Below are 55,497 nucleotides of genomic sequence, written 5' to 3' on the forward strand. Positions count from 1 at the left end.
AAGTGAGGAAACTAACTGTGCAAGACACAACAATTAACGCATCTACTACAGGTACAATTAGTAATTCAGTTGGTTACGAGCAACAGCTACGTCGTGACCAAAACCCATGGCAATTGGTACGTTTCGGATTGCTATGTATGTTGCCTATCGCACCTACTCAGGTTTGGGCTTCCGCACATGCTGAAAGTTTTGGTATGTCAGCATTGGTTTATGTTATCGGAGCACTTGCGATGCTATTCACGGCACTTAGTTACAAGCACATGACTTCGGAGTTCCCTGTAGCAGGTTCTGCTTACTCCTATGTACAACGAGGAATGCATCCTTGGATCGGTTTCCTTGCCGGTTGGTTGATCATTATGGACTATAGTATTATTCCAGGTATGTTGATTAAGTTCTCGACAACTTGGATGTCTGCTATCGTTCCTGAAGATACAGCCTCGATTCTAACCCCGATTATGATCATCCTCTTTGCCGCTATTGTTACGACAATTGTTGCGGTTAACGGTAAGATCGCTAACTGGATCAATAACTTCTTTTTCTTCGGTCAACTTAGTTTGATTGCATTGTTCCTGATTGCAGCATTCAAATTTGTAATCATTGATGGAAACGGTGTAGGACACTTCAGTTTGACTCCATTCTATAACCCGGATACATTTACATTTGCTGGTATTGCTTCTGCAGCAACACTGGGTATGCTCGGTTTTATCGGTTTTGACAGTATTGCTACTCAATCCGAAGAAACTAAAAATGCACGTAAAGTTGTAGGACGTAGTGTAGTGTTGAGTTTGATTATCATTGCATTGCTGTTCTTGTCACAAGCTTACATGGCTTCACTTGTTCACCCTGCTTACACTGACTTGGATATGGAATCTGGTATGGGTTACTTCGATGTAATTCGTGAAGCAGCTGGAGACTGGTTGTACTACGCATTCATCATCTTGGGTGTAATTTTCGTAGGTATTGCAAACGCAGTTCCAGTAATGTCCGCTATCTCTCGTGTATTGTTCGCAATGGGTCGTGACAACGCACTTCCATTCTCTAAATTCTTCAGCAAAGTTAACAGCAAATATCAAACTCCAATGAATGCAACTTTGTTCATCGGTACGCTCTCTGTAATTGTAGCATTTACTTTGTCTTTGGATTTCCTTTCCCGTTTGGTAAACTTCGGAGCTATGTCTACATACTTCCTTTTGAACATTGCAGTAATTGTGCACTTCTTGTTTAAAAAGAAAGACTTCAGCCTCAAAGGTATTCTCAACTACGGATTGCTTCCACTTATCGGCGCAAGCGTCATCGGCTTCATCTTCTCTGGTTTCAACTCTGCTACTTGGACCGTTGGTCTGGTTTGGTTGGCAATCGGTGTAGTTGTATTGCTTGTACGTATGCGTAAATTCAAAGAAGTCCCGCCTATCGCTGCAGATCTCTAATATAATAAATAATTATTAGTGGGTGCAGAAATTTATCTGCACCTACTTTATACAAACCGTCTGGGAGGATGTTTAAAATGGATTTGACTAATAAAATTGCAATTGTCGCGGGTTCTGGTAACCCTGAGGGTATCGGTTTCGCTACAGCTAAAACTTATGTGGAACACGGAGCAACAGTTATGATGATCGACATTTCAGCGGAAGTACATGAACTGGCAGAATCTCTTGGAGACAAAGCTAGAGCATTTACAGGTGACGTATCTCGTTTCCGTGATATGGAACTCATTATTGAAAAAATTATCGCTGATTACGGTCGCATCGATATTGTTGTTAATAACGCTGCAGTCAATATTCCCGGTGATAGTGTGGAAACACCTATGGAACGTTGGGAACTTCACTATAATGTAAACGTTAAATCTCAGTTTATCATGAGTAAACTGGTTATTCCTCAGATGCGTAAGCAGGGTTACGGCAGTATTGTCAACATGGCTTCTGCCAACAGCTTCGTGGCTGAGAAACAGCTTTATGCATATGTAGGAACAAAAGGTGCGGTACGTCAGCAAACTATGGCTGATGCTTTGGATAACGCCCCTTACGGAATTCGAATCAACTGTATCGGACCAGGTCTGGTAAACACTGGTTTCAATGACGAGCATCATGATAAGGTTGACGGTGGTATCGATGAAGTTATGAAACACATCAATGATATCCATCCTACAGGAAAACCGGTTACTGCACAAGAAGTAGCTAACATGGCGCTGTTCTTGGCTAGTGATCTTTCTACTGGATGTATTGGTGGATATTACGCAGTTGACGGCGGATTTGCAATCAAGTAAATTTACTTAGCGTAATGATAAAATAGCTGTCCCTTAGGTGTCGCATTCAATATGGAGTATAAGGAAGAAAGTAAGAATACACTATATTGGAGGAATTTATTTTATGAGCACTTACAAAAAGTATTTCGGGGTCAGCTATTCGTTCACGCTTTCAGTTTTCATTCTGTTTGTATCGGCAATAACCGCAGGTCTCGCATATGCGATGTATTTGCTTGAAGCTCCAATAACTCTACAGTTTACTCAGGATTACGTAATTGCCGGAATGTATGTAGTAGGTGCTGTATGGTACGTATATTACGTAACTAAATCTTTCATGAGATTCAACACACCTGCTGATTCAACTGATATTTAATTCGATTTGATATATAAATCAACCTCTGCCAAAGGAGGTTGATTTTTTACTTAAAGGGTAAATTTAACTGAAGATAGGATCGAAAACTTCGCTTTTTAATTAAGCTAGTGTTCACGTCGTAATCTCAATTGTAGTTTTTAAGAATACTTATATAATTTAACTGGAGGATATTGATATGAAATCAAAACGCTTTTATGTACCTTTCGCGGTTATGGCAACATCAATTTTACTACTTGTCGGCTGTTCCGAATCTAAATTGGCACCTTCTGAGAGTAATCAACCAATTAACAGTGTGACTTCTTCTAGTGATGATCATCATGCTAATGAGAAATCACATGATTTTACAATGCAACCTGAATTGTTGAAAAATGAATTTTTGAATGTACCTGTAACTATTGCTTCTTTTGATACTGATTCTAAATCTGTACACGAAGCAACCGGTACATTCGTTGATTTGAAGGTGGACGAGGAATCTAGCGATTTTAAAGACGACGCAGGTCATATTATTCCTTATCTTGGTTTCAGTTTGGATAATGCTGGGGACAATATCACAATTGAACCACAAAGTTCAGCTATCATTGCGGATAGTACGTTGGAAGATGTCTTAAAGGCTAATGAAGGTAAAACTCCTGAGGAATTGACTAAGGGTTCCGACGAACTATTGGCAGTTATTATGTCAAATGATAATGTACCAATCTCAGCTTATAAATTCACTCAGCTTGAATATTTCAACACTGGTTTTGAGGAATCTAAAGGACTAGTACTAGATGGTAAGAAAGTACTGGTCTACAATCTGCAGTTTAAAGTTGTAACTGGATCATAACATGATTTTCTACCATGTAACACAAGCTGAGAATTTACAGTTAATTTTAGACCTCGGAATACTACCACAACGTAGTAGAAAGTCACAAAAGTTAAGTAGAAAACCTGTGATATTCCTCTTTAAATCTGCAGGTGCAGTAACAGCTGCGCTAGAGAAATGGAAGAAGAAGCCTTCTTACTCTGATGATGTATTGGTAGTTCTCAAACTCGAATTACCCGATAATTTCAATATACATCAAGAAAACTCCGAACTCTACACTACTAACTTTATCCCACCTCAATGTATTAAACATTTCCAATATGAATAATTTTGAATTTAGGAAGGTCGAACGATGGTTAAAAACATCATCAATATAGTAACTATTATTATCGGATCAATTATTATTGGTTGCGCAATGAACTTATTTCTAGTACCTCACCATTTGTTAAGTGGTGGTATTTCCGGATTAGCTCTGATTGCAGGATATTTTACACCTTTTTCAGTGAGTGCCGTATATTTCGCACTTAATTTACCTTTACTTGTAGCTGGGTGGTTCCTTGTTGGAAGAAGATTTATCATCTTCAGTATGACATCCGTATCGACAGTAACATTGGCAGTACAATTTATTCCAGTTAAAATGATTGCAAGTGATCCGTTATTGTCTGCATTATATGCAGGGATACTGATCGGATTAGGTGCAGGCTTCTCGTTTAAAGCTGGTGGATCGAGTGGTGGTTTTGATATTCTCGGTGCAATTATCAGTCGTTATCGAGATATCCCAATTGGTAACATTATTATCGCACTAAACGCTGTGGTTGTACTGGCAATCGGGTATATCAGAAATGATTGGAATATCGCGTTAGCTTCGGCAGTATGCATTTACGTAACTGGTAAGGTATTGAACTTCATTCATACTGAACATGAGAAGGTTACCGTTTATATTGTAACTCAGCGGATTCCTGAAATGACCGATGCATTATTCAAGTTACATATGCGAGGAATTACGCGAATCGATGCATCTGGTGCTTATTCCGGAGAAGAAAGAGATATGCTCATGACTGTCGTAACCAGATATGAACTGGTAGAGGTAAAGAATACTATCATTAAAACTGATCCGGCGGCCTTCGTAAACATCTCCCAAACTCTTGAGGTGCTGGGAAATTTCAGAAAAAGAATAGCTTAATTTTAAAGGCATCCATCTAACACTGATTGGGTGCCTTTTAGTTTATAGATCAACAGAAGGTAAAATATATTATAATATAAGAGGAAATTATCATGTAGATGGGGTGTTATTGGTTGTTTAACAGACAAGATTCTATTTTTCCATTTTCTTCGGCTGAAGATAAACAGATTGTAGTGTTCAAGCAAATTATTAACGAATATATCGCTCAGGGTGACGATGTTCACTATGCAGATTTACGAAACAAAGACAGTAAATTCGCTGGCATAATGTGGCCTTGTGAATTATATTCAAACAATGAAGAAATGGAATATTTCTTTTATAGATTGTCGCGTTTGTGTAAGAATAGGCTGATGAAAATAGATACATCAGGTGAGGTAAATTTCAATCGAACATTTTTTATCATTTCTGACTTATCACAAGCATCGTCTAATGTTATGAATAATATCAGTCATGTAAAAAGGACACTTCTACACACATTACGCAAAGTAAACGTTGTTCTTATTATACCTGATACGGACGATATTGTGAGTCAAGAATATCCGAAGTTAAGTGACTTGATAGTGGAGTTTAAACGGCCGAATAGTTATTGAAATTTAGGGGAGATTAATTATGAGTAATACGCATACGTGGAAAGACTGTGGAGGAACTTATGATAACGACTCATTTATTGAGTTCTTTATTGAATACGGATGGATACTGCGAAAATCAGACGATCATCAAATGAATGACAGATTTTACTTCATCAGTTATTGTCCTTATTGTGGGAAACACCTGGAAATACCACATACACCTGATAATAGTGACAGCTACACTGTAGAAATCTGATTAAACATTGGAAGAAGGTTTTAACATGTCGAGCGTATTTACGCACATAACTCTATTTGTACATGATGGTAAATTACTTGAATTTGATCTGCGACCTGGATTAGGTTCAGCTGAACTTATGGGACGACAATACTCAGGACGGGTAGCAGCTAAGCATAATATCATAGCTGACGAGTTATTTTACGAAGTCTATGTAGTACCAGGATATTTACGAAAACCCACAGGTGCTCCGTTAAGTAACGACGAGTTTATTCGGTTGGCTTGTGGAATTGGACTTTTGATGGATTATGAACGTGAAGTTTATTATCCTCGATTGTATAAACGGATTCAGCAGGATTTCGAGCGTGTAATATAAAGAAAATTACTGAGAAATGCATATAGGAGGTGATTACATGGAAGGTGTTAAGGAGATTGGATTACGTTATTTGAGTGAACAGGACGCAGAAGAATTGCAGACAATCGTAACCACGATGGGTAGTTACGGCGTTGGTAATAAATCTATCCTGGATGCTGTACTTTCTCGATTTAAAAATTGGGATCTAGTCGAAGAACTTCGAGGACTACTGGCATAAGCCGGTAGTTCTTTTTATTATAACTATAATATGTCCATTAAATTAGGTGGTATATAAAGATACATAAAATAAATCTATGTTAGGGGGTTAATATGAGCAAAGATACTTGGAAAATTAACTTGTCAGTCTGTGAGAAGATCATGGGATGGCGATGGATCGAAGGTACCCATTATGATGTAGACAGTAACGAACAATCAATGTGGCTACTGCCCTCTTCAATGGGTATTTCCGATGTTGGACCAGGTGAATGGACATTCTATGATTTAGATTTACCTGTTAATCAACAATACTCCAAGTTAACAATTTTTGCAGTCCCTGGATATGCTGATGTAATGGGACGCGCCTGGGAAGTGATTAACTGGGCAGTTTCAAAAGGCACATATTTTATGGACAGTTTCGTGCAAAATCTAATGACGATGACTGAGACTGAAACTTATGGTGCAGATCGTGATTATCAGGCAATTGCCGAGTTATTCAGTAAAATGACTCCTCTAGCAATATGTAAAGCCGCTTTAAAAACTCTCGAAGAAAATTAATTTTACGTTGAAATGGGGAAATAATTATGTTGGAACAGATTAGAGCGATCCGAAACACTGCTATTCGTAGTAAAGATAAAGAGGTTCTTACGTCGGCACGTGAAGTGTTGTCCGAAGTCGATAATTTTCGGATTGAATTTAAGCGCGAGCCTAATGACGAAGATATGATTGAAATTGTTAATCGTCAACTGAAGATGACTAAAGAGTCTATCGATGAGATTGAAAAATCTAAATCGATTTCTGAAAATACCGCTACACGATTAGAAATGTTGAAACGACGCGTCGAGTTGTATACTGAGTGGTTGCCAGCTAAGCTTAATGAGGATGAAATTCGGGATATCGTAACTAAGATTATCAACGACAACAATTTTACACGCAAGGATATGAAAGATTTCCGCCAATTGCTTAACCCTTTGGTTAAGGGTAAAGCTGACGGTAAACTCGTAACTGCAGTTGTCGATCAATATCTTAAGTAGTCTCTGAAAATAATTAAATATAAATACATCATAGGGGGATTTCTCATGAGAAAAGGAATTTTCAAGTATGTACTGGTTGTCGTGTTGATTATGCAGGTGATGTTTGTCACCTCCGCTAGTGCTGATCCTGCGAAGGTGGTACTTAAACCGGGAGAAACCTATGAGTTTGTCGTAACTGGTCAGACTTCTGCATACTACCATGTGGGATTCACGCCTACTCCGGCAACACGGGGACACTCCGTTGATATCGTATCTTATGATAAATTTGGCAACATTATCGAAAAATTCGATAAAGTATCTAATGGTACTGGGTTCTTGGTTTATGCCGAGGGGCGTTCATCGATCACAAATACAGGTGAGGGTGATTATGCCATCAATTATCCTGACAATTATGTTAAGGGTCAAAAGACCGGAACAGCGCTTGTAGATGTAGAACAAAATGGTTCGGTCGATATCGAACCTGGCGAAACTTATCGTGTAGAGTACACTGCCGTTGATGAATCTCATACTATCGATGTTGTTATTAACAATCCTAACGGTTCTGAGATTATCTATAGTGTTTATGCTAAAGAAAATACCTCATCCGGATCATCAGACGGTTATTTTCCAGTAGCTGTGCCGAATATGGGAAGTGCGGAATTTACTAACAAAGGTGACGGAGTTGTTAACCTGCAGTATTACTCTCACTGGATCAAAGTTTCTAAGGTTGAGAAGTCAGTTGAATTGGTTGCTCCGGATAGTAAATATACTGTCACTGCGCTTACGCAGGGCAATACAGTTAATGTTGAAAATATCGGTGGAATTATGACACAGTTCAATGTTGATTCTAAAGGTGCAGCATTTAAGGTAACTGTTTACGATACAGCTAATACTATTGTGACAGATACACGCGAATATCCTGCGGGTTCTGATGCTTCTGTAACTCTCTATGAGGGGAATCATGCAGTAGTAGAGAATATCGGTAATAATGATTCATCTATCGTTATTCGTGGACTCGATAGACGCATAGTACTTAAATAAACATATCACAAAAAGCAGGGGGATTATTTTACCCCTGCTTTTTATTATTACAGGTTTCAGTCGTAATAATTAACTAGTATGGAATTTATAGTTTAATGTGAAGGAGAACTTGCCGTGACAATGAAGGGACTTACTGAAATTGCGCTTGTTGTTGACGAAAGTGGTTCGATGGACAAACTAAAAATGCCAATAGTTCATGGGTTGAACTATATACTATCTCGGCAAAAGCATGAAAATGGTTCTGCAACCATGACTATTGTCAAGTTCAGCGATAATTTACGTTATTTAACTTACAATGAAAACGTAGAATCTATATTACCTTTCGATGATAATAACTATTTCCCTATGGGAAATACGTTACTTTTGGACGGCATTGGCGACACTATAGACTCTATCGGGTGTAGGTTAGCAGACATTGAGGAGAATGGGCGACCTGAGCGAGTTGTAGTTGTTATCATCGCGGATGGCGAGGATAAACTGAGCAAGAACTACGATTACGAGAGTATCGCTAGTAAGATCGAATTACAGCGAAGTAAGTATTCTTGGGAGTTCATACTTATTGCTGTTGGACCTCTATCTATTATGGAAGCACGGAAACTTGGAATCCCAAAAGATCGGTCATATTGGGTAGATGCTACTAGTGAAGGAGTACTCAAGGCAACTGAAGCTATTAATCGGGCTTTGACTATGGTACGAAACGAAGGATCAATCGGTGAAAACTGGAAATTTTAATGTGATATTATAGTATCCTCTCTACTTATTGTAGGGAGGATTTTTTGTATTGGGCGTAAATGAAATCGTTGGGTGATCATTACCAATATAGATTGTTGGAGTAAAAAGAAAGTTGGAGGAAATAATGTCAAAAGAGATTTTGAGAAAGATTTATCGTTATAACAGGTATTTTAAGAAACAACATGAGCGGATATTCGATATCCAAACTGGTGACATTCCGGTTATTGTTTCAGCTCCTCATGCAGTACCTGTTTTAAAGAAATCATACCAGAAACCTGGTGAGAGTTTTACAGGGGCTTTGGCTATGTATTTCAATGATGTGCTTAACGTACATTCGATTTATTCTCTGAATCTTGGCAGAAGAGATCCTAATCGAGATAGGAAGTGCATTTATAAGAAGACTCTCCTAGATCATACACTTCAGCACAATATTAAATACGTTATCGATTTACATGGCGCTACTAATTCTCACGGATTCGCCGTTGATTTAGGCACTAACCTATCACAAAGTATTGATCCCAATTTAGTTGGGGATATTATCCTCGCCCTTAACTATTTTAAGGTCACGCCTGTAACTGAGAATAGCGTATTTAAGGCTACACGTTCCTCGGTAATTACAAACTATATTTCAACTCTGGGCAGTGATGTCCAGGCAATTCAGCTTGAGATTAGTAAAGACTTCCGAGACCCCTTTCACCAACCCGAAAAATTCCTCAATTTAATCGACGCATTACAAACAATCATTCTGATCATGGAGCGTGCAGCAAATGCCAAATCTCGAGTTAACTATCAAATCAACTAAAAAATTCCAAAGTCTTCTTCTTGAACTTGCACAAACAATGGGGTTTATGATTAAGATTCTCTCCGAAAATAGAATTTACCAGATAATTAACGAAGTTACTGGAAAATCTATTTTCCTATATAATGCCGATTTAGGCATGAACAGTTCATCTTCGCTATTGGCGGCTAAAGATAAAGCTGCTACTTATGGATTGATGTCACACTATGGTGTACCTACTATCGAACATATCCAAATCGATACTGGACCTGATAGTGATTATATCTCCGAATGTACGAAGTATTTGCAGGACTGGGGAAAACTAGTATTGAAGGACAATGAAGGTACTCAGGGACGTAACGTATTCTTGGTTGAGGATCAGGAAAGTTTGCTGATTCATCTGGATGTACTGAAAAAACGTGGTAAACGAATCTGTGTATCCAGATTTTACGATGCGGAGTTGGAAACACGTTGTATTGTATATAACGGTGAGGTTAGAATCGCTTTCTCGAAGTTACGGACTAATTCATGGAAACACAATTTATCTCAGGGTGCAATGCCGATCCCGATTCAGTTGAATAGTCCTGAGTCCGCTGAAATCCAGCATATTGCCGTAAGTGCCGCAGCAGCGATTGGGATGCAGTTCTGCTCCATTGATATTATGGAGACAAGTTGTGGACCGAAAGTACTTGAAGTTAATGGTACTGTGCTGATGAATCACTATACAAAATACAGCGAAGCACATAAAAATCAATCTCTTGATCTGTACCGAGAAATCTTCTCTGATATCTTGGAATAGATTTACATGAACCACTCTAAACTGGGGTGGTTCTTTTAATTTGCAATACAATTAATTTAGAGGAAATTAAAATTTACATTGGAGGTATACGTATAATGATTCATGAATTTCAGGGAATAAACGGAGTTACGTCACACTGTGATATAACGATAAACGGGAATGTAGTTATTTGTACGGAATTGATATCCAACCCCGGTACGAGTGTTACTAATATGGCTGAAGCTATTGCTGATATGGTTGTTGCGAGATATAATTTAGATCCGCATAAATTAATTTGGCTTGAAAATTATGAGAACAATCATAACAAGTTTTACGATATCGTTACATTTAACTACAGGGACGGAAGATTCACTGATCCCTCTTGGCAATCTATTTCATCCGAACGTGCACATGTAATTTGGCATACTAATTCGTTATAGAGGCGGATTCCATTTTGGAAATTAAATTTGACGCTATACTTATAGCTACGTGGGAACACTTCACGCCTATTGATATTAATTTTGAGGATAACACTCTAACTGCATCACTTAACGGAGTATCAATTAAAACTTACAGTTTTTCGACTGACGGTAATTCGGGCGAGGTGGTGCTCCGCCAGTATACTGGAGGAAGGGATATAAAATATAAGGACGTTTACGCAGGGGATATACTACGTGACAAAAGAGGTAATATGTACTATATAATTTTCGCTGATATGTCATTCAGAGCCATGTATAAAGATGGGTACTGTTATAAGTATTTTTTTGACGATGAAATTATTGGCAATATTTACACCTCACCAGATACCATATCTTGGTAATAAACTCCTTAAATACTCCTTTTAATTAAGTAGTATAGAATTAATGGTGTGAGATTATACGTATAAAATAAACGGATTGGAGAAAGTCAAAATGTCAATTCCATTGGTAACACAACGTGGTAATACTGCAATATGGACTTACATTAAAGGAGAACCGACACAGTTTGTAGCTATCGCAGGTCAAGAGGAAGTAACTATCCAAGAAGGTAGTCTTGTGTTGAAGACTCTACGATGGCCTGGCGGTGTTCCTGATGATACTACCCAATTTGAGTACGCGATCAAGAAATACTTAGAAGGTGACGACTTCCTTCAGGTAATTTACGAAAGGAGATAGTTCATGACAACATCGGCTATCATCTCGGTTGTAGTTGTAGTACTTTGTGTATTTATTCTGATTAAAGTTGCAAGTACTATTGTACGTACTATTGTTTCGGCATGTTTGGTGGTATTTGCAATCTTCCTTTTCATGAACGGCGGAGATATCACAAAAGCATTTACAGACACTAAAGGTGTAGTAACTGATGTCGGGGATAAGGTTGTAGATACTACTAAAAAGGTCCAAGATAACTTGGATAATGTGGTAGATGGTGTAAATAAAGCTAAAGATACTGCGGATAAGGTAAAAAGTGCCTCTGAGAAAGTAAATGCAGCTAAAGAAGCTATCGAAGGCGTTGGCAAATAAGCAGCACAATCAATAACCTGCAATCACAAAATGAGGATTGTAGGTTTTTTAATGTGGAGGTGTCTTATGGATAAAATAGAAACGATAATGAAGTTCATTGATGAGCATCAGGGACAGTTTTGTCAGTTAATAATGGACAGTAAATACGTGGCAAATAACGAATACTTCGCAAGTGAGGACTTTACACTAGACACTTATTTGATTGAGAATGAACATATAACTATCAATTTTAGTGTTAAGAAAATTCCCGCTACTTATAGAATGTCGTTCAACTTAGTTGCGGAAAGTATTGTAGAAGATAAAACATTGACTATGTACTTGGTTAATAATCAGAAGACAGTTCTTAAGATTGTTGAGCCACGATACCAATATGTTCATGTTTACAATAATGATGAATCGTCTACTATTCCTTACTCACATCTGGTTGAATTTGCACTAGCATTGGTACCTGACTTAGCACAGGAATTTTCAACTATTGTTCGCTTATTTCACACTTACGAAGACTACGAAAATAATATTTCAGCTACTCCGTATTTCACTGAGATGATACGTAACGGTAGTCTCAAAGGTACGTATGATCATGTAACTGACCAAATAATACTCTATCTATTTAACTATAATATGACTGATGTCGAGTATAATATTATTCATAACACATTGCACGAGTTGCGTCACGTTTACCAACATAAATATAACCCAGAGGAAATGAAATATCATAGGGAAACTGAATCTAACATGTTAACAGGTCAAGAATATCTTGACACGTGGCCAGAGCGTGATGCAAATGATTTTGCTGCAATGATTATGGATGTTAATTATGATTTAATATTCCACGTCATAGCTGAATTCAGACAGCATTACGGTATTAAATAACAAATATTTGGAGGACAGTCCCATGATTAATTACGTACACAAACGTGCAGTATACGATTATTTTTGCAATGCGTGGACAGATAGACAGAAATTAAATTTCAGGTTTACTACATATGAAGGTACTGATGTATTTGATGAATATATCACACATGTAGGATATGTCGATGATACTCTTGTAATGACAACAACTCGGGAAAATATTGAGATAAATCTTAAGTCGGTCATAAGTATCATGCAAAGTACAGGTAATTTAGTTTTAACATTCGATTCTGGTGAGATAGTGGTCAATCATAATTACATGTAGACTTTATACAAATATAAGGAGGTATGGAGTATGTACACGTTAAATTGGGATGAGATTGATACACTGGTAAGCATGCGTATCCAGTCACTCGCACATAGTGTAGCAGTTACAGAATACAGTCTACTAATAAAAACTATTCTAAACAGTATGGGTGAAGATTTTATCAACGAATTTAAGTCTCGTTATCCTGCTGAAATCATTGATCATATCTTGAAATAAAAAATAAAAGCCTTTCCTTAATCGGTTAGGCTTTTTATGTATCCTTTTATAGGCTAAGATATTAAATAGAGTAAGATTTTTATTGATAATTTGGGTTATTTTTATTCTCGGTAATTTTCCTCCATTGCTGAAACTTGAGCCTTCAGGATTATCTATGTGAGTTCGAATCTCACAGGGCTACAAAAATTTAGGAGGACTTCTTTATGACTAGAGAAGAAATGATTGCGGATGCGATCGAACTAATGAAAGTGAAAGTTGAGGGTTATGTCGAGAACGGTGGGAAAAGTTACAAAGATTGGACTTATGATGAAGCTGAACATGACCTTTCTTATCTCGAACACAACTTACCTGAGATTCTAACTGTCCTCCAAGATTTAGAGGGACCTCTCAGTTACGGAGCGTTCTTCAAGGAGTTAGGCAGTCTTAACTTACTATCAGTACCTATCAAACTATGGAATCCTGAATCTTTACCATCTATGCAAATTCGATGGGATCGATTCCTGCATTGGTTCCGTGGTTATAGCTTCCAGGTCAGTGGTAGTCCTGAGGGTGACGGTGATTATGGATCATCTAGTACAACTATGGCCAATGATTTAGAAGTTCATACTGTACTTGATCCAGTTATGAAATCTTTAATTGCTTTCAGCCATGTCTGTCAGGCAACAAATAAGTATGATGAATTCTTCAAAACTATTTCAAAAGATCCTTTGTTATTCAATGATTTCATGCAGCTAACGAATGCTGATGAGAATATTCATTGTGATAACTTTGATCTTGACAATATTCTTGGTATTATCCAAGAAGTTGATGATTTGCCACGACTTCCAGATGAAGAAATCTTCCTTTGTGAGAAAGGTTCCGGTGATAGTGCCGATCACTCAGTATTTGCTGTAGTTGCCGTATCTACTGAGTATGTCGCATTTGGTTTCATTGGATCCAATAAGTGGACAGCAATCGGTATTCCGGAATATGTCGAGGGTGAATTTGATAAATATTCCCCTTGGGAGGATATCAGCAAGCGCCAATACTACAAGATCATGTGGAGACGACTGGCTTGGATTCTGATGAGTTACAACGAAATCACTGCAAATTACCAATATGTTTACCCTCATCGTAAAGGTAAACTTACCTATATCAAAAAGGATCGTTTCGGACATTCTTCAGCCTTCGCTGGGAATATGGGTGAACTCGAACAGTATATTGAGAAATCCGCTAACGAGTTCGATGACTTCCGAGAGTAGTTAACACTTCCGCCACAGGTTAAGTTGATCTGTGGCGGATTTTACTTCTCAACCGATTCTTTGCAATAATTGTCTATATATGGTATAATAGATAATAAAAAGGTTAGGAGGATGTCTGATGACTAACTTTAAACTGGTCAACACGCCCGGAACTATTGGTCATATCCAGGATTCCGAAATTAAGCCTTTTCCTGAAGTTTCACGTAGTCTCAACGAAAGTTTCCGTAACAGCGAGCAAATTATCTTAAAACTGATGCGTGAACGGGGTGACCGATCGATTGAACCTATTAATTCTCGCCGGGCCTAACGGTTCTGGTAAATCTACTATTATCGAACGATTAAAGCACGGGGAATATTTTCCTGAGATTTATATTAACCCTGATGAAGCTGTTAAAGGAAGTGACTTCTCTTCAATAGCGAATATTGAAGAGAGATACATAGCTGCAATGCAATATTGTGAAGTACTTCGCAAAAATGCGATCGAATATGGATTAAGCCTTGCGTTTGAAACTGTACTCTCGCATCCAGAGAAATTAACATTTTTACACGAATCACGACAAAAAGGTTATATGGTAGAATCGGTATACGTAACCACTAGAGACCCTCGTATTAATATCGAACGTGTAGCTGAGAGACATTCTAAGGGTGGTCATGATGTTCCTCGTGATAAAATAGTATCGCGATATTATAAAAGCATGTATAATATGTTAGGATTATTCGAAGCATCAAATACGATGACAATCTATGACAATTCTGATTCTAGACCTCTCGCCTTATTATACAAGTATGGTACACGAATTTACTTATTAAATCGTGAGTATAGAGGAAATTTACTGGATGAGTACTTATTCCCTCATATCACCAACAGAGAACAATACCAATGGTTCGATCTCACTTATGCCGAGACTATAAGTCTTATTGAAAACTACCGACAAGTATCCGCTGGACTTCAATACTTTGACGAATAGATGTCCTCAGTATTATAGGTAAGATTGGTATTGAGGTGATTTTATTGGATAAAGTCAAAGTTAATATCGAACAGTTTCTTGCATTGAATGTACTTAGGCGCCGTTATTCATACGGGGATGATATTATCGTCCTTGCAATACATGATCTCGGTTGGATTGATAAAGAAACCCTTGCTTTAAATAGTTTAAGTCGAGATGAATTGCTGAGAGCACTGCATCACGGATACTCTTTTGCCTAGGAGGTGAAACCAATGTCAAAGCTTAATCTTTCCATTATTATCAAGAATATTCAGCAGATCGTTAACAACTTCGCTAAAACTAGCGGGGTTATTATTGTTGCAGGTCAGTGGTGGCAGCAGTGGCAGATCAACTGGAATATGGATAATAATGCGAAAGACGCAGAGATTAGGCCTTGGTATTCATCTCCACTTGTATCCTGATATAGGAACAATAACTGGATTGAATTTAAGGGACTCGCGTATTTCGCGGGTCTCTTTTTTATTGAGCGGAAGAAAAATTACATGGAGGTTAAAATATGAATAGTACACGAACAAAAATAACAGATACTATTATTAATTTGCGCAATCATTATGTTGAGAACTATAATAACATTGATGAGTATGAATTAGAGTTAATTAATACCGGAAAATGTTTTAATATCGCTCAAGGTGTTGTTGAACAGCTGGGCAGTGATACTGATATCTGTATCATAGATACTGCAACAGTCATGGGATACGCTGAGCCTGATTATGTTTTCAGCTATCAACCTGGTCTAGGGTATGCTAGTAGAATTATAGAAGATAATCCGCACATATTGGACATCCTTTTCGGATATCACCAATGGATTTACTATGAAGGATTGCACTACGACGCAGAACATCCTTATGGTGTATCTGATTTCATGGAACTCAAATTTTTTGTACGTCAGGTATCTTATGGTGTAAGCAAAACTGGGTAGTACTGTATCTGTAATCCAATAATAAAGGAGTTGAGAAGTATGCGACAGCGAAACTCGCAGAAGGTGCGACAGATGCTAATAATCACTGTTAGACGATGGCGACACTGCAAATTACAGCCAAAATTTACAGTACTGAATAGTTTAACTTTAAAAAACTACGGATATCGTGGTCTTCTTCAGTATTGCCTAAATTAGTCGCATAATCTCAAAAATATCTATAAAATAACTTAAAACTCCGTTGACTGGTAAAGATAAATGTGGTATTATTATAAGTGTAAGGAAGAGATACCAAATAAATGAAACAAAGTCATAAATTAACTCGCATGATTGGTGGTAGTCATTATGTATTGGGTAATTGAACGTAATTTTTATAGTCAGCACAATCATACACTACTCACTGAGTCTCTCGAACGCTTAGGTATTCCTTATGAAGTAGTCAATACTGTCGATTGTGAAATTTCAACTGTAAATAACATCGAAAATTTACGAGATAATGGAATCATTGTATGTGGAGGAACTAAGTTATCCGCTTACGCACTACATAATCGATTAGTACCTGGAAGTTTTATCAACCATAACTTTGATTATGATAGATGGTCTCAGGCTTATGGTGAGTTCCTTCTAAACTATGGTGCTCTGGTTGGAAAACTCCGTGAAATTCAGCCCTATTATAGTCAATTCTTCATTCGACCTAGTGAAGACACTAAAGCTTTCAATGGCCAAGTAATGAATTTGGACTATTTCAACGAATGGCGTTATAACTTTCTGGGTACTGACTATGGCTTTAACTTCGCTAATGACAATGTTGTAATTGCAGAATGTAAAGAGATTTACGCTGAATATCGATTTTTCGTGGTCGATGGTGAAATTATATCCTACTCGCAATATAAGTCAGGCGGTACAGTTTATGCTAGTGATAACGTCGAATATGATTGTATCAGTTTTGCAAAAGATATGATTGATATGTGGGAACCTTCACGGGCATTTGTAATTGATATTGCATTGACAGCAAACGGTTATTCCGTTATTGAGATTAACAATATTAATTCATCAGGATTTTACGCGGCTAATGTACCAAAAATTATAGACGCATTGGATAATATGAAATTTTAAATAATATTGAAGGCGGTGAGATACATGCAACGACAGAGTGACGAAATCCGACAGCGTATTAACTTAATAACATTGCCCCTTAGCTTAATGGTAGAGCTCCTGACTTTGAATCAGGGTACGCATCGGTTCGACTCCGGTAGGGGCTGCCATCTCGGAGGTTTGCCTAGTGGTCGAAGGCTCCAGACTTTGAATCTGGCGGAACATGTTTCCCACATCGGTTCGAATCCGATACCTCCCGCCATAGCCTGTTAGCCAAGCGGTAAGGCACGACACTTTGAATGTCGCACCGTAGGTTCAATTCCTGCACAGGCTGTTAATATAGGAGAGTAAAGATACGGGATAATCGCTCGGTCTCCAAAACCGTAGTAAGTGGGTTCGAATCCCGCCTCTCCTGCCAACAACTAAAATTACATAATTTTATATACATAAATAACCTGTTTATCTGATAAGTATCGGAGAGCAGGTTATTTTATTACAATGAATCTTCAATCTCATTAATATAAAGATAATCATTATAAAGTATACGGGGTATTCTATATGGCTAAAAATAACTATGAAAATTATGGAACAATTGAAGAAATATATGTAGCTGTTTTGCGGGGAGAACTGGGTAGGTTGCCACGAGGTACACTTAAAGAGGATGATTCTATGCGGAGAATTTTAATTCATTTCTTCGAGAATATTATGCAATGGTCACGTGACGAAATCGCAGCTAACCTTGACGGTGAACTACTGAAAAAATACAAACTGTTAGGAATTTACTCACATTTCAATGGTGGTACCTATGATCTTTTAAATTTTACTTACCCTGGAGAGTACATGCCGTGGGAATTGAAAAAAGTACCGCAGAATTATTGGAATGAGGAAACATATGCTATCGCTACACGTTGGTTGTTTGAGGAAAAATTGAAATGGAGTCACGAGGACGTTTGTAATAACCTCTCTTACGATACATTCCGGTATAACGGCTTATACGGTATGGTGCAAAGTTCATCTAATGATTCATATAATCTTTATGATATTTTAGAGTTCGCATACCCTGGTCAGTATCATCCTTGGAATTTACCTGCAGGTTTCCGTGGAATTTGGGACAAGCAAGGCAATCTTCTCGGAGCAGTGCGTGACTTAATCGGTAATAAACTTAGATGGTCGGTTCAAGATGTATATGATAATTTTAATGCTTTCACTTTGGCAAACTTAGCTAAATTCTCCAACACCAGTAGCGCGAATAGTGGGCTTCAGCTATTGTTTGAAGCTTATCCTCGTACATTTTATCCTTGGAAATTTAAAACCATTTACAATGGATTTTGGAGGTCTGGTGACAATATTACTTGGTATGTATATCATAACGTAGTCGATAATGGTATCGGCTATAATGATTTTGTCGATCGTTTGTCAAGTGATATTAGGCTATATACAGCTTCACGGAGATATTTCAACGATGAAGAGATAATTTACTATATCGCACGTGCTTACGACGTTAACTACTTCCCTCCTTATTAACTAAACTATAATTTATCCTTTTAAATAAGTTGTGATGAAGTAATAGTGTTGTGTAATAAAATTAACTGTATATTAATTCCTAAGGAGGTACAAAATGTCCGTATTAAATATCAGTGAATTACCTTATGAAAAGGATGCTAAATTCAAATTACCTTTTGATACTCAGTGGGAAATCCTCAGAGTTTACCTTGAAAGTAAAAATATCGATCTTTCGGATATCAGTTCGATTAGCACGCACCTCAGCGCATTGGTCACAATTATTGACAGAGGTAAGCCAAGATTCACTTATACAGAAATCGAAGCAATTGACACTTTGTTGAGTATCGATACATATGGAAAAATGATCAGCGGTGATTATAATATGTACCTGCACGAGTATTTAGAACTCACTGAAGATACTTCATGGCAAGCACCGGAGATTTACAACAATCATATATCTTTGTACTATAACGATAGATCAATCAACACTGCACTAAGAAAAATTTTGGATAGATATAAAGACTCATCTTTGTACGAATTCAATATCGATATTACATTCAGGGATTGGGTCGAACAACGGTTAGAAGTAATAGTTAAACGTTTGAGTCTTCTTTCAGAAGTACTCGATATGAATGATGAGGAACTCCAGGAGCGTTTTGGGTATAGTCATGAGGATAATGTACTGGTTAACCGTCTATTCTTGAACAATACCGAAGACTACTCTCTACAAAGAGTATTAAATCATGTAGCAAGTCAGCTAAAAACTAATGGTCAAAAACGAGCATACCTAGGATATATCGAAAATTTACTGTTATGCGAACAGGAAGGTATCGATATTAAGTTACATTGGTATAAATGTATTGATCGGATTCTTGAAGAATTAAAAAGATATTAAACAACTTACAAGTACCCTGGCATTCGTGCTAGGGTATTTTCCGTTGATAGAGTCAGATATTTATCGGATTCATTTAGTTATATGAATAAAAGGGTTCTGGAATAATCGTATTATTAGGGGGATACATAATGGGACGTGGAACTAAGACCGAATGGATATTTATAAACGTAGTAAATGATGTCGAGGAATCCTTAACTACACGTAAATTTAAAGATCTCACTGGAAAGGTTTATGGAGAATTAACCGTTATGTCACTTGACAGATATGATACAGAAAAGAGATTAGCCTACTGGAATTGCGAATGTACCTGTGGTAATCCTCGTATAGCAAGTGCCTATTCTCTAACTAAGAGTGACGTCGTTGATTGTGGAGATTATTTTAATCATAAAAAATTTAAACCTATCGAAGTTAATGCCGGTATCCAAGGACTTAAATTAGGCAAGATGTCTTATATTCAGCCTCTTGTAAGAAATAATATCATTTACTGGGAGTATAGATGCGACTGTGGAATGGACGGTTATATAAAACAGAATCGAATTGAGAAATCTTCAACTAGATCTTGTGGGTGCGATAACGGAAAGCCTGGTCACGGGCCAGGGATTGTTCCTCCTATTTTTGGAAAAAGATACGGATGCTTTACAGTAACAGATTTAGCAGATAATCCTGAGGGTAGTGCTAATATCCACTTCGTAGTTGAATGTGACTGTGGACATAAGGATATTGTCGAACTTAAATATATAAATTTAGTCAAAGAGCATAATTGCGGGGCTAAATATAAATTTGATCCAGAATTATCCGCATTTAATCCCTACGGGACTCCTAAACGAGATATCAAGGGATTACGTAGAGGTAAGATTGTAGCTGACGAATTCCTTGGTAAAACCTTCGGTGGATCAGGCATTTGGCGATGCAAATGTGATTGTGGCAACTACCATTACCTCACAGATACTACTGAAAATTTGGGCGCATACTCCTGCGGATGTTACCGACCATATAGAGAAGGATAATAAATAGGGATACCTTCATGTAACTTAGTTGCAACCTTAAGGTATCCCTATTTATTTTATACTCTCTTTGAATTGACGTATACAGTATATAACAAGTAAATAAGGATACGGAGGGATGATTAAATGACTTATACGTCCGTTGTCATCAAGGATGGAGCAGTTTTAACTGAAATGGATATCATTTCACTAGGTGAAAAGACTGTCAATGAAATTTCTAAATTCAGTGATAATCTACTCAGTAAAACTCGTGAAGTTGATATCGTAGATTCAGCTTCAGTCGTTAAGAATGTAACCAAAGTATTATCGAGATTTAACAAAGTAGATTTTACCAAAGAAAAACACGGTATTTTCAACCCTTTTGGAATATTTACACCGATAAATAAGTTAATTGCCAAGTACCAATCTATCGGTAGTGAAATTGAGAAGCTCTCAGACTCTGTAAATTTGCATGAGAAGCAGATTAAGGAATCTGTAGAAATAATTAATCAGTTCATGGCAGTTAACAGTGCGCATGCAGATGAACTCGTATTACTTATTGAGAAGATTAATAAGGAAATTAAATCTTTATCTCTGATCGAAAGTACTGAGAAAACAAAAATGTTGGAAACTTTGCTTGAACAGCGTAAATTCGATTTACAATCATCATTAGAACTTACATACCAAGCTGAAGCGCAGCTGCTCATTATGCAAAAGAGCAACTTTAATTTACTACGGAAATTTAACAGTATCTTTGTTGTAACTCTTCCTGTATTTAAGCGGAGTATGGTTCAGGCTATTGAGTTGAAGAAGCAGAAATCAGCAGCTGAAGCTATCGAAGCGCTTGACAATGCTTCTAACACGCTCGTACTGAACAACGTCAAGAATACTGTAGAGCAATCGAATAAGATCGCTGAAATGAGTGGAAAATTTTCGGTAACTCCTGAGACAATTATTGAAAGTTGGGAGTACCTGTCCGCTGGTATCGAAGAATATAAGCGGATTGAGGAAGAGAACGCAAATCAACGCAGCTTAGGATTACAGAAATTTGAGGAATTTAAGACTAAATTTGGAGGTGAGACGTTAGTTGAGTACCTCGATAAGCCAAATACAGACGGAGTTCCTGCTGTTCGAGGTTGACTATAAGCGTAATCAAAGTATTTTTGTCAATCTTAAAAAATTGGCAAAGGATGTATCAATATCCAAACTTGAGCGTGTCAACTCTCAGACCTACGAAATCGCTGAAACTTTATTGAGCATCTCGCAAGAGTATTTACAAATTCAACTTAAACTTAATAATACCGACGCTGATAGTAAACTCTCTGAACTGATTAAATCCGATATGTTAAAAAGCATTGAATCAAATAATCGGATATTAGCGCAGGTTGAGGTAAAACTTAAGGAATTACTTGATCTTATTGTCGGAAGAGATACTTTATTTAAGGGGAAACGTGTTAGTATTTCAGACTTCGCATCTGAGGATACTAGCGGACCCTTCTTTGTATCAAAGTACGAAAAAGTACTTGAAAAGCGATTATTTAATCCAAAAGCACTCAGTGCATACGTAGTACCTTTCCTCATATCGATAACAATATTTACACTCGCTATCAGTGGAAGTATAAATAGTTTCGCTCAGTGGCTATTCTCTTCAGTTGGAGGTAGTATATCAGGCAGTTCAACTGAGACTACTGAGAGTATATCGGATGTATTCTCCTCACCTTCACTGGGACCATCTTTTGAAGTATTACATTCCATGTTCAGTACTATGGTAACTATAGCTTCAACTATTATAGTAATGATATCATTTATGATGGTCATGGGTATTGTATTCAAATCTATCTTATCTATCATCTACGTTGCATTACCTAAAAATGTGGCTATACCGATACTCACAAGAATCATCAATCTTGATAGTTTAGAGTTAGACTCCGGTGAGAGGTATGTCGTAGTTGAAAAGTTTAACTTGTATCGTGCCAAGGAAATCCTCGTAAAATTGAGACAGTCTTCTGCGTACAGAGATTCAGAAGTAGTCAACGTTTTACACAGCAACCTCAAAGATAAATCTGTTGATTCTGTACTCTCGCTTGAGGACAACTATTCAATACTATTAACTGAGGAACTGTATAAAATTATTAATTCGCAGAAATACGGTAGCGATATTGTAATAAGTTCTCTTTCCAGAGGTACAGATTCACGATTTAGGGATAAGACACATCTTAATATTCAACTATTGAAGATGCGACTTGGACTAAATTAAAATATTACCCTCGACATTGAGTCGGGGGTTTAGTCATGTAATTTAACACTATCCTTAATTAGTCCTTTTAAGTATATTATTAGGATATATAAGGTAGATAATTAAATAACATCATAAGAAATCACTTAACTAAGGAGAGATACAATGCCAAACTCTGCGGAACCTGACTTTGACACAATTATTCGTGATATTAAACCCTATGTAACTAAAAATGTACGATACATTGTCAAGAATTATCATGATATTGAGGACGTTGTGCAGGAAGTGCTTATTAAGATTGTTAGATTCTATCATAAGTATGATCCGAATGTATGTAAGTTCGAATACTGGGTCAGCAAAATTACTAAGAATCAGTGTATCGATTACCTTCGACGTATTAAACGCGCTGATGACATCGATAATTGGCAGGACACCCTTTACAATAGTGAGAATATTCAGGAAACGGTGGAAAATGCCGAAATAGCTAAAGAGATACATAAGAATCTGGATAAGATTCCTGAAAAATATAAACAACCTTTCTTATTACGTCATGTTAATTGTATGACACACCAAGAAATTTCTGACACGCTATCTATTCCTATAAATAATGTAAAAACTCATATTCATAGAGCAAAGAAGGCCGTGCAAAAGCGTATGGATCGGTATCATATTGCCTAATTCAGTGACTATTATTGATCCATAAAAATAAATACTAGTATTGGAAAGGAGGTGAATCATATGGATACTGTTTTCGATGAACCATTTTTGAGTTTAACTATTTCTAAGGGTGACGAAACTTACGAACTTAGCGAGGAAATCATCAAAAGTATTATCTTTTCTCCTGAGACGTCTGAAGTTACGTCTGTACACCATAACGGCGAGACTGTGCATATCAAGAATATTGATGTTGTCGTATATAACATGATTGTGTACTGGTCAGGTTCGACTGAAATTGATACGGTTTATGCAACATAAATTTACTGTGTACTGGAGGAAGGACTGTGACAAAGAGTAAGAATATACTTGACGATTTCGGTACAGGTGGTCACATCTGGAGAAAAACTCATAGTGAATATACTATTGGTAAGGGACAACTTTTACATCACATTGTTAAGTGTGTAAATTGTGGGGCTATGGGTACTTGGAAGGGTGCGCATGAATCTGTAAAAAGTCAAGTTGCCGAATGTAAAAAATAACTTGAACTGAGAAAATATTCGGTTCAAACTTTATGGGGATAACGGAAAGGTAATTAAATTACTGGGGGTTCAACTCCCCCTACCCTCAGCTGCAACTAATGCCTCGCGGTTAATAATCGCGGGGTATTGTATTATCGTTAAGATGCCAATTTTACTTATAGTAAGAATAATTAATAAATACAGGAAGGGTGTCAATTGTTGAAGATTAACGTAACTCACAGATTGGATAGCATTGATTTAAACGCTACACGTTATGACAGGGTTGGCGAATATATCTACATAGGCACTGAATTATGCCACGTAGTTTATTATATTGATGTGCAAGGTAATTATGATGCACTCGAAGTCAGTTACCGCAAAGGTGCCGAATACCAACATTCAATCTACAAGTTAGATTTCTTCGAATCTCACGTAATACCTGATTATCTCTCTGATATTTTTATCAAACTTCGCTACGCTTATTGGAACAGATATTCCAACTTGGTAGATGAATCGCAGATCGTTCAGTAATATATCACTGAAATTAAGGTATAAAGGTGGAATATTATGTCATTTCAGACCGTGGCACAGGTAGGTAAATCTCTTTCAGAGTACCAACTTGCGATATTAATCCGAATGTCACAATCCCTTTATGCTGTCACTAATGAAGGGGCGAATTTTTCAGCTTGGTATGAGTATTCCAATCACGTTAGACTGGCTATTCCTTTGAGACGGGACTCGCTTAACATTCTGTATAGTAAAGGGTTAATCACCTCATACGAAGCACGGATTCCGACGAGAAATTACTACTATATCATTTCGGAACGTGGACTAAAAGTTTTGGATACGCTCAAGGATAGAGATACGTTGTTCAGAAAATATCAAATTTAAACGCAAATGAGGAATTTACATGGCATGGAAATACATTAAAATGGCAATCAACGGTTCATTATCCGCAGCATTTGCTGTATTTATGTGGAACACTAATTATAAATTTTTACTCGGTGCTGGAATTCCTCAAGATTTCTCCTTTGTTGTATCATTCCCAGTTGCAATATCCTTCGCAATGGTAATTCTGATTATGCTAACGCTAGTATTACCTGGAACATCCACTGTGGATAGTACCCGACAATTGCAAGGAAACTAAATTAGTAAGGGAGCGTATTTATGTATACATTCAGTTATGCTGAACTACAGTTCAATATTTTCGATAATAAAAAGGTGGAGTTGATTTATGACTCAACTAGCTCACTTAAAGGTGATCTGATAAAAACACCTGATGATATTATCGTGGCTCTTAATGCGTTGGGCGAACGTAGATGGGATATCGCCGATGTAACAGTACTCTCAACTGGTCATAGTCACGTGCGAAAATATTACACACTTAAAAAATCAGTCAGTATTAGTTCACGGAACCCTTAGGAGGATAAGTATGTACGTAAAGGACCACTTCGTCGGTATCAGAATTTATGGCTTTTGTAATGGTTTCTTCGGTCGTGATAACTATGAAACTAAGGATATCATTGCAAGTGGTAAGGATTGGATTGTTGCTGTGTGTGAGGAAAACATTCCTAGGTTCGCTAGTTTCCATGGATATCCTGATGGGAAGATGGCAGAGTATATTGAAGAATGGTCTAAGTATGGATTGGATGACGACTGATCTTTTTGAATTAACTGGAGGTGGAAATTATCGGTAGACGTGCATTAAAGGCGCTCACGATGGCATTGGTTGTTATCGCTTACGTACTCGCTTATGGTTATCTGATCGACCCTTATATTCAGAGTAAGGCGATTGGATTTGTAGTATTGATCCTGATTGGCGTAACAATCGAGTATTTTGTCTCAGGACTCATTAAGAAGAAATGGAGGAAGAAAACTGATGGGTAGTGCGCTAAGATCGATAACAATGACTTTACTGGGACGATCTGGAGCAACACTTACAGGTACTTCCCTTGCATTTCTTGATGATGTTTTTGACATGTTGGACGTAATTAAAGGATCTGACGCACTAATTTTCGGAGTACCTGCTTTTATTATTTATTTTTTCATCATGAGTGATGACTAACATTGGAGGAAATTATATGAAACGCAAGATTATGGGTATCACTACAGCAGTCCTGATGTTGGCTTTGGTTGGTTGTGGTAAGGCAGATGTAACTGAAGTTGCAGATACAGCTGTATCGGCAAGTGCTGAAGTGACAGCCGAAGCTACGACTGAAATGGAAACACGTGAATTCCAAGGAATCACCTTTGAGTTCGATAAGTCTTATACTAAGGTTGACGAAAAGACAGATACGAATTTTACGTACGCAGCATATCTTATGGACGCAGCAAACTCAACAAGTTTCAATATCGTAGTTGAGAATTTACCTGCTGATATTACTCTTGAGAAGTATATGGAACTCTCATTCGGTGGTTCTGGTATGGTCGCTGACAGCGAAGAAACTGTCGAGAAAAATGGGATCACTTGGTCAGTAGTTTCTACGAATAATCAAGGACTCAAGTTGGACCAGCATACATTCATCGAAAATAAGAAAGCATACATTTTTACATACGCGAGTATGCCTGATGGTTACGATGCATTGTATGACACTTACTTAAAAATTATCGACTCTGTTAAACTTACAGAGAAATAAGGAGGATAACTTGCATGGGTGGGCCTGATTTCTTTGAGAAAATTGAAAGTACTGTACGTATGGAAGAATTACTTAATCTGTGTATAAAAGTAGCGTATGAAAACGCGGCTAATACGGAAGTCTACATCGGAGAATACGATTATTTTGTTGATACAACTACCGAATTGTATGAAAACTTGACTATCGGAATTTCGATGAACAGCGCTGATCCAGTAAAAACGTACGTTGGTTACATTGACGGTCTCTTGTTCGGTGTACCTAAGGCAGGTGGAGTACCTACACTCTACATTAATCAAAACAGTTTGTACTTGAATAACGGAACATATTATCCTGCTCTGACTGATATCAAATCAACAGTAAAAATGGACTATCTCCGTGAAGATTGTGAGAAAATCCTCAAGGATGCAGGTGCTCACGAAAGAGTCTACTTGGAAGAGTTTTATATTTACTTTGACGTATATAATCCAATTTACGTAGACGCCGTGGAAGCGCTTAGTAAACATTTCCGCGATCCAGTTGATGTCATTATGAAAGATATTAGCAGATCGCTTTTCAATGAGCAGATCGAAGGTGCACCTGAGATTTATTGCAGTGGCACTGGAGTTTATCTCCAGACAGGTTCCGTTGAGTTCAGAGCTAAGTCCAATATCAATCGTTATCAGTAATTATATATAAAGGTAAAGTTGGTATTAACCTAAATTAAGAGAATTGCAATCATGATATTCACTATACATGGTTGCGTTCTCTTTGAACTCTGGAGGACATCTATGAGCAACCTGGGAGCAACACATACAGTAGATATGATTGTAACAACTCTTTTTAACCGAAAAAGTAATGAAGATTACCCACGATATGTTTTAGGTTATCTTGTAAGAAATTTAGCTACAGGTAATTCCAAGTTAGTTGCACGTGAAGAAGCATTTATGATGGGATTCAAACGTGCTGAAGCACATAGCCAAGGATTGGTAGATTCGCCATTGTTTTTTGACAACGCATCAATACATACTTTTCAGTTCCGTGGTGATTATGAATATTTCCTGTTAACTGAGGAAAACGATTATTTCCGTGATGAAACAATGATTGCAGATTTTACAGCACGAAATCGAACTTTACATTACGATCGTGAATATAGTTCCGCTGAAGCTATGGAAGTGGCTGCTTTTATGGCGGATCGAGTAATTGCCGGAGAGTTCGATTCTACTGATCGAATGAAGGATATCATTTACCATTACCGAAACATCCTGTATCCTCGGGCATATATTAATGGTGCAAATAGTTTTAGTAATATCAGAGATTTATCTGACCGTATTCGCGGAGAAGATGACAAAGAACGTAAGCAACGCCGGGCAATGTACGGCAGAGACTACAGATAAATTTAGGAGGAAATTACATGAGTCTTAGTATTCGTACGATACCTACTATTATGGGAAACTGTTATATTATTGAGGACCAAAATACAGGTAGAAATGTTGAAGTCATGGAGTTGCAAATCAACGCTATTATTAGTACTGACCGGGATATGGGGTCATTACCTCATGCTGACTGGAGTAAGGATGGAAATAGTATTAATATTGTGCATCATGGTAAACCTGAAAGACGGAATATTACTTTCACAGTCGAGGATTTTTATTCAGCTTTAGAACAATCTTAATTTAATATGAAAGGATGTCAACCATGGAAAGAGTTCCTTATGACGTAGGTAAACGACCTGCGGGAGTAATTGATACTCCTGCTTACAAACTTAAAACGCGAACTATGATATTGAAAGCCGGTAGTGATGCTTTGCACCAGCTCGGAAATATCGGCACAGACATTGATGATAATATTTTGGTTTATGCCGAAGACAAAGATTACTATATCGGAAAATATGTCACTGGTTTTGGTTTCTTCGATGTTCACTTCCGCAAAGATGATGTACGACCTTTGACTAGGGAAGAAGTAGACGAATTTAATACACAGTACCTTGGTATTGATGGACAGGTATTCAATAAGAATAACATCGATTATGATGGATATAGTCCAGACAGCTCTGAGGGGTAAATTGACGAATACATTAAGTAAGTATCACATGATAGGGGTGAGTTGTTATTAAGGGATTTATAATTGCATTTTTGATTGGATCCGCCCCAGGTATCATCTACTACTGTCACGATAGTATTCGACGTTATAGGTTGGCAAGGTACTGGAGATCCAAGATGGATTAAATTAAAAATAAAAATGTGTTTGTAAAAACCGGATCAATCGATTCGGTTTTTATTGTTTCGTCAGACCGCCCATCTAGTTATAGAATAGGTAATAAATAATATGATAGTTTATGTGTAATTCATGAATCGATCTCAATTTACAGCTTGGGTCCAGGTATAAGGAAACTTTATTACACGATTACTATTATATTAGTCAAATTACACTAATATAACTTTTAATCGGAGGTACATCTATGACTTACATGCGACTTAAAACAGACTTGTCTGAAAATTCATTTAATAACCGTTACAACTATAATCCTGAAATTATGGAACTGCACTTGAACTATGCAGATATTCTTGATAAAACTCTACTGCATCAGCGTATTGAGCAGCTTCAGGCTAGTGGAATTGACGTCTATTTACATCACCCTATGACATTGCCGAATGGGGAAATGCTTGATATCATGGCATTGGAAGATGAGAAGTACATTGCATATTTAGATAACATTCAAACAATGGTTGAAACTTGTAAAATTTACGGCATCAAGTGTATTGTACACGCACACTATGCTAACACTGAAAGTAGCAATCATTTGAGTCTTGAGAAAACTCTTGAGATGCGGGATAAAATTTCGGATATCCTTTCTTATGGACGTGAATATCTGCTTTGGGAGGATACAATTGAGGGTCTCTTCTCGTATGATAACCCTTACCTTATCGAGTATTTGATTAAACCGCTGAATTTGCCTTTGTGCCAAGATATCAGTCATTCCTTCATTGCATTGAAAGGTGATAATGAGAAATTGGTAAATGTCACTGAAGCTGTGAAAGATCACTCTCAGTACTTTCACGTTGTGGATAGCATGGGTGAAACACACGACGGATTGATTCTTGGTGAAGGTAAGATCAATTGGAAAGAACTTAAACCCTATCTTGAGGACAAGCCGTTCATTTTTGAAATCGGACTAACCGCTCCGTATCATGATTGTTCGCCAATGATTGAAAGTGTAAACTATTTCAACAGTATCTAATATTTACTGAGAACTATCTTAACGGGTAGTTCTCTTTATTTTATTAAACTATTAACTATCGTATTAATTAAGTTGTATACAGATACAAATATAACTGGAGGTTATGTATCGATGGATCATTTTCTCAACTGCAATAATGTTGTCACAAGGTTGGTCGAAGAATGGGGACAGTACGGCAAATTGATTATTGCTTATGATTTCGACAACACTGTTTACGATTATCATAATAAAGGGTACTCTTTCGATCACGTTATTCAATTACTCCGTGACTGTAAGGAAATGGGTATGCACTTGATTGTGTATACTGCTTGTGAGGAATCGAAGTTCGATTTCATTCGCGATCATCTTAACAACAATAACATTCCATTCGATAGTATTAATCAGCATGCTAGTTTTGTTCCTTTTCAAAGTGGAAAGATCTACTATAATCATTTCCTGGATGATCGAGCAGGATTACGATCAGCTTACGAGGATTTGCGTTCTGCTATTCGGGTGATTAAACAATACGATAAATAAGGAGATTACGTCATGTTGAAAGATTTTTATTATTCTAGAATGATGCAGCGTAGTGCGAGTAATGAGATTCCATATACAACATCGCGACACAGAATTAAGATGCACACTGTTAATATTAACGGTAAAGAACTACCATTCACGATTCAAGTAGATCATGGTACTGAAAACCCAGCTAAATGGCCTGATCTTGTATTCCTGGGAACCGCAGACGACAGTAACATTACATACAATTTTATTTAACTGGAGGTATCGACTTGGATAAAATTATGACAGCTGCTGATTATATCGCTGTACAACATAACTTGACATTTGTTAAACATGCAATTGAATATACTGAAGGACTCATCACAAAAGTAAAAGATAGCGGACACATTATTAGAATAACACCAAATTTAGAAGCATTAGAGAAGTCACGACTGGATTATGAAGATTCTATCGAAAGTCACTTAATGACGCTGAAAGCAACAGCAATTAGATTACAGGGTACGTTAATTGGGTATGAAACTATGATGAAGTCCGGGCAAAAATTAGTTTCACTTGACATCATGTACGATATCGACTCTAATACAACAAATTATGAAGTGTCATTCCATATAGCAGAGGATTGTGAATCTACAGAAGAGGAATTTTACGTGTACCGTATTGTAGGGGATTCCCGATTGTACTGTACAATGAATTTCCTTACTGCTGATACTACTAATATTGGCGAAAGCTTCGATTATATTGTAACAACACAAATGAATAATATATTCGTAACATCGTGCACTGACTCCACGACCCCTGGGGATGGTGCAATCGAAAACTATGTTTGGACAACTGAGGTGATGAAAGATGACGTAATTGAAGCGCTGCAACTATATATTGCAGACAGTAAATAAAAACAGTATATATCGAAATTAAAATTCACTTGCATAAAATGCACCTTTCACAGCTATTATATAGTCCCTCTTGATTCCTAATGATTAAGGATAAGAGGGATTTTTTATTAGCGTATATAAGAAGTAACGGAAAATACACAGGGATTGAGGGACAACGTGAAAAAGAAGAAGGTCGACAAATTCGTTGCAACTATTATGGTAGGTATCGGTATAATATTCTCTATATATGCATTATTTACCGATGAGATCAATAAGATTATAGACAAGGATCCTATAGTTGTCGAAGCAGATCATCAGCTAGTATTTCCAAGCAGTAAATATCCCGAAACAGCCGAGCACATTAAGGAAGCTATCGCTAACGGAGAGTCAAGAATCTGTACTATCGACCGCGACGGAGCCGAAGAGAATCGGAAATTATCTTTAAAAGGTATTCCAACCAAAAAGGGATTTGACCGTGACGAGTGGCCAATGGCAATGTGTGAAGAAGGTGGTGAAGGTGCCGATATTAAATACATATCCCCTTCCGATAATCGTGGTGCAGGAAGTTGGGTAGGTAATCAACTTGAAGACTTTCCCAATGGTACAAGGGTTGAAATAATCGTAAAATAAAGGAGAATTTTACATTGGCTCATATTGAAAAGATTATTCAGGATTTTATGCCCCAAGGTGATTATTCGATCGTTGGGATAAACAGTTCTCTGGTGGTAGATTATTTGCTTGCTGCTATGGCTGATCATTACGCATCGATGAATAAATCTGTGCTGGTGTTGAGCGGCAGTTGTGATCGGGTAAAGGACTTAATCGCTCGGAGAATCGGAGGTAAGTTTCACTTAGATCATGATCAAAAACAAGCAATATTCCTCAATATGCATATCAATAATTACTACGAAACCCACGTAGATAGTTATATTGACCATTGTTATAATATGCGTCCCGATGTTGTGTTGATAAATACTGGGGTTAAAAATTTCGATCATATTGAGGTATTTGACAATCTGGCACGTATATATTTCAATAACCCGCAAACAACTCTAGTTAACCTTTTTATCAGCAGAGAACTTAATCCACACGATCATATCTATAAGACAGCACGTAATAGAACAATAGTCACACGCAACGAGGATGAAATTTATTTGAGAACTACTGACGAATCAAAGATAGCATTTTACTATTACAGATCTGGAGACTGGCCTTATACCCAGGACTCTATATAACAAACTACTTACAGCAGAGGAGACAATTATGCTAAAATCAATTTATAAACGGTATGAGGAAAATGTTAACATCGCACCTTGTACTGTATTTGGTGCTATTGTATTCGGTTTGAACCAGAAGAAATCTGGAACATTCAATTACTACGCTACACCACCTGGAATTATCGGTTATATCATTCAATTTCTAGATAATGGTGAGTATTATGCATTAACTCGCGATGAAGCATTCACTTTAAGTTATTCTTATTGCGAAAATAATGAGTATAAGGGAATCAACAACAGCTTATACTTTAACAATGCTATTCATCATGCTAAGATGAATCATAAAGATGGAACTGAGCATTTCTCACTTCGCGGAATAGTTGAAGGAGCATCTCTACTTAATTCCGAAACTGTTTCCGATCCTGTAGCAGAAAGTGACGCTTATAATGTTAGCGAATCTGAAGCCGCTAGAGAACGAATTACAGCTATTGTGAATGGTATAATTCCTTCTAGCGACGCACTTTTGAAATTGATCAATGACTTCTATCTTGGTGGAGCATTGGTTAGTGCTATCCATGAACTTGAGGTTTAAATATTTCGTTTTTATGAATATAGGGTGTGGGGAACACAGTGTTTACTGAACCCGAATCTTAGCAGTTATTAAGAAATAATGGTAAAAGCAAGGTTGATTTGGGACTATAGTTGTGGTATAATAAGGTAGCTGGGGGTAGGACTAAAGGCCTAAGGGGATGAAAACTTGTGAAAATAGACCTACAGCACATAGAACTTACGAATCACCGGATTATGTTTGTTGTCGCTGCAACTTTCAGTCGGAGTGCTGGTTCGGAAGATTTTAGACCTGGTGAAGCAATCGGATATGCCGTTATGAATAAAGAGACTGAAAATTTAAAGATTATCACCAGTGATGAAGCTATTAACTTGGCTCACCGACGGTACAGCGAGTATCAGGCAGGTAAATCTGAAACTCCACTCTATTACGAAAATGCTTTAGCTATCGTAAGAACTTTCCGTAATACTGATTATAACCTTTTAATTGGACTCGATGGCAGACGTCCCTACACTGAGGAAACTGTTGCAGATTTGACTGGCAGTAGACGTTGGAACTATGCTGATTATTCATCAGCTAAAGTCCAAGAGACTGCTTATCAGCTCGCAAGAGATATTTTACAAGGTAAGTATTCAACAACCCCTGCTATGGATGAATTATTGGCTAGGTGGAAAGCCCAGGAACTTCGGAAAATGGGATATAACCAGAATAGTTAAACATATCCAAGCTGCTCTTATTCTACTACAACGTGATTAATTGAGAGCACATCACGAATTACATCATAGTCACTACATATAAAGCAATATCAATTAAATTTTAATAACTACCCTAAAGCTGACATTAACAGTGTCAGCTTTTATTTACAAAGAAGGAGAAGTAGAGTCGTAGGGTACGATTTCGAAAAACATCATGATCGAGAATATGGCTAGTAGTTCCAGCTCACTTGGAATCGTTGATATTAGTAGCCTCTTTGAAAATGAGCATGCAATTGTTGAGGTGTATGAGTACTCCAACTTCATCTCACTGGCTAATATCGATGTACATGAGGAGCAACGTCGTAACGGAATCGGTACTGAGATTATCCGAAAAATTCGAGAATATTCGGCTCAAGTTGGAAAACCTATCATCCTAATCGCAGTTGACCCTGAGGGTGATACACCAAGTTGGTTGGAAATTTTCTATCATAACAATGGATTCGATACTAATCGTCGAGGATCAGATTTTACAGATATAGATTTGGTATACCGACCACTGCACTAATTACTAACGTCAGCTAAGGCTGGCGTTTTATTTTGCTTATTTATATAATCCTTTAGATGTCCTTATCATTAAAGTAGGTTGAAAGACTAATAGAATATAATATATTAGGAGTGATAGATTTGTCTAATATTACCTTCAGACGTCAAAAACATGAGATGATCGTTGAAATGGGTGCTGAAGCTCAGAAACTTAAAATAGAACGCTTCCAGGCAGAGGAAATTATTTTGAATTCCTATATACATACTGATAATGACACCGCTAAGGACTTATTGCACCGTTATGAAAAATTAATCCTCCTTTGCAGAATTAATTATAATGCGTATAAGAAGCATCGCCGCTCAGCTCACTTGGAACTGGTTAAGTACATTGAAGAAAACAATTATAGACGCCAATGGGTTGAACTATGCCATGTTATCAACAATAATATTAAGCGCGATTCGCTGATTGATATTTTGGTTTCGGAAATGATGGAAACTTGGATGTCATTTACTTGGGATCGAGATACTTTCATTGTGGGACTCACTAAGGATAATACTGAGTGGATCGAACGCCCCCAATATTATGGCGATTATGATAACGAATTTTATCAGACAACTATAGATTTTAACAACGGCAAGATTAAGGCTGAGAAATATGTTGAGCGTACGCGTGAATTATACTTAAACAATTGGGATACTCAGCGTAACGAGCAAAGTTATACTGTAACACTGATTCATATGATCGCACTACTTAATCAACGAACTATGAATATCTACCCTAAAGAATGGGTGGGACATTTCACTAACACTCCTGAAAAGTTACGGTTGTATAAAGATACTTCAGTTTACAAAGATCTATTGGCAACTGAGCGTAAGTATATTATCGACCGCAAAGGAGTTACTGTTCGACTTAAAAATGCGGGTAAATATCGTGAAGTACTCTTCATGGAAGATTTAACCTATGATGGAAGATTGGTCATGCTTTACAAGATGACAGACCTCTATGGAGACAGTACAATGGGGTACTTCTTCCCTAATACCGGAGAGTTTTTCTGTGGCTATAAGTATGCTGGGGCTGATTTCTTGGCTGAAGATCATGCGCATAATATTTTCGAGAACTTTATTCTTGAACTTTACTGTGATTTGACTTGTGATTTACCTAAGGACCGGAAACGCATTTACGCGATCAAAGAAGTTGAGGATTTATATGATCCTGCATTAAACGATACAAATATTTATGTACAGTACGAGGTATACAGTCCTAGTAGAGAATCTGAAGGTAAGTCTCGAAAAGGTGGAAAACAGCGCAGTCATCAGCGAATTTACACGACACGAAAATTACCTGAAGGTAGAAAAGCTTCCGAGGATGCTATTGAACGTGCTAAGGAATACGGTATCGATTTACAGGACGGGGAAACCTTTGTTCGACCTTATTGGGTCGGTATCAATCAGGTACGTAAGGAAATCTGATTGTATTACAACGGAGGGCAGCGGAAAATAAATATGAAATATCTTCACGATTGGAAGCCAGGTGTAAATTTCGATGATTTTGTCGATGTAGGGGACTATGTTAATTGGGAGATCATCGATCACTTTTATAGTAGACGCATTATAGTAAAGTATAACGGAAGTTACCTTCAAATTGGGCCAGGACACGGATTCATCGACGGTAGAGACACATTCTTTACTTTCAGTAAAGATCCTTTTACGGGGAACTGGGTATACTACGGTCGATGCCACTTAGGTGAGAAATATCACCGTGGGTACGCTTAATTCACGATAAAGGAGGAAACAAACATGAAAACTTACAACGAGTGGATGGAATCACAAATAAATTTCGACAAATTTGTAAATGTAGGCGAAACAGTTGACGAGGAATTTGTTATGTACTTTGTAAATATATTACCTCCGCACTGGAACGGCGAAACTTACGTTCAAGTTGGATCGCCGGCTGATTCAGTCAACGGACTTAACACATTTACTACATTCATTAAAGAAAATGGTGTATGGACTTATATAGGTGAGTGTCACTCAGGGGATACGGTACACACTGTTAATACGTATTAATGACTAAATGTTGAGGTGACTACCAATGAATAAAGAGTACATTGAAATGTGTAGGCGTAGCCTTAATCTACAGGGATGTATCATGTCAGACGAGAACAGCGGATTTTACAGCTTTTTCGGTGAGATTCATCGTCATGGAATTCCTGCAGGTGAGACAATTCTAGTTGGGGTCAATACACTTAAAGGTTATAGCGAACGTATTGCTATAAACCCCTTCGATCTTAAATTTGTTCGTGGTGAAGATGCTGATATTATGTATCTTGAAGGTGGTGTGAATTTTAGCCCTACCGATTTGTCACAACAAATTATGGGTATTCAGTATAATGCGAAACACAATTATGACTTTCCTCACTGGTCTCCGGAAGAACACTTCCGGCAATTGTATAAGTGGGAACCTGAGGACAATACGCAAGAATTAGCTTATTTAACACGTAATGGATATGGTAATGAGTTTGTTTGGTGGATCCCTTCGCTAGAGAAACTCATTGATATTATTAGCAACTATTACGCTGACTTCGATATTCTTGAAGAACTCATCAAATTCCGTGATCATTGTAAATTGGGACATATAACTGATATGCGTGAAATCGCATTGCGCATGTACCATTATGCAGTACGTCAAGAAGTTTGGAATGGAATTCGTTGGGAACATGTCGAGGACGATTATATGGGTTACAACTCACGAAAAAACGTAGATGTTGTTTAATATCAATTAAAGCCAGGGATTATTTCCTGGCTTTTTTATATCAAAAAATAAGTAAATGAATTAAGGTGTATAGGAAAAATATAGTTAATTAATTGGGGGGAATATAACAATGTATCAAGGACTAATTTACAATATTGTTGAAGAATCGAAACTTATTGAAATGGGTATCGGGGCTTCTCAGACACGCGATTTTATTGCTGAAATGACACGTGTAATTCGGGCTGAATCTGATGAGTTTTACGAAGATGGTGAACTTTTTCACGGTACTTATAAAACAGCTGTTGAATTCAACTATACGCGTTTTGCAGTAAAATACTCTGCAAGTTACTATCCGGCTGCTATGGGTGAAGATGGCGACGCTATCTGGATTAAAGAAGTTACTAAACTATAGAACTAGTCCCATATGATGCGTATTAATTAGGTAGTATATAAAGAGAAAGACTATTAATCTAATTTTATTATCTTATTAGTCTAACTTACTAATCTATTCGGAGGTACATATGAAAACTTCATACGCAAAAAAGACCAAAGGGACTAGCAAATTTACAATTGTTATGACTATCTTGGTAGTGGTCGCACTACTAACTACGCTAGGATTTGCGCTAGCAAAACAGGATGTAATTGCTGAAATGAGTTACGATGATATACCTGTTATTGGTTCTGGTACTGCACCAATTAAGATAGTCGAAGTTGGGGACTTCAAGTGTCCTGCATGTTCATACTTTGCAACTACTATCAAACCACAGCTGACTGCCGATTACATTGATAGTGGTGACGTTGATTTCTATTTTGCAAGTATGCCTTTCATTGGACCTGATTCTACTACTGCTGCTGAAGCAGGTATGGCAATTTACAATCAAAAACCAGAAGAGTTCTGGAAATTTTATGATTTCATTTATTCACACCAACCTGATGAGAGTGAAGTTTGGGCAACACCTGAAAATCTGATCTCTGCCGCTAATACTGCTGAACTCGATGTAGATATGGGTCAATTGCTTAAAGATATCAAAGGTGGAACTTATGCGGATAGTGTGAAAGCTCAGAACGCATGGGCTAAGGATAACGGAGTAAGTTCTACACCTACATTGTTTATCAATGGTAAAAAGTTGGTTGACGGAAATAACTATGAATCTGTTAAAGAAGCAATCGAAGAAGCTAAAGCTGACTTGAAAGCTGGCGACGCTCAATGAGAAGCTTTCTAAAGTATAACTACCTTTATCTTTCTTGGGTAGTGTCTCTGGTGGCTACCGGAGGTAGTTTATTCTTGAGTGAGGTAATGCATTTTAACCCTTGCAATTTATGTTGGTATCAGCGTATTTTAATGTACCCTTTGATATATTTACTTGGGCGGGGAGCATTAAAGCAGGATAACAAAATTGTAGGTTATGCGATGCCTTTCAGTATACTCGGATTCTTTATCGCTTTATATCATTACGGAAAACAAAAATTACCTTGGATTGATCAAATTGCACCATGCAAAGTTGGTATTCCTTGTAGTACTAAACAGCTTGAATTCTTTGGATTTATTACAATTCCATTCATGTCGATGGTTGCCTTCTTGATCATCTCCGTGCTGCTAATTATCGGTAGCCGTTTAAATAAAAATAGATAATTAGAGGGCGGCAATATTGTATTGTCGCCTTTTCTTATTAATCATTGAATGGTCAACTGAATACTATAAGAAGAATAATTCTAAGAAGAATTTTCAACTTATATATGAGGTGACACTTATGAAAAACGACTTTGATTTCAAGGAACAGCTCTACTCCTGCTTCCATTTCGACTTTATTGAGAAGGCTATCGATAACTGTATTATCAATGGTAATTTTAACAATAACTACGAGATCGGTGATATCAACCAACTGGTAGATTTTACATCACCTTTCTGGAAGGCTACGCACGATGCATTATCCGCACAACCTCAATACGGGGATCTTAATTCACAGCTAATTTACTATCTCAACACTAAAATTTTTGGTGATAATGTAACACAAACTGACCCTCAAATGTACGTTAAAGATAGTAGGGTTTTGTTGTACACGGGGTACGAACCAGAATAAGCCTAATAAATTACTATAGGAGAGTCTGTAATGAAAACAGTCGAGGACATCTATCTTGAAATACTTCAGGGTAACAGAAGGTCATTTCCACCTTTTACTTGGTCACCAGGTAATAACGGGCATGATAGTTTCCGCAGATGTATTCGATACTTATTTCAGGAAATCCTCCATATGGATCGTAAGCAGATCGTTGAAAACATTGGACATGACCTAATATTAAAATATAAGTTGTACGGGGGATTTACCACGCTTTTTGGTAGTATTAATAGCGTGGTAGACTATTGTTTTCCTGAACATGATATAAAACCTTGGGAATTAAAGAACATCCCTCCTAACTACTTTTTTAATCAAGACAACATTATTTACGCGGTCAGATGGTTATTTAATGAGAAATTAAAGATGACTAAAGATGAGATTGTTGCATCTAGAATAGTCACTGATATATTCGCAGAACACGGGATGAAGCACTTATTAGAAGGATACCGAACTTTATATAAGGACAATAAAGCCGGGATATTCAGTATACTTAATCTGGCTTTCCCTGAGTACAATTTATATATTACTGATTTCAGAAATGCTTTAGGAAACGATGAAGAATTACGTCTCGCTGTAAGACATTATATAAAGGAAACGCTCGGTTTTAGAAATTACAGTAGCATTAAAAACAACATTACACCTAAGCATTTCAGCGAAGGCGAAGGCAGATTCATCTTACAAAGGTTCGATAAAAATTTATATAAGGTGCTAAATTTTGCTTATCCCGATAAAGACTGGGAGTCTATAAAAGGTAAAAGATTTTTCGACCGAGATAAAATAACTGAGTTAAACAGGAAGAATTTCAGAAAATTAACTGAAGCTGATCTTAAGGAGATATACGACAAAATGACTGACGGTATGTCTTCAATGGAGATTGCGGAAGAATATAAAGTTAGTTCTGCTACTATTAGTGGGATGATTAGTGGCAGATCCTACAGCGAGTTTAAATCTACATACCTTAAAGACTACATCACTACCAAAGATGTTGAAAATATTTACGGTTACGAACGTCAGAAACTATCCTATCTTTATCGGTGTGGTGAGATTAAGGGTATAAAGATGCTACATTTTATCCTGATACATGAGAAAAGTTTAAAGAAGTACGCTCTATTACATCCTGATAAACTAATAGTAAATCGATACTAAGTTGTGGAGGTGACAATATACGAATGCAGATAACTGTAGAAATTGTTAAAGATGTTTACTGGGACAACTGGGGTAACATTGTCAAAGTTTTTGACCGAGGTGATACTGTTACAGGTAGTGCTAGATTCGATGCTAATGGGAATATAGAATCATTTAGCGCTGTAAGTAAATATCATCCAGGTATTTCAGATTATCTCGATTTGGATGAAATTCGAATTGTGGAGGGGTATTCATGGAATCGGTAGTTATAGGTGAAATTAATTTTAGAGGTGAGCATCGTTATGTGCATTTGACTCGATATCCGATGGGTAATTGGATAGCAATGGTGCTCTTGCCTTTTAATTATTTTGCACGAACACCAGAAATGGAGATAGTCAGTGTCAATTTACATGGTGAGGTTCCTTTTGGTCTTGCTCCCGATGAGATTGTCCTATCTGAAAATAATTTTCGCGAGGGACTCGTAGATACTCTTGTTGAAGCTGGACTCGTATCAAGAACTGATATGTATATTGACAGTGGGTTCGTTAAATTCCCTGTTTGTAAAATAATCGGAGATTACACTAGCCATGTCTGAGCGCGAAGAAGTGTTGAAATTAGTTCGGGCGTATATTGAGAAAATTGAGACACATGATTTTCACGATGAGCCGCCTTTAAGTGCTAAAGGTGGGGCAAAATTAATGATGAAGGCATTATATTCCGATTTAGCTTCGGGTGAAGATATTGACCACATTATAAAAAATTTGAATGAATAACGGAGGATTATTATGGTAGAACGTAAAAGTATTGGATACCAAGAACCTGGTGCAATTGGTGCAGCATTCGCAATTTTGTACTCTACTGATTTCCAGCCTTATCTTAGCAATACGCTGTTAAGTGACGAAGAACGGCAACGCAGAGTACCTTTGGTATTTTTCATTAACCGTTATGATGGTACTCTAGGGTTCCCCGGAGGTAAGGTTGAAGCAGGTGAAACTATCGAACAGGCTGTACTTCGTGAAGTAAGTGAAGAAATTAATGTCGATCTTATTGCTACACATCTCGATGCATTGTGTAGTCACCGTTTTACTACGAGTTCAGGTAAGGTAATGAACACACATGCCTTTGCTTATGAACTTGAAACATCTGCATTGAAACGAATCGCTGCTTATATCGGATCATCTGATAACTATTTGAACGAAGTTTTCGGTTGTGTATTGGCTCCAATTTATGATTTTGCACCTAACCGTGGCTTCATCAACTTTATTGGATCACCGATGGCTTCATCTGTTAAAGAAGAACTCGCTGTATTTATTCAGAGTTTCGATCTCATGAGTTACGAAGCTATGTATTATGACTACCAGGTTAACGGCTATAACGTAGCTGAAATGCTGCAATTCAGGTAAACGGAGGAATAATATATGACGCTTATTAAAAGTATTGAACTCCACTCTGGTAGTAGCCGATTCTGTGATGTTTCTGTTGTTAACGGAACTATTGAATTGGTAAACTTTTATCATGGTGGCGGTGGTAAAAAGGTATATTATGTACCTTTGACGCATATGACTGATGACGACTTGATTAAATATATCGATGAGATCGAGAAGTACATTAATGAAACATCCTGCTATCCTGAGCCAGAAGGTTTTGACATTCAGATTTACGATAAAGACGGAAACAGATTTTACTGGCCAGACTAAAAGTAACCCTATTACTTGGAATTATCTGAGTAATAGGGTTATTTCATTTATAATATCTTTAAATAGTCGTATTAATTAAGGATTAAGAATGATAGGTTAATAATATAAAAGTATACATATCTGGAGGTACATATGAAATTATACTTAACCGATATCACCCTCAGCCATTAGGAAATTACCCTATGATTCCTAATGGCTGAGTCTCACTTTAGGGGATGATATCTATGTCGAGAACTCAAGCATATTACAGGCACCATCGCTTCCGTGTTATTAATCGTAAGAAAAAGCTTGCAAAGGAACTTTTATGGCATTATAAACATGCTGGTAGTTTCGCTAAGGGTAAGATTCACTGCGGATGCGGAATGTGTATCCCAAAATGGGGGAGGCATGGTCCTAAAATGTCTGACATCATTAAAATTCAGGTACAATCTGATAAAATTAAAGATTATTACGAGGGTAGGTTAGACTAAAATGGCATACAGTACTCAGTATCTTTCCTCAATAGACAACAAGCATCATGTACACGAAGTACCGAATCTTGTATATGATATAGACAACGCAATTAAAAAGGGATACAAAGGTCAGAGAAGATTTTACTTCAGCCTGCCTGATAGTATAACCATGACAGTTCTGCGCGACCTTATTTCAAGGTACAAGAATGCCGGATGGAGAACTGTTGCTTACGCTTCGAATAACAGATTAATGTTAAGTCGGTATGTTATACCTGTCATGTAAGTATCGTATACATTTAGTATTAACAAGGAGTGATAATAAAGTGAAAAATATCTTTTATAGAGAAGCGCATGTTGAGGACAACGAGGGTCGCATTAAGATTAATCATGAACTCGAGAATTTTGAATCCCACACTTTCGGTTCTAATGCTGATAATTATGAAACTTCTACTTTTAATACAGCGATGGCAACATCAGTTTCTCGTAAGTCTAAGGGGAAATTTTACTTAACTCTTATTGAGTATAAATCTAGTTCAGTTGTCGCGTCTGTCACTGAGTTTGAAACTGCCGATGATATTATCGATTTCCTTAAGCATACTATGGGTCATCATGGTGTCACTACTCAGTCAATCGTTGAAGATTTTGCCCAGCTTAATTGGGTATAGTACTTAAATTCTCGGAATTAGTTACCAACTTTATCGTAAAGATTAGGTTAGTGTAAATGATTCCGAGATTTAATATTTTATAGGGGGAATTTAAATGTCAAGAAGTTCGGCGCAAAAGAAACTGGCTCATAAATTAAGGCAAAATCCAACTGGTCATGACCCACGTAATAGTCGAGGTAGTTGGCACGGTGTTAAGCCTATTTCTAAAGTTAGACCAGGTAAGCGTAAATATGATATTAAAGACCGAGATTCAGATGTTGTTCCATTCGATGTTATGAACAGTGCTTCGTAAGATGGAATGGATCAATACCTGAATTAACAGGGGGGTGCTCGTTATGTATGTTAGTGTAAATGGTGTAAATTATACACTTGAGGAAGCTGAGCGGTTAGGAATTTTAGAGCCTCTCGAGAAGAATGTTGAAACTGATTCAGTGGCTGATTTGGAATTATTAATCGACACTGAAACTCGATCATTTTCTATACGTATTGGTACTAATGATTTTAAAGACGTGCCAAAGGATGTTATGGTCGACGTCACTGGGTTCGGTACTTTCAAAGGATGGAAGGATTACATAGAAAGTGAAGGACTCGCTGAAGATGAGGAATTCTTGCAGGAGATTGCTGAAGGGATGAAATTATATGAGTGAGGTATATACAACAGAAAAATACTGCTTTTATAGTGGCGGGGTGTATCACGACTTTTGCGACCATCCTAAAGTACTGCGTATGTATGGTGATCAGCCGCCTGAAAATGTGCGTAAAGTTCGATTCACTGCTGACTCTAGTATCGATGATAAACGTAATGGATTCTGGGGATTTTACGAATTCAAAGATCAGGATTTTACGTTAGTCTATCAAGGATATACTGTACTTAGTATATGTTTCCCTTCTGGTGTCGAAGCAGAGGTTCAACGTAATAAAGGATTCGTTTCCGGTTTACGTTTGGAGGAAATCGATATCACTAAGGAAGAACAACTTGCAGGTTCTTCTTATAGAGTCTAATAACTTACCTAATTCACTAATAGGAGTGATAATTATGAACGATTATCAAAAATTGCTTTCCGATGAAGCGCAACGCCTTGGAATTACTGTTGAGGAAGCTACTAAACTTGCTGCGGCATGCTTGGCAATGTCCTCTGATGCGCAGCTGAGACTCTACAACAAAAGTTTCAAGATTATTGATAAAGAACACTTAGTACGACGTGATATCCGACGCAATACATCAGAAATAGACGAATAATAAAGTTAGGAGAGATTGGATGTGAGATACAATGTAGGAGATATTGTCTATGTCGAATTACCGGCAGGTGACGGTAAAACTAAAGTACGACCTGCCGCTGTAGCAGGTACATACCATGACGCAATAGAGTTTGTGTTTCTATATGCTATAACTTCACAGTATGACGAGTATAACATTTATCACAATATTTACAGACACCCCATTAGCTTTTGGCAATCTGCTGGGTTGGTCAAAAAATCATATATAAAAGTTGGGGAAATATTCACGGTCGGAGCCGAATTCATCTCTGATATCGGTGGGCACTTAATCGACGAAGACTATGAGAACTTCCTCTCAGTTATCGATTACTCGCGTATTATTTAGGGGGAATAACTATGACAAAATATTCGAATCTTCTTTACACAGGTAGATTTCAACCTCCTCATCTAGGGCATTGTTCTGTAGTTGACAAAGGACTTGAATTAGCTGAAAAGGTGATTATTGGTATTGGATCGTCTCAGATTGATGGTATTCAATCCCCATTCACAATTCGTAATCCTTTACCCGCTGAACTTCGGGCAAAGCTCTGGCATGATATTTACGGTGATTCAGTTGTAACTGTACTTATTCCTGATAGAACTCATGAAAATGATAATAACGGTGAATGGGGCAGGTGGTTACTTGACTATGCTAAGCAGGGATACGGAGCAGACATTCAAGGACTCATCTACTCTGATGATGAGGGTCGATCTGATTGGTTCTATCCAGAAGATCAAGCAAACCTGGAATTTGTAGTATTGCAACGTAACGCTGTAGTTGATATTAGCGCAACCCAGCTACGAGAAGCAGTTGCAATTGGAGATTTTACTACTTATGCTGCTTATACACATGTTAATACGCATCACCGTTTCGAGGAAATTCAGCATTACTTATGGCAGCACGAATACTATCAACAATTAAGACAATAATATGTACAGTAAATTTAGGGAGTTGAATAACTGTGTTCGACATTACCAGGAAAGCTAGGGCTATCCCTCACAAATTTAAGGAAAGCGGAAAATTGCAGGTACAGCCTTATGGAAATAGCGAGCGCTTAGTTATTCCAGTTTGCCGCAAGAAACTCGAGGATTATCATATCTACGTTCATAAAGAATGGGAAGGAAATGGTTTCGGTCACTCAAGTTTAATTATTATCTGGGAGATTGCAACAAGTACTGCATATGTAGTAAATACATCAACTACATTCAGTGAGATGGTCAGATATTTGGAGCAGGCCCAATTGGGTAAGCGAAAATAATTCAATAACTCCGGAATCCGTTCATTTAGATTAAGTATTAGTAGAGATACTGATGCGGGTCTAAAATGAGCGGATTTTTACGTTTTAAATCTACAATATTATAATTTTAAAGTCCCTTAATGGTCGTATTAAATATAATATTAGTAGAGAAAGATAAGATAATTAAAGGGGGTGGCAACATGAGAGTTTTAAAAAAGGTCGCAGAGGAAGTACAGCTAATTCTTATGATTGTCGGTAACGGAATTAGAAGACACGGAGCAGGAATATTTGTTCTTATGGATAACGAAGTTGTTCATTCATATGAAGTGAGGGGTAAAAATGGAGAGATAGTCATATTCCGTGTCCTGTTCAGTCCAGAAAACCTTGACTTTCAAGTTGAGCCATCGCCTAGGGCAGCTATAGATTCATCAAATTTACAGAAAACTGTTGAGGATTTGATCTCCGGGGCTTTTTCCAGAAGTTCACTGTTTAAAACACACGTTTAAGGGAGATTTCTATGAGACTTCATTTTGAGTTCGGATTTCATGTATCACGTTTATCTGAAGAATATTACGGTGGCACTGATGAGTTTGTGGGTCAGCTTAATCGATACCTAGCTGATATTTTAGGTAATACTTCGTATAAAGTAGTTTTAACATCCAGTGACATACCTATCTTCAGAAATAAAGGTTACATTGAGTCCGATTTAACATCGGTTGATGATATTGATAATGCTTTTAATGTGATGCACATGTATTTAATGTTCAGTCATGAGTTAGCTGCGCACGATATTTGCACGGCTGAACGAGTCAGATACGATTTTTGATATATGCTCAAGCATATAGTCTATAATATAAAATAGCACTAAAATTAATCGAAAACATTCTTCACTTAGAAAGGCAAGCAGAACATGTATTAATGTGATTGGAGGTGCATCTGTAATATGTATTGGATGAAATCTGTACGCTACGTCGGTATTATTAGGTGCATCTGACGCCATCTGATCTGACAATGGCGCGGATCAAATAATGATGCGTTATGCATGGGATAATAGTGTCGGAATACTTCGATGATATCTGTGTATGGGAAAATGAACTCGCTTCTAAAAATATTTCCCGCAAGAATAAGAAGAAAATTTATGATCCACTTAAGGATCGGTATTACAAGCACCGTAAGGTACTTCGGGGACGTCCTCGAGTTATGAAAGAAACAAAAGTTAACCGAAAACTCGTGCAAGGTGAATTTCGCACTCGAATGAAGAATTATCTTTATCACGATTGCGAATTGTCTGTTGTACCTCACGAGTACAGAACTTACGGTTGGAGAACTTGGTAATACTATTATGTCTAGCGGTCGCTATTTGACCGCTTTATTTCACTTATTATTGAGGGGGATTTTTAATGAGTTACAATGAATTTCTGGTTATGAGTGCTAAAGAATTTATTGATGGACATTTTGAAAACTATATTGCTGAGCGTAAAGCTTTGGGTAATGATTTTATCGCTTACCTGAATGAGCAGTACGAACGTGGATACGTTAAAGAAGGTAGCGATCTAGGTGAGATTTTCTTCGCTAATATCGGAACCATTTACTTCGAATTTACTAAAACTCCACTAGGGAATGAAGTATCACGTAAAGAAATGTTCCCTTACTTTACTCAATTCGCTAAGCAATTTGTTTTACAAGCCGCTATCTCAGCTATCGAACTGATCAATATGCGATTGACTGAAGTTTCCGAATCACTAACACATGACGTGAAGTACTATTCTAATATCGATCATGATTGGTCAGATTTTACACACTATCCCGATTTCAAGTTGGCGGAAGGTTTCGAATCTATTGACGACAACATTAATGAATTGAAGGAATACCTGAGTATCAAGGATGAAATTCTTGATGTCGCATTGGGTCGGGTAACTGTTAAGGAGATAACTATTAAGGAGGTTTAATAATGTTTATCTGCGAACCTTGTTTACATGAGAACTTTACAAACGTTGGATTTGCGCAGAGCCGTGGTAATTGTGAGTACTGTGGTAAAGCTGCTAATTGTTATGATATTGCGTCTAAGTTTTTGGAACCTGTTAATCGTCTTAACCCTTTCTATGTCCATGACATGCAGGGTTATCATTATCTAAGTGTTCCTGACACATTACCAGAGAACTATTACTGGAATGAAGATAATTTGCTTACATTTAAGGGTAAGCTGTTGATTTATAACGGCGAATACGTTCAACGCTACGGCGAACATACTCACTAACACCATTGGAGGACATCATGTTAAATGTGAATACGGTAATATATGATATTGTAAGACCCAAATACGGCGGTGCTTTGGTAGTAGGGTATTTGGTTAAGAATGAAAGTACGGGTGTTATTGTTGGTAAGACTCATGATGAAATCATCGCTGAGTTCTACAACGGTTTCATGTACTGTAACTTTGGTAATATGGACGCAGGTGGTGTATTCTTCCCTGGAAGTTCACGCATGATTTACGAAGAACAAGCACATGATTTCCAACTTTCGAAAAAACTACAGCTTAATCTGGATTCGGCTGAACCTGAGGGAATTATTGTTCAGGGCTATCTGAAAGTTGATGGACTACAGCCTCCTGAATCACAGCTGAATAAATAGAGGTGGTCACCTTATGTTTAAGAAGGATGTAAAGGTGGGCGAAGAGTATTTTTGTCAGTATGGGACTGCAGATTCACATATAATTCGATGTGAAGGATTAAACGGTCACTTTGAAAATTATATTCGTGCCAAAAGCCGATATCATTATAAAACATACGATCTTGATGCTAAGCAGATAATCCCTAATCCCAAAAAACTACAGAATATCTACTGGCAGATTATCACATATGCTAACGCGTACTTGGAGAATCCTTTATGTCTTGTCGAAGTACCTGAGACTATTCAAGTTGGAGCACATAATGTTGTGATTCACTCTGTTGAGGGTGACAATATGTGCATTTTCGATTCTTACGGGATCTTACGTCATTATGACATTCGGAAATATCACGAAGTTGTTGAGGATCGTATCTTGACCTATGGTGAGCAGTGTACTCTGGGTCATTTTCTAAGCACAAACGACGAGATGAAAAATTTATGTCAGTGATGTATAAAAATTGTACATCGGGCAATAATAAGTATTAGATAAGTGAGGGAAGTTCAAATACGTTGATTAACGTTTTGTCAGTAACTTCTTATCTCGTGCTAACGAAAATAGATTACGCTAACGGCGGTCTTCAGTAGTTTACAGCACGTTGCGATGCAGAGACACCTGTGCCCTGATGTGGCTGGGTGTCTTTATTTTTGATTAAATAGGTGATTACAATTAAAGTCATAAAGATATCGCTAACAATAAGTAAAGTTGAAAAGAAGCGGTACATTTGGGATCGCTAATAATATATTGAAGTTGGGGTGTGTTTAAATGTCAGATAGTGCTTACGCTGAGTTTGAGAGAATGCTGATGGACAAGGGTAGTGTCTACTTAAACACTTACAACTCTATTCATACTAATGCTATTATTAATTTTGTTGAGACGTATGTTGCAGATTCGAGTTATACCATCGTAATACATAGAGATATTCATGATGTAGATACTGTCAAGGAATACTTAAAGTCTCAACCAGATATAAACATCTTCCTCGACACGAAGGTTTCAACTACCACATCTAAGAATGAGAACATGCGTATTCTATGGGGATTGGGAAAGTCTACAGGATCGATTGGTTTTTACCAAGATATATTCTATAGTAACGCTATCACGGATGCGCTAAGATTGAATGAGTTGGCTCAGATACATGTTTAGCATATCAACTAGGTAGCGTTAAATTTACCTGCTGAGTAAGGAATAATAATAGAATCCACAGATACTCACTTTAATTAGGTATAGGTTGATATTCTAGTATTTAGACTATCAATTTTTAATTCAGACTATGTAGCGCTCTGGATATAAAATACCTTAAACTTCTTTATTATTCCAAACTACGGAGGTTGGTCTGTGGATAAAAACTACGCGCTTCTAAACGTTTTCCATATTAATAAAGATAGCGACAAAGGGATATTTTTGTACCGACAGCTAGATAGATTTTACATCGAAGTATCTGACGCTCACCGATCTTTTGTGATAAAGGAATTCCGAACGCGTTTAGCTGCTGACGATATTTATGGTAATGTAATTCAGAACTATATCGGTAGGGTCGGCAGATGTAACAAATTTTCAATAATCGAAAGACTACTCATAATTTCAGACATATTACTTTCCAGCAAGTCTCTAATCGAGGAAGGATTAATCCGTAAGGAAATCACGGAAATGGAAAGGAGAAATTTATTTGACGATAGTTAGTGACGATCAATTGGAGAAACTAGCGGAACGGATCAAAGATTTACTTGAGCGGAATGACTTGTGGGAACACGGTAATAGACTCTATTTCAACAATAAGGCAGTTTGTGCTGCCTTAGGTGTAATTGATGATATTGATGTGACAAAATACCATGAGTACTCAAATCCGGAGACTATCACTATGATGGTTTATGGTAGGTTCCAAGAAATTATCAATCATTCAGGTGGACCTATCCTTGAAGAATTCAATCAACTCATTAACGAGTACGGATTTTACTATGAGCAAGGTACTCCAAGAGATTTATCATTATTTAAACGTCATTAACCCTACAATAGTAGGGTTTTCTTTTTGTATAAATTATATTATAAAATTGTGTCGTATGAACATCGCATAGATTGACATAATTGTCAAATTGTGATATAATTTATTTATAAGGCAGATGGACTGTCTTAGTTTCCTTCTATAAAACCAAACTTACCTCTAAATCTACATATCTATTATTTTCAGTTGCACTTCAAGTCCCGCAGAGATAAAACGGCTTCTATTACTGTTTTAACTGCAAAATCTTCAAACTACACTGGTGCCTGAGTTAACCTCACTACCGGCAAATACTTTAAATCTCCGCTGCAGATTTAAATCCCATGGCAGGCGAAGTAATCTTCTTATTTTTCAATAGGATCATTATAGATAGGGTGATGTTCTTAACAGAATGTCACCCTATTCGCCAATTCAGGGGTGGTATTCGTTTGTACCAGTCTTAATTTGGAGGGTGTTGTATTCATGTATACTTGCGCGTGTAAAAGAACAGCTGACGGTTTCGCTGTATGTCGAATTTCTGGAGACGAAACTCCTTTATGCTCATATTGTAAGGACGCATTGTTCGATAAAATCTATTCGAAAAGTACTCATAAATACATTTATAACTCTTCACTCAACTATAACGAAGTCGAGATGAAAACTTCTGATATTGACGCATATAGTTTAACTATCGAAGATTTTAAAGCGTTAATTGACTATGCTATCAGTATTCGCGATTTCGATTGGGCATCGTATCTGGTAAATTTACGGAACCGAAAAACTGCTAAATAATGTATAATGGTTCTCGGATGTGTTCAAAATCCGACATTATCCGATAATTTAATGGTGACATTCCGGGATGAATTTCATTGGTAAATTACTTAGAAATATGGTATAATTACACAAAGTAATTTTTGCCAATTGGACTACTCATTAAGAAACGGATTGATACATTATGGGACAATTAAGAATAGTATCTGCCGAAAACCTTCGATTTTTGATGAAAACTTATAAAGAACCCAGTTTGCCTCGATCAGATCAGGAATGGATAGATCATGGTACTTATTACGCAAATCTCGCTTTGAGAACTTTGCTAACTCAAATGCCTGTTGCATCTATTCAAGACGACTGTTTACGTCGAGCCAAACTGGGTTTCACTTTTCACAGTGTGGCACTTTCTTTTTCACGCCCTTATGGCACATGGACTGAATTTGAAGGTAACTCATTACTTCGATATGTTGAAGCTAGCGATTTATGGCAGAGTCTATTGATGGTGTTCCCTGGTTGTGAACTAGATTTTACCTTCCGTGACGTATCCACAATACTACATATTAGTTGGAAAAGTGAATTTGGGAGGTAATTATATGTTCGAGATTGTATGTTTGCGTTGTGGCGGAGACGAAGTAAATGTCGATAAAAGTGTGGATGGCGTATATATTCAGCGTCGTAATTCAGAATGTGAACACCTGGTAGAATATACATACAGTGAGATACCAGCTGACTCAGCTGTACCTACGGAATTAAATTAAATATCTAATAGGTATCGCACATATTATTTAATTGATAATGATATGGGGTAGTTAAAAACTAAGGCACCTTATAGGGTGTCTTTTTTGATGGGCAGAATATTATCGGATTAATTCTTCAGTCAAGGAGGAGAATTATGATAAACTATACTGACATTGGAATCAATACTCTGTTACCTCATGAATGTACATTCCTCGAATCTTTTATGTACGACGAAGACTATATGAGCAGACCTGTCGCCTTTGGCGATGAGGCGAACGTTTATATTTTTGAACGGTTAGCAATAAAATATCGACGTTACGCTATGAATTTAACTAATGAAATTAAAGCCCAGCAGTTAATGGCGAGTGTCTCTGATAACTTCCTGCCAGTTTACGCTTATGGTGAGAATTTTATTGTTATGCCTTGGGTAGCTGGTACTATACTAGAAGAGTTAAATCCATCTAGTGACTGGTTAAAACAGTTAGCCAGTGAATTAGCTCCAGCTTTTGTACAGGCAGGCGTGGAACCTAAAGATTTACATCAAGGTAATGTGATTATCGATTATTCAGGTAAAGCATATGTCATCGATTTATCTCGGTACTTCATTTACAGCGGAACGGATTCAAAGTATATTCCGCCATTACATGAAATGGAAGAGCACGTTTATAATTCATTAGAAGCCTAGGAGGATATTATAATGCGATATGTTGAGGAACTAATCAGAGTAAAACGTATTAATAGTCGGGCAGCAAAGTACGTCAGGGAGTTAGTTGGTTCGGAGCGAATTAGTAGGACTTTAGTTAAAGAAGAGGTTGACTATATCTTCAGCATACTCTCTATTCCTTTTGAAAGTCTCGAAGGACATGACTTGCGTGTGTTTTATTCTCAGTATGGGTCATCTGGATATAGTTCTACCGTCTTCATTGACGAAGGTGAGATCAGATTTTACACTGCAGAACCTGAAGGTCTAGTCACAAATTCATTTACTGATGAGCTAATTTTGTTTGAGGTCATTCATTAAACCCTTGTGACTAAAAATAATCGTTTTAAATAAGTGTTAGTAAAGATAGGAATATTAAATAAAATGGAGGAAAATATAATGAGCAGTAACGGGATGGGCTGGGTCAATTATGGTGATGTTAATCCTATCGAGAACGGGGGAATTTTCGTACAGCAGGACGGGGCGACAACGTTCAAGATTATCAAATTATTTTTCGATGATAATCTAGGTAAAAATGTACTTTGGGATATGTATGTCGATGTCTCCGATAATTGGATTGATCGGAAGGCTGTTAACGACTACGGAAACTTGCAGCAAAACGCTGTTGACTACGACACTAGACTGGCAATCGAATGTATCAGCTATTACGCACCTGATAATTTTGGCTGTACAGAAAACGTGTTCCTTGAACTTGAGGAAACAGCCGAATATCTGTCACCATACGGGATTCAGGTTTAGGCGTATTTATACTAATCTAAAGGGGATTACAACATGAATGAGGGCACTAATAAAAAGGGTTTAAACCTTAAATTCGTTGGTATTGGATGTCTCGGATTAATTGTCATCGCTATCATTATTGCAGTAGTGAGTTTCATGGTAATCTGGGGACAGCGTAATACTGCGGTGGGTTTGGACGAGCAAATTAAAGCGCAGTACGTATCAAATCAATCCAATTACGATAACATGTGGAAGAAGTTTAAAGAGATCGCACAGGTAACCGATATGCAAGCTGATGATTTCAAGGAAGTTTACTCTGGAATTATCGAAGGACGTTACCAAGATACACAACTTCTCTTTAAATCGGTACAGGAATCAAATCCAAGTTTAGGTACTGAAGTCTATACTAAATTGCAAAATGAAATTTCTGCTGGACGTACAACGTTTGATAGAAATCAATCTAAAATTACTGACCAAATTCGGGAGTATAATACATATATTAGACGTCATGTAATTATGAACTTCCTCTTTAATTTCACTCAGCTTGATGCAAGTAAGTATATTGTCACATCTGAACGCACACAAGGTGCTTTTGATTCCGGAAAAGACGACGAAGTCAACTTGAGGTAACCTATGATATATTGGAGTGCATTATTCTTAGTGTTACTTGTCGGATTCTCATTGGAATATTTTGTATTTACACGGAACTGGCTGAGACTACTTATAGTCTCTGTCCTTTCCATAGTGATTTTCGCTATTATTGTAGGTATTGATTATTTTGCTCAGACTGCAGCTATTGAGATACGCTCCGGAAGTGTTACCGCAGTTGACCATGAAGAAGAATGGGACGAATGGCATCCTGAGGTATGTACTACGACAACTGATGACAAAGGTAGAACATCTACATCTTGTACTCCGGGTTATTGGGAACATCATGACGCGACTAATCGAATTAAAACTTCGGATGACGGGTGGATTACTGTGCGTAAGTCTATGGATGGTAAGGTGAAGTTTAATGACTCTTATCCTAACACAGATTCTGAACTTGCCTATTTTTATCCAATAGGAACAACGTCTGCATCACGACATACTTACACTAATAAAGTCAAGGCATCTTACAGTATCTTTAAAAATAAGGAAGTTAATCCTGACGACTACCCTTATCTACCTTCATATCCAAATACAGTTGAGGGGTATATAAAGATTCCAAGGTTTATTGGCGATGTTCCAAATAAAGTACAAGTGTTGGACAGATTAGACGAACTAAATACACGACTCAATAAAATGGTTCCAAATCCCGAAAAGCCGGGTAAACTTAAATCTTGGAAGGAAGTTAACTTGATTTTTGTTAACCTTGGTGCTGATGTTCCGTACGAAGCTGGACTTGCGCTCCAGGACAGTTGGGAAAATGGTAATAAGAATGACTTTGTTGTTAGTTTTAGTGCCGATTCTTCTGGAAGGATTGCGTGGGCATATGCTTTCTCGTGGAGTGAGGTTGACATCCTTAAACTAGAAGTGCAAGATTTACTGATGAATAACGGTGACACTGCGGACTTCTTAACTATCATTGATGGCGTAGGCAACCTTGTGGAAGAGAAATTCGAGAGAAAACAGTTTGCGGATTTCAATTACATTCAGGTACAACCTAGTAATTTAGCTATCGGATTTATCTGGTTCCTTGAGGTAACTTTAGTTGTGGGATACTTTATAAATGGATTATATTCTACACGAGAAGAATTGCGTCGTAAAGGAAGCAAAAGCAGATATAGTTGGATTTAAAAGTAAGTAAAACTGTTGAGGATGCTGTAGAAAGTACAAGTACAGAATCCTCGGATGTATAGAAATAACTTCGCTTTAAAAACTACATAATACTCCGAGTTTTAGGTTCGATAACCTCGTGATTCTGTATGAACCCTTCATGCAACGAATCAGGCCTGGACTCAGCTATGTTTCGGTTTCTGGGTACTCGCTCTCAAGTAGGTGATATACTCTGGACAGAATTACCCCGTTTGAACGTGCTTCGCATTATAACGATCCTCGATATTTGCTTAATCAACAAAAGCAACCTCAACAGTCGTCCTCTGACAAA

87 protein-coding genes and 2 tRNA genes are annotated in these 55,497 nt (G+C 37.4%); all 89 read left to right on the top strand.

The window, feature by feature from the left end:
• The first annotated feature begins 17 nt into the window (after positions 1–17).
• The 89 genes from ABGV42_RS00765 (at position 18) to ABGV42_RS01205 (ending at position 55,187) form a co-directional block, all read left to right on the top strand.
• Positions 18–1,427 carry an APC family permease gene (locus ABGV42_RS00765; RefSeq protein ID WP_347379910.1) on the top strand — a complete coding sequence of 470 codons (1,410 nt, stop codon included), beginning with the start codon at positions 18–20 and terminating at the stop codon, positions 1,425–1,427.
• Positions 1,428–1,504: 77 nt separating this feature from the next.
• On the top strand, positions 1,505–2,263 hold the full coding sequence (locus ABGV42_RS00770) for an SDR family NAD(P)-dependent oxidoreductase (RefSeq protein WP_347379911.1): 759 nt from the start codon (positions 1,505–1,507) through the stop codon (positions 2,261–2,263).
• 103 nt (positions 2,264–2,366) lie between these two features.
• On the top strand, positions 2,367–2,615 hold the full coding sequence (locus ABGV42_RS00775) for a hypothetical protein (protein WP_347379912.1): 249 nt from the start codon (positions 2,367–2,369) through the stop codon (positions 2,613–2,615).
• A 175-nt stretch (positions 2,616–2,790) separates the two neighbouring features.
• Entirely contained in the window at positions 2,791–3,438 is a 648-nt protein-coding gene (locus ABGV42_RS00780) for a hypothetical protein (RefSeq protein ID WP_347379913.1), read from the top strand.
• Between the two features lie 331 nt (positions 3,439–3,769).
• Positions 3,770–4,600, top strand: coding sequence for a YitT family protein (locus ABGV42_RS00785; protein WP_347379914.1), 831 nt, complete (start codon positions 3,770–3,772; stop codon positions 4,598–4,600).
• A 113-nt stretch (positions 4,601–4,713) separates the two neighbouring features.
• Positions 4,714–5,190: a hypothetical protein gene (locus tag ABGV42_RS00790; RefSeq protein WP_347379915.1), complete on the top strand. Its 477-nt coding sequence runs from the start codon at positions 4,714–4,716 to the stop codon at positions 5,188–5,190.
• Positions 5,191–5,450: 260 nt separating this feature from the next.
• Positions 5,451–5,780, top strand: a complete 330-nt coding sequence (locus tag ABGV42_RS00795; RefSeq protein ID WP_347379916.1) for a hypothetical protein — start codon at positions 5,451–5,453, stop codon at positions 5,778–5,780.
• A gap of 37 nt (positions 5,781–5,817) precedes the next feature.
• Positions 5,818–5,997, top strand: a complete 180-nt coding sequence (locus ABGV42_RS00800) for a hypothetical protein (protein WP_347379917.1) — start codon at positions 5,818–5,820, stop codon at positions 5,995–5,997.
• A gap of 92 nt (positions 5,998–6,089) precedes the next feature.
• Positions 6,090–6,533: a hypothetical protein gene (locus ABGV42_RS00805; protein ID WP_347379918.1), complete on the top strand. Its 444-nt coding sequence runs from the start codon at positions 6,090–6,092 to the stop codon at positions 6,531–6,533.
• A 26-nt stretch (positions 6,534–6,559) separates the two neighbouring features.
• Positions 6,560–7,009, top strand: coding sequence for a GatB/YqeY domain-containing protein (locus tag ABGV42_RS00810; protein ID WP_347379919.1), 450 nt, complete (start codon positions 6,560–6,562; stop codon positions 7,007–7,009).
• A gap of 45 nt (positions 7,010–7,054) precedes the next feature.
• Complete coding sequence (locus tag ABGV42_RS00815) at positions 7,055–8,029, top strand: hypothetical protein (RefSeq protein WP_347379920.1); 975 nt, start codon at positions 7,055–7,057, stop codon at positions 8,027–8,029.
• A 114-nt stretch (positions 8,030–8,143) separates the two neighbouring features.
• A complete protein-coding gene (locus ABGV42_RS00820; protein ID WP_347379921.1) occupies positions 8,144–8,761 on the top strand; it encodes a vWA domain-containing protein in 618 nt (205 codons plus the stop codon).
• 124 nt (positions 8,762–8,885) lie between these two features.
• Positions 8,886–9,563, top strand: coding sequence for a hypothetical protein (locus ABGV42_RS00825; RefSeq protein ID WP_347379922.1), 678 nt, complete (start codon positions 8,886–8,888; stop codon positions 9,561–9,563).
• A complete protein-coding gene (locus ABGV42_RS00830; RefSeq protein ID WP_347379923.1) occupies positions 9,529–10,338 on the top strand; it encodes an ATP-grasp domain-containing protein in 810 nt (269 codons plus the stop codon). The genes ABGV42_RS00825 and ABGV42_RS00830 overlap by 35 nt, the downstream gene beginning before the upstream one ends.
• A 95-nt stretch (positions 10,339–10,433) precedes the next feature.
• Positions 10,434–10,757, top strand: a complete 324-nt coding sequence (locus ABGV42_RS00835; RefSeq protein WP_347379924.1) for a hypothetical protein — start codon at positions 10,434–10,436, stop codon at positions 10,755–10,757.
• A gap of 14 nt (positions 10,758–10,771) precedes the next feature.
• Positions 10,772–11,137, top strand: coding sequence for a YopX family protein (locus ABGV42_RS00840; RefSeq protein WP_347379925.1), 366 nt, complete (start codon positions 10,772–10,774; stop codon positions 11,135–11,137).
• Between the two features lie 91 nt (positions 11,138–11,228).
• On the top strand, positions 11,229–11,471 hold the full coding sequence (locus tag ABGV42_RS00845; protein ID WP_347379926.1) for a hypothetical protein: 243 nt from the start codon (positions 11,229–11,231) through the stop codon (positions 11,469–11,471).
• 3 nt (positions 11,472–11,474) lie between these two features.
• Positions 11,475–11,819 (top strand): hypothetical protein, encoded by a 345-nt coding sequence (locus ABGV42_RS00850; RefSeq protein ID WP_347379927.1) that lies wholly within the window; start codon positions 11,475–11,477, stop codon positions 11,817–11,819.
• A 66-nt stretch (positions 11,820–11,885) separates the two neighbouring features.
• A complete protein-coding gene (locus ABGV42_RS00855; protein ID WP_347379928.1) occupies positions 11,886–12,692 on the top strand; it encodes a hypothetical protein in 807 nt (268 codons plus the stop codon).
• A gap of 22 nt (positions 12,693–12,714) precedes the next feature.
• On the top strand, positions 12,715–12,996 hold the full coding sequence (locus ABGV42_RS00860) for a hypothetical protein (RefSeq protein WP_347379929.1): 282 nt from the start codon (positions 12,715–12,717) through the stop codon (positions 12,994–12,996).
• Between the two features lie 30 nt (positions 12,997–13,026).
• Positions 13,027–13,215: a hypothetical protein gene (locus ABGV42_RS00865; RefSeq protein WP_347379930.1), complete on the top strand. Its 189-nt coding sequence runs from the start codon at positions 13,027–13,029 to the stop codon at positions 13,213–13,215.
• 203 nt (positions 13,216–13,418) lie between these two features.
• Positions 13,419–14,456, top strand: coding sequence for a hypothetical protein (locus ABGV42_RS00870; protein WP_347379931.1), 1,038 nt, complete (start codon positions 13,419–13,421; stop codon positions 14,454–14,456).
• Positions 14,457–14,574: 118 nt separating this feature from the next.
• Positions 14,575–14,763: a hypothetical protein gene (locus ABGV42_RS00875; protein WP_347379932.1), complete on the top strand. Its 189-nt coding sequence runs from the start codon at positions 14,575–14,577 to the stop codon at positions 14,761–14,763.
• A complete protein-coding gene (locus ABGV42_RS00880) occupies positions 14,735–15,424 on the top strand; it encodes a zeta toxin family protein (protein WP_347379933.1) in 690 nt (229 codons plus the stop codon). Before ABGV42_RS00875 ends, ABGV42_RS00880 begins: the two co-directional genes overlap by 29 nt.
• A 44-nt stretch (positions 15,425–15,468) precedes the next feature.
• Complete coding sequence (locus ABGV42_RS00885; protein ID WP_347379934.1) at positions 15,469–15,663, top strand: hypothetical protein; 195 nt, start codon at positions 15,469–15,471, stop codon at positions 15,661–15,663.
• A 12-nt stretch (positions 15,664–15,675) separates the two neighbouring features.
• A complete protein-coding gene (locus ABGV42_RS00890) occupies positions 15,676–15,864 on the top strand; it encodes a hypothetical protein (RefSeq protein ID WP_347379935.1) in 189 nt (62 codons plus the stop codon).
• Positions 15,865–15,959: 95 nt separating this feature from the next.
• Complete coding sequence (locus ABGV42_RS00895; RefSeq protein WP_347379936.1) at positions 15,960–16,382, top strand: hypothetical protein; 423 nt, start codon at positions 15,960–15,962, stop codon at positions 16,380–16,382.
• Positions 16,383–16,724: 342 nt separating this feature from the next.
• Entirely contained in the window at positions 16,725–17,495 is a 771-nt protein-coding gene (locus ABGV42_RS00900; protein ID WP_347379937.1) for an ATP-grasp domain-containing protein, read from the top strand.
• A gap of 242 nt (positions 17,496–17,737) precedes the next feature.
• A tRNA-Gln gene (locus ABGV42_RS00905) sits at positions 17,738–17,808 on the top strand.
• Between the two features lie 7 nt (positions 17,809–17,815).
• A tRNA-OTHER gene (locus ABGV42_RS00910) sits at positions 17,816–17,892 on the top strand.
• Between the two features lie 140 nt (positions 17,893–18,032).
• Complete coding sequence (locus ABGV42_RS00915) at positions 18,033–18,998, top strand: hypothetical protein (RefSeq protein WP_347379938.1); 966 nt, start codon at positions 18,033–18,035, stop codon at positions 18,996–18,998.
• 94 nt (positions 18,999–19,092) lie between these two features.
• Positions 19,093–19,872, top strand: a complete 780-nt coding sequence (locus tag ABGV42_RS00920) for a hypothetical protein (protein WP_347379939.1) — start codon at positions 19,093–19,095, stop codon at positions 19,870–19,872.
• Positions 19,873–20,000: 128 nt separating this feature from the next.
• On the top strand, positions 20,001–20,879 hold the full coding sequence (locus tag ABGV42_RS00925) for a hypothetical protein (protein WP_347379940.1): 879 nt from the start codon (positions 20,001–20,003) through the stop codon (positions 20,877–20,879).
• 123 nt (positions 20,880–21,002) lie between these two features.
• The gene (locus ABGV42_RS00930; RefSeq protein WP_347379941.1) at positions 21,003–21,995 is read left to right on the top strand and encodes a toxic anion resistance protein; all 993 of its coding nucleotides are present in this window, start codon (positions 21,003–21,005) and stop codon (positions 21,993–21,995) included.
• Positions 21,943–23,112 (top strand): hypothetical protein, encoded by a 1,170-nt coding sequence (locus ABGV42_RS00935; protein WP_347379942.1) that lies wholly within the window; start codon positions 21,943–21,945, stop codon positions 23,110–23,112. The genes ABGV42_RS00930 and ABGV42_RS00935 overlap by 53 nt, the downstream gene beginning before the upstream one ends.
• A gap of 144 nt (positions 23,113–23,256) precedes the next feature.
• Positions 23,257–23,769 (top strand): RNA polymerase sigma factor, encoded by a 513-nt coding sequence (locus ABGV42_RS00940; protein ID WP_347379943.1) that lies wholly within the window; start codon positions 23,257–23,259, stop codon positions 23,767–23,769.
• Between the two features lie 60 nt (positions 23,770–23,829).
• Complete coding sequence (locus tag ABGV42_RS00945) at positions 23,830–24,066, top strand: hypothetical protein (RefSeq protein ID WP_347379944.1); 237 nt, start codon at positions 23,830–23,832, stop codon at positions 24,064–24,066.
• 26 nt (positions 24,067–24,092) lie between these two features.
• Positions 24,093–24,287 carry a hypothetical protein gene (locus ABGV42_RS00950; RefSeq protein WP_347379945.1) on the top strand — a complete coding sequence of 65 codons (195 nt, stop codon included), beginning with the start codon at positions 24,093–24,095 and terminating at the stop codon, positions 24,285–24,287.
• Between the two features lie 546 nt (positions 24,288–24,833).
• Positions 24,834–25,157 (top strand): hypothetical protein, encoded by a 324-nt coding sequence (locus ABGV42_RS00955; protein WP_347379946.1) that lies wholly within the window; start codon positions 24,834–24,836, stop codon positions 25,155–25,157.
• Positions 25,158–25,176: 19 nt separating this feature from the next.
• Entirely contained in the window at positions 25,177–25,413 is a 237-nt protein-coding gene (locus ABGV42_RS00960; RefSeq protein WP_347379947.1) for a hypothetical protein, read from the top strand.
• 285 nt (positions 25,414–25,698) lie between these two features.
• Positions 25,699–25,926, top strand: coding sequence for a hypothetical protein (locus ABGV42_RS00965; protein ID WP_347379948.1), 228 nt, complete (start codon positions 25,699–25,701; stop codon positions 25,924–25,926).
• A gap of 20 nt (positions 25,927–25,946) precedes the next feature.
• Complete coding sequence (locus tag ABGV42_RS00970) at positions 25,947–26,153, top strand: hypothetical protein (protein WP_347379949.1); 207 nt, start codon at positions 25,947–25,949, stop codon at positions 26,151–26,153.
• A 194-nt stretch (positions 26,154–26,347) separates the two neighbouring features.
• Positions 26,348–26,902 (top strand): hypothetical protein, encoded by a 555-nt coding sequence (locus ABGV42_RS00975; RefSeq protein WP_347379950.1) that lies wholly within the window; start codon positions 26,348–26,350, stop codon positions 26,900–26,902.
• Between the two features lie 14 nt (positions 26,903–26,916).
• Positions 26,917–27,567: a hypothetical protein gene (locus ABGV42_RS00980; protein ID WP_347379951.1), complete on the top strand. Its 651-nt coding sequence runs from the start codon at positions 26,917–26,919 to the stop codon at positions 27,565–27,567.
• A 102-nt stretch (positions 27,568–27,669) separates the two neighbouring features.
• The gene (locus ABGV42_RS00985) at positions 27,670–28,275 is read left to right on the top strand and encodes a hypothetical protein (RefSeq protein WP_347379952.1); all 606 of its coding nucleotides are present in this window, start codon (positions 27,670–27,672) and stop codon (positions 28,273–28,275) included.
• Positions 28,276–28,292: 17 nt separating this feature from the next.
• Positions 28,293–28,553 carry a hypothetical protein gene (locus ABGV42_RS00990; RefSeq protein WP_347379953.1) on the top strand — a complete coding sequence of 87 codons (261 nt, stop codon included), beginning with the start codon at positions 28,293–28,295 and terminating at the stop codon, positions 28,551–28,553.
• Between the two features lie 23 nt (positions 28,554–28,576).
• The gene (locus ABGV42_RS00995; protein ID WP_347379954.1) at positions 28,577–28,942 is read left to right on the top strand and encodes a hypothetical protein; all 366 of its coding nucleotides are present in this window, start codon (positions 28,577–28,579) and stop codon (positions 28,940–28,942) included.
• Positions 28,943–29,339: 397 nt separating this feature from the next.
• On the top strand, positions 29,340–30,119 hold the full coding sequence (locus ABGV42_RS01000; RefSeq protein WP_347379955.1) for a TIM barrel protein: 780 nt from the start codon (positions 29,340–29,342) through the stop codon (positions 30,117–30,119).
• Between the two features lie 111 nt (positions 30,120–30,230).
• The gene (locus tag ABGV42_RS01005; protein WP_347379956.1) at positions 30,231–30,635 is read left to right on the top strand and encodes a hypothetical protein; all 405 of its coding nucleotides are present in this window, start codon (positions 30,231–30,233) and stop codon (positions 30,633–30,635) included.
• A gap of 12 nt (positions 30,636–30,647) precedes the next feature.
• The gene (locus ABGV42_RS01010; protein WP_347379957.1) at positions 30,648–30,875 is read left to right on the top strand and encodes a hypothetical protein; all 228 of its coding nucleotides are present in this window, start codon (positions 30,648–30,650) and stop codon (positions 30,873–30,875) included.
• A gap of 14 nt (positions 30,876–30,889) precedes the next feature.
• Positions 30,890–31,513 (top strand): hypothetical protein, encoded by a 624-nt coding sequence (locus ABGV42_RS01015; protein ID WP_347379958.1) that lies wholly within the window; start codon positions 30,890–30,892, stop codon positions 31,511–31,513.
• A 156-nt stretch (positions 31,514–31,669) separates the two neighbouring features.
• Positions 31,670–32,122, top strand: coding sequence for a DNA-entry nuclease (locus ABGV42_RS01020; protein WP_431523591.1), 453 nt, complete (start codon positions 31,670–31,672; stop codon positions 32,120–32,122).
• 14 nt (positions 32,123–32,136) lie between these two features.
• Positions 32,137–32,727 carry a hypothetical protein gene (locus ABGV42_RS01025; protein ID WP_347379959.1) on the top strand — a complete coding sequence of 197 codons (591 nt, stop codon included), beginning with the start codon at positions 32,137–32,139 and terminating at the stop codon, positions 32,725–32,727.
• A gap of 28 nt (positions 32,728–32,755) precedes the next feature.
• Complete coding sequence (locus ABGV42_RS01030) at positions 32,756–33,301, top strand: hypothetical protein (protein WP_347379960.1); 546 nt, start codon at positions 32,756–32,758, stop codon at positions 33,299–33,301.
• Between the two features lie 167 nt (positions 33,302–33,468).
• Positions 33,469–33,993, top strand: coding sequence for a hypothetical protein (locus ABGV42_RS01035; RefSeq protein ID WP_347379961.1), 525 nt, complete (start codon positions 33,469–33,471; stop codon positions 33,991–33,993).
• A 193-nt stretch (positions 33,994–34,186) separates the two neighbouring features.
• On the top strand, positions 34,187–34,537 hold the full coding sequence (locus ABGV42_RS01040) for a GNAT family N-acetyltransferase (RefSeq protein ID WP_347379962.1): 351 nt from the start codon (positions 34,187–34,189) through the stop codon (positions 34,535–34,537).
• A gap of 119 nt (positions 34,538–34,656) precedes the next feature.
• The gene (locus ABGV42_RS01045; protein ID WP_347379963.1) at positions 34,657–35,985 is read left to right on the top strand and encodes a hypothetical protein; all 1,329 of its coding nucleotides are present in this window, start codon (positions 34,657–34,659) and stop codon (positions 35,983–35,985) included.
• 327 nt (positions 35,986–36,312) lie between these two features.
• A complete protein-coding gene (locus tag ABGV42_RS01050; RefSeq protein WP_347379964.1) occupies positions 36,313–36,582 on the top strand; it encodes a hypothetical protein in 270 nt (89 codons plus the stop codon).
• Positions 36,583–36,664: 82 nt separating this feature from the next.
• Positions 36,665–37,288 (top strand): hypothetical protein, encoded by a 624-nt coding sequence (locus ABGV42_RS01055; protein ID WP_347379965.1) that lies wholly within the window; start codon positions 36,665–36,667, stop codon positions 37,286–37,288.
• A gap of 109 nt (positions 37,289–37,397) precedes the next feature.
• Entirely contained in the window at positions 37,398–37,679 is a 282-nt protein-coding gene (locus tag ABGV42_RS01060; RefSeq protein ID WP_347379966.1) for a hypothetical protein, read from the top strand.
• Between the two features lie 109 nt (positions 37,680–37,788).
• Positions 37,789–38,478 carry a DsbA family protein gene (locus ABGV42_RS01065; protein WP_347379967.1) on the top strand — a complete coding sequence of 230 codons (690 nt, stop codon included), beginning with the start codon at positions 37,789–37,791 and terminating at the stop codon, positions 38,476–38,478.
• Positions 38,475–38,900 carry a disulfide oxidoreductase gene (locus ABGV42_RS01070; RefSeq protein ID WP_347379968.1) on the top strand — a complete coding sequence of 142 codons (426 nt, stop codon included), beginning with the start codon at positions 38,475–38,477 and terminating at the stop codon, positions 38,898–38,900. The genes ABGV42_RS01065 and ABGV42_RS01070 overlap by 4 nt, the downstream gene beginning before the upstream one ends.
• Positions 38,901–39,018: 118 nt before the next feature.
• Entirely contained in the window at positions 39,019–39,348 is a 330-nt protein-coding gene (locus ABGV42_RS01075) for a hypothetical protein (protein WP_347379969.1), read from the top strand.
• A 30-nt stretch (positions 39,349–39,378) separates the two neighbouring features.
• Positions 39,379–40,530, top strand: coding sequence for a DUF4046 domain-containing protein (locus ABGV42_RS01080; protein WP_347379970.1), 1,152 nt, complete (start codon positions 39,379–39,381; stop codon positions 40,528–40,530).
• Positions 40,531–40,553: 23 nt separating this feature from the next.
• Positions 40,554–40,775, top strand: a complete 222-nt coding sequence (locus ABGV42_RS01085) for a hypothetical protein (RefSeq protein ID WP_347379971.1) — start codon at positions 40,554–40,556, stop codon at positions 40,773–40,775.
• Positions 40,763–41,104 carry a hypothetical protein gene (locus ABGV42_RS01090; RefSeq protein ID WP_347379972.1) on the top strand — a complete coding sequence of 114 codons (342 nt, stop codon included), beginning with the start codon at positions 40,763–40,765 and terminating at the stop codon, positions 41,102–41,104. Before ABGV42_RS01085 ends, ABGV42_RS01090 begins: the two co-directional genes overlap by 13 nt.
• Positions 41,097–41,282: a hypothetical protein gene (locus ABGV42_RS01095; protein WP_347379973.1), complete on the top strand. Its 186-nt coding sequence runs from the start codon at positions 41,097–41,099 to the stop codon at positions 41,280–41,282. Before ABGV42_RS01090 ends, ABGV42_RS01095 begins: the two co-directional genes overlap by 8 nt.
• 12 nt (positions 41,283–41,294) lie before the next feature.
• Positions 41,295–41,912 carry an NUDIX domain-containing protein gene (locus ABGV42_RS01100; RefSeq protein ID WP_347379974.1) on the top strand — a complete coding sequence of 206 codons (618 nt, stop codon included), beginning with the start codon at positions 41,295–41,297 and terminating at the stop codon, positions 41,910–41,912.
• Positions 41,913–41,927: 15 nt separating this feature from the next.
• On the top strand, positions 41,928–42,206 hold the full coding sequence (locus ABGV42_RS01105; RefSeq protein ID WP_347379975.1) for a hypothetical protein: 279 nt from the start codon (positions 41,928–41,930) through the stop codon (positions 42,204–42,206).
• A 775-nt stretch (positions 42,207–42,981) separates the two neighbouring features.
• Positions 42,982–43,323: a hypothetical protein gene (locus tag ABGV42_RS01110; RefSeq protein WP_347379976.1), complete on the top strand. Its 342-nt coding sequence runs from the start codon at positions 42,982–42,984 to the stop codon at positions 43,321–43,323.
• Between the two features lie 94 nt (positions 43,324–43,417).
• Entirely contained in the window at positions 43,418–43,615 is a 198-nt protein-coding gene (locus tag ABGV42_RS01115; RefSeq protein ID WP_347379977.1) for a hypothetical protein, read from the top strand.
• A 43-nt stretch (positions 43,616–43,658) separates the two neighbouring features.
• Positions 43,659–43,970: a hypothetical protein gene (locus ABGV42_RS01120; RefSeq protein WP_347379978.1), complete on the top strand. Its 312-nt coding sequence runs from the start codon at positions 43,659–43,661 to the stop codon at positions 43,968–43,970.
• On the top strand, positions 43,963–44,325 hold the full coding sequence (locus ABGV42_RS01125) for a hypothetical protein (RefSeq protein WP_347379979.1): 363 nt from the start codon (positions 43,963–43,965) through the stop codon (positions 44,323–44,325). The genes ABGV42_RS01120 and ABGV42_RS01125 overlap by 8 nt, the downstream gene beginning before the upstream one ends.
• A gap of 34 nt (positions 44,326–44,359) precedes the next feature.
• On the top strand, positions 44,360–44,563 hold the full coding sequence (locus ABGV42_RS01130) for a hypothetical protein (protein ID WP_347379980.1): 204 nt from the start codon (positions 44,360–44,362) through the stop codon (positions 44,561–44,563).
• A gap of 21 nt (positions 44,564–44,584) precedes the next feature.
• A complete protein-coding gene (locus ABGV42_RS01135) occupies positions 44,585–44,926 on the top strand; it encodes a type II toxin-antitoxin system PemK/MazF family toxin (protein ID WP_347379981.1) in 342 nt (113 codons plus the stop codon).
• 11 nt (positions 44,927–44,937) lie between these two features.
• Positions 44,938–45,510 (top strand): adenylyltransferase/cytidyltransferase family protein, encoded by a 573-nt coding sequence (locus tag ABGV42_RS01140; RefSeq protein ID WP_347379982.1) that lies wholly within the window; start codon positions 44,938–44,940, stop codon positions 45,508–45,510.
• Positions 45,511–45,542: 32 nt separating this feature from the next.
• Positions 45,543–45,839, top strand: a complete 297-nt coding sequence (locus ABGV42_RS01145; RefSeq protein ID WP_347379983.1) for a hypothetical protein — start codon at positions 45,543–45,545, stop codon at positions 45,837–45,839.
• A 179-nt stretch (positions 45,840–46,018) separates the two neighbouring features.
• Positions 46,019–46,324: a hypothetical protein gene (locus ABGV42_RS01150; RefSeq protein ID WP_347379984.1), complete on the top strand. Its 306-nt coding sequence runs from the start codon at positions 46,019–46,021 to the stop codon at positions 46,322–46,324.
• An 11-nt stretch (positions 46,325–46,335) separates the two neighbouring features.
• On the top strand, positions 46,336–46,644 hold the full coding sequence (locus ABGV42_RS01155) for a hypothetical protein (protein ID WP_347379985.1): 309 nt from the start codon (positions 46,336–46,338) through the stop codon (positions 46,642–46,644).
• Between the two features lie 574 nt (positions 46,645–47,218).
• The gene (locus ABGV42_RS01160; protein WP_347379986.1) at positions 47,219–47,767 is read left to right on the top strand and encodes a hypothetical protein; all 549 of its coding nucleotides are present in this window, start codon (positions 47,219–47,221) and stop codon (positions 47,765–47,767) included.
• 2 nt (positions 47,768–47,769) lie between these two features.
• Positions 47,770–48,075, top strand: a complete 306-nt coding sequence (locus tag ABGV42_RS01165; protein WP_347379987.1) for a hypothetical protein — start codon at positions 47,770–47,772, stop codon at positions 48,073–48,075.
• Between the two features lie 17 nt (positions 48,076–48,092).
• Entirely contained in the window at positions 48,093–48,449 is a 357-nt protein-coding gene (locus tag ABGV42_RS01170) for a hypothetical protein (RefSeq protein ID WP_347379988.1), read from the top strand.
• Between the two features lie 13 nt (positions 48,450–48,462).
• A complete protein-coding gene (locus ABGV42_RS01175; RefSeq protein ID WP_347379989.1) occupies positions 48,463–48,933 on the top strand; it encodes a hypothetical protein in 471 nt (156 codons plus the stop codon).
• A 1,219-nt stretch (positions 48,934–50,152) separates the two neighbouring features.
• Positions 50,153–50,488, top strand: a complete 336-nt coding sequence (locus tag ABGV42_RS01180; RefSeq protein ID WP_347379990.1) for a hypothetical protein — start codon at positions 50,153–50,155, stop codon at positions 50,486–50,488.
• 1,636 nt (positions 50,489–52,124) lie between these two features.
• Entirely contained in the window at positions 52,125–52,655 is a 531-nt protein-coding gene (locus ABGV42_RS01185) for a hypothetical protein (RefSeq protein ID WP_347379991.1), read from the top strand.
• Positions 52,656–52,667: 12 nt separating this feature from the next.
• The gene (locus ABGV42_RS01190; protein WP_347379992.1) at positions 52,668–52,991 is read left to right on the top strand and encodes a hypothetical protein; all 324 of its coding nucleotides are present in this window, start codon (positions 52,668–52,670) and stop codon (positions 52,989–52,991) included.
• A 78-nt stretch (positions 52,992–53,069) separates the two neighbouring features.
• A complete protein-coding gene (locus ABGV42_RS01195; protein WP_347379993.1) occupies positions 53,070–53,429 on the top strand; it encodes a hypothetical protein in 360 nt (119 codons plus the stop codon).
• Between the two features lie 33 nt (positions 53,430–53,462).
• Positions 53,463–54,038, top strand: coding sequence for a hypothetical protein (locus tag ABGV42_RS01200; protein WP_347379994.1), 576 nt, complete (start codon positions 53,463–53,465; stop codon positions 54,036–54,038).
• Between the two features lie 30 nt (positions 54,039–54,068).
• Entirely contained in the window at positions 54,069–55,187 is a 1,119-nt protein-coding gene (locus ABGV42_RS01205) for a hypothetical protein (RefSeq protein ID WP_347379995.1), read from the top strand.
• The last annotated feature ends 310 nt before the right edge of the window (positions 55,188–55,497 follow it).

The sequence above is a fragment of the Paenibacillus pabuli genome (assembly GCF_039831995.1).
GTDB lineage: Bacteria > Bacillota > Bacilli > Paenibacillales > Paenibacillaceae > Paenibacillus > Paenibacillus pabuli_C.

Bases quoted from the DNA above. Each gene is read 5' to 3' on its own strand.
- ABGV42_RS00810 (WP_347379919.1), top strand. From the start codon at position 6,560: ATGTTGGAACAGATTAGAGCGATCCGAAACACTGCTATTCGTAGTAAA.
- ABGV42_RS01160 (WP_347379986.1), top strand. From the start codon at position 47,219: ATGAGTTACAATGAATTTCTGGTTATGAGTGCTAAAGAATTTATTGAT.
- ABGV42_RS01155 (WP_347379985.1), top strand. From the start codon at position 46,336: ATGAGACTTCATTTTGAGTTCGGATTTCATGTATCACGTTTATCTGAA.
- ABGV42_RS01030 (WP_347379960.1), top strand. From the start codon at position 32,756: ATGCTAAAATCAATTTATAAACGGTATGAGGAAAATGTTAACATCGCA.
- ABGV42_RS00960 (WP_347379947.1), top strand. From the start codon at position 25,177: ATGGCATGGAAATACATTAAAATGGCAATCAACGGTTCATTATCCGCA.
- ABGV42_RS00850 (WP_347379927.1), top strand. From the start codon at position 11,475: ATGACAACATCGGCTATCATCTCGGTTGTAGTTGTAGTACTTTGTGTA.
- ABGV42_RS00985 (WP_347379952.1), top strand. From the start codon at position 27,670: ATGAGCAACCTGGGAGCAACACATACAGTAGATATGATTGTAACAACT.
- ABGV42_RS01105 (WP_347379975.1), top strand. From the start codon at position 41,928: ATGACGCTTATTAAAAGTATTGAACTCCACTCTGGTAGTAGCCGATTC.
- ABGV42_RS00900 (WP_347379937.1), top strand. From the start codon at position 16,725: ATGTATTGGGTAATTGAACGTAATTTTTATAGTCAGCACAATCATACA.
- ABGV42_RS00980 (WP_347379951.1), top strand. From the start codon at position 26,917: ATGGGTGGGCCTGATTTCTTTGAGAAAATTGAAAGTACTGTACGTATG.
- ABGV42_RS01185 (WP_347379991.1), top strand. From the start codon at position 52,125: ATGATAAACTATACTGACATTGGAATCAATACTCTGTTACCTCATGAA.
- ABGV42_RS01085 (WP_347379971.1), top strand. From the start codon at position 40,554: ATGCAGATAACTGTAGAAATTGTTAAAGATGTTTACTGGGACAACTGG.
- ABGV42_RS00780 (WP_347379913.1), top strand. From the start codon at position 2,791: ATGAAATCAAAACGCTTTTATGTACCTTTCGCGGTTATGGCAACATCA.
- ABGV42_RS01100 (WP_347379974.1), top strand. From the start codon at position 41,295: ATGGTAGAACGTAAAAGTATTGGATACCAAGAACCTGGTGCAATTGGT.
- ABGV42_RS00865 (WP_347379930.1), top strand. From the start codon at position 13,027: ATGTACACGTTAAATTGGGATGAGATTGATACACTGGTAAGCATGCGT.
- ABGV42_RS00845 (WP_347379926.1), top strand. From the start codon at position 11,229: ATGTCAATTCCATTGGTAACACAACGTGGTAATACTGCAATATGGACT.
- ABGV42_RS00930 (WP_347379941.1), top strand. From the start codon at position 21,003: ATGACTTATACGTCCGTTGTCATCAAGGATGGAGCAGTTTTAACTGAA.
- ABGV42_RS00975 (WP_347379950.1), top strand. From the start codon at position 26,348: ATGAAACGCAAGATTATGGGTATCACTACAGCAGTCCTGATGTTGGCT.
- ABGV42_RS00860 (WP_347379929.1), top strand. From the start codon at position 12,715: ATGATTAATTACGTACACAAACGTGCAGTATACGATTATTTTTGCAAT.
- ABGV42_RS00890 (WP_347379935.1), top strand. From the start codon at position 15,676: ATGTCAAAGCTTAATCTTTCCATTATTATCAAGAATATTCAGCAGATC.
- ABGV42_RS00940 (WP_347379943.1), top strand. From the start codon at position 23,257: ATGCCAAACTCTGCGGAACCTGACTTTGACACAATTATTCGTGATATT.
- ABGV42_RS01120 (WP_347379978.1), top strand. From the start codon at position 43,659: ATGTATGTTAGTGTAAATGGTGTAAATTATACACTTGAGGAAGCTGAG.
- ABGV42_RS01200 (WP_347379994.1), top strand. From the start codon at position 53,463: ATGAATGAGGGCACTAATAAAAAGGGTTTAAACCTTAAATTCGTTGGT.
- ABGV42_RS01075 (WP_347379969.1), top strand. From the start codon at position 39,019: ATGAAAAACGACTTTGATTTCAAGGAACAGCTCTACTCCTGCTTCCAT.
- ABGV42_RS00875 (WP_347379932.1), top strand. From the start codon at position 14,575: ATGACTAACTTTAAACTGGTCAACACGCCCGGAACTATTGGTCATATC.
- ABGV42_RS00920 (WP_347379939.1), top strand. From the start codon at position 19,093: ATGTCCGTATTAAATATCAGTGAATTACCTTATGAAAAGGATGCTAAA.
- ABGV42_RS00990 (WP_347379953.1), top strand. From the start codon at position 28,293: ATGAGTCTTAGTATTCGTACGATACCTACTATTATGGGAAACTGTTAT.
- ABGV42_RS01150 (WP_347379984.1), top strand. From the start codon at position 46,019: ATGAGAGTTTTAAAAAAGGTCGCAGAGGAAGTACAGCTAATTCTTATG.
- ABGV42_RS01175 (WP_347379989.1), top strand. From the start codon at position 48,463: ATGTTTAAGAAGGATGTAAAGGTGGGCGAAGAGTATTTTTGTCAGTAT.
- ABGV42_RS00870 (WP_347379931.1), top strand. From the start codon at position 13,419: ATGACTAGAGAAGAAATGATTGCGGATGCGATCGAACTAATGAAAGTG.
- ABGV42_RS01115 (WP_347379977.1), top strand. From the start codon at position 43,418: ATGTCAAGAAGTTCGGCGCAAAAGAAACTGGCTCATAAATTAAGGCAA.
- ABGV42_RS00895 (WP_347379936.1), top strand. From the start codon at position 15,960: ATGAATAGTACACGAACAAAAATAACAGATACTATTATTAATTTGCGC.
- ABGV42_RS01095 (WP_347379973.1), top strand. From the start codon at position 41,097: ATGTCTGAGCGCGAAGAAGTGTTGAAATTAGTTCGGGCGTATATTGAG.
- ABGV42_RS00795 (WP_347379916.1), top strand. From the start codon at position 5,451: ATGTCGAGCGTATTTACGCACATAACTCTATTTGTACATGATGGTAAA.
- ABGV42_RS00855 (WP_347379928.1), top strand. From the start codon at position 11,886: ATGGATAAAATAGAAACGATAATGAAGTTCATTGATGAGCATCAGGGA.
- ABGV42_RS01090 (WP_347379972.1), top strand. From the start codon at position 40,763: ATGGAATCGGTAGTTATAGGTGAAATTAATTTTAGAGGTGAGCATCGT.
- ABGV42_RS01125 (WP_347379979.1), top strand. From the start codon at position 43,963: ATGAGTGAGGTATATACAACAGAAAAATACTGCTTTTATAGTGGCGGG.
- ABGV42_RS00825 (WP_347379922.1), top strand. From the start codon at position 8,886: ATGTCAAAAGAGATTTTGAGAAAGATTTATCGTTATAACAGGTATTTT.
- ABGV42_RS01050 (WP_347379964.1), top strand. From the start codon at position 36,313: ATGAAAACTTACAACGAGTGGATGGAATCACAAATAAATTTCGACAAA.
- ABGV42_RS01060 (WP_347379966.1), top strand. From the start codon at position 37,398: ATGTATCAAGGACTAATTTACAATATTGTTGAAGAATCGAAACTTATT.
- ABGV42_RS00915 (WP_347379938.1), top strand. From the start codon at position 18,033: ATGGCTAAAAATAACTATGAAAATTATGGAACAATTGAAGAAATATAT.
- ABGV42_RS01070 (WP_347379968.1), top strand. From the start codon at position 38,475: ATGAGAAGCTTTCTAAAGTATAACTACCTTTATCTTTCTTGGGTAGTG.
- ABGV42_RS00805 (WP_347379918.1), top strand. From the start codon at position 6,090: ATGAGCAAAGATACTTGGAAAATTAACTTGTCAGTCTGTGAGAAGATC.
- ABGV42_RS01000 (WP_347379955.1), top strand. From the start codon at position 29,340: ATGACTTACATGCGACTTAAAACAGACTTGTCTGAAAATTCATTTAAT.
- ABGV42_RS00835 (WP_347379924.1), top strand. From the start codon at position 10,434: ATGATTCATGAATTTCAGGGAATAAACGGAGTTACGTCACACTGTGAT.
- ABGV42_RS00995 (WP_347379954.1), top strand. From the start codon at position 28,577: ATGGAAAGAGTTCCTTATGACGTAGGTAAACGACCTGCGGGAGTAATT.
- ABGV42_RS00830 (WP_347379923.1), top strand. From the start codon at position 9,529: ATGCCAAATCTCGAGTTAACTATCAAATCAACTAAAAAATTCCAAAGT.
- ABGV42_RS00815 (WP_347379920.1), top strand. From the start codon at position 7,055: ATGAGAAAAGGAATTTTCAAGTATGTACTGGTTGTCGTGTTGATTATG.
- ABGV42_RS01010 (WP_347379957.1), top strand. From the start codon at position 30,648: ATGTTGAAAGATTTTTATTATTCTAGAATGATGCAGCGTAGTGCGAGT.
- ABGV42_RS00775 (WP_347379912.1), top strand. From the start codon at position 2,367: ATGAGCACTTACAAAAAGTATTTCGGGGTCAGCTATTCGTTCACGCTT.
- ABGV42_RS01080 (WP_347379970.1), top strand. From the start codon at position 39,379: ATGAAAACAGTCGAGGACATCTATCTTGAAATACTTCAGGGTAACAGA.
- ABGV42_RS00770 (WP_347379911.1), top strand. From the start codon at position 1,505: ATGGATTTGACTAATAAAATTGCAATTGTCGCGGGTTCTGGTAACCCT.
- ABGV42_RS01170 (WP_347379988.1), top strand. From the start codon at position 48,093: ATGTTAAATGTGAATACGGTAATATATGATATTGTAAGACCCAAATAC.
- ABGV42_RS00785 (WP_347379914.1), top strand. From the start codon at position 3,770: ATGGTTAAAAACATCATCAATATAGTAACTATTATTATCGGATCAATT.
- ABGV42_RS01140 (WP_347379982.1), top strand. From the start codon at position 44,938: ATGACAAAATATTCGAATCTTCTTTACACAGGTAGATTTCAACCTCCT.
- ABGV42_RS00955 (WP_347379946.1), top strand. From the start codon at position 24,834: ATGTCATTTCAGACCGTGGCACAGGTAGGTAAATCTCTTTCAGAGTAC.
- ABGV42_RS00925 (WP_347379940.1), top strand. From the start codon at position 20,001: ATGGGACGTGGAACTAAGACCGAATGGATATTTATAAACGTAGTAAAT.
- ABGV42_RS01005 (WP_347379956.1), top strand. From the start codon at position 30,231: ATGGATCATTTTCTCAACTGCAATAATGTTGTCACAAGGTTGGTCGAA.
- ABGV42_RS01195 (WP_347379993.1), top strand. From the start codon at position 53,070: ATGAGCAGTAACGGGATGGGCTGGGTCAATTATGGTGATGTTAATCCT.
- ABGV42_RS00945 (WP_347379944.1), top strand. From the start codon at position 23,830: ATGGATACTGTTTTCGATGAACCATTTTTGAGTTTAACTATTTCTAAG.
- ABGV42_RS01055 (WP_347379965.1), top strand. From the start codon at position 36,665: ATGTCAGACGAGAACAGCGGATTTTACAGCTTTTTCGGTGAGATTCAT.
- ABGV42_RS00965 (WP_347379948.1), top strand. From the start codon at position 25,699: ATGTACGTAAAGGACCACTTCGTCGGTATCAGAATTTATGGCTTTTGT.
- ABGV42_RS01165 (WP_347379987.1), top strand. From the start codon at position 47,770: ATGTTTATCTGCGAACCTTGTTTACATGAGAACTTTACAAACGTTGGA.
- ABGV42_RS01190 (WP_347379992.1), top strand. From the start codon at position 52,668: ATGCGATATGTTGAGGAACTAATCAGAGTAAAACGTATTAATAGTCGG.
- ABGV42_RS01065 (WP_347379967.1), top strand. From the start codon at position 37,789: ATGAAAACTTCATACGCAAAAAAGACCAAAGGGACTAGCAAATTTACA.
- ABGV42_RS01040 (WP_347379962.1), top strand. From the start codon at position 34,187: ATGATCGAGAATATGGCTAGTAGTTCCAGCTCACTTGGAATCGTTGAT.
- ABGV42_RS00800 (WP_347379917.1), top strand. From the start codon at position 5,818: ATGGAAGGTGTTAAGGAGATTGGATTACGTTATTTGAGTGAACAGGAC.
- ABGV42_RS01130 (WP_347379980.1), top strand. From the start codon at position 44,360: ATGAACGATTATCAAAAATTGCTTTCCGATGAAGCGCAACGCCTTGGA.